The following is a 57671-nucleotide window of genomic DNA, read 5'->3' as shown; positions in this document are numbered from 1 at the left end:
CTTGAGAGGCAACAGAAACGGCCTAGTCTTCACAACAACCGGGATCACACCTGTGTCGGGCATTTCGCGAATGAAAAGGCGCTTTGACGAATTGCTAGGCGAAGGATTTGAACCTTGGCGACTTCACGATTTTCGCACGGCGATGGCAACGGCGCTCGCAGAAGCAGGCGAACCCGAAAGCGTTGTTGACCGGATCCTCAATCACGCCGCCACCGGATCTGCACCATCGGCAGTTGCGCGCGTTTACAACCAAGCGGAACAACTACCGCAGCGGGCGCGAGCGCTGGAACGCTGGGCCGATATGGTGACGGGCGCGCAAGGCACCGTTGTACGGATCGCGCAATGACGGAAGAACCAAGCGCAATCGCGCAGCTATTTGCTGAAGCGTTATCTAGTGCCCCACCAAAGCCCAACCGTGGTCGTCGCCGAATAGCGCCAAAAGATAGTGTAGATGTGCAACGAGCGGAGTGGGTTGAACGCCTTATGGGGGATCGACCGGACCTGTTCAAAACACGCATCCAAACAATTGAACAACTCAAGACCGCCTACTACGACAGGGACTGGATAGAACGCACCAGACACGAGCACACCAAACTTGGCACCTACGACGAGGGAAAGTTCGATGAGAAGATTTCTCTAATGAAGGCACTTTTTGGGCCAGCACTGACCACTATTGAACAGTCGGTATCGAGAGGATTTCGCAAGCTTCGGGATCTTCGGGAACAATCATAGAGCATTACATTTCTTGCGATAAAATCCGCTCCATTTTATCGCAAGTGACCGACTTTGCGCGCGCTCATTTAATATCACCACTCGTCAACAACACGCATGGTGAACATTATGACTTCGCAAAAACCTGCCCCACCTTTAACCTCACTTTTGAACGCGAAAGGTATGGCTGACAAGTGTAATTGCAGCTTATCAACCTTCTGGCGCCGCGTTGCGGATGGCACAATCCCCAAGCCAATTAAGATTGGTGGCATGTCACGGTGGCTACCGTCTGATTACGCTGCTGTGATCGAAGCCGCCAAAGCACGGCGCGACGATGTCAACCAAGACGGTGCTGACCAACAAGATCTCCGGACACCGCTAACGCGGTCCGGGAAGCAGTTTGAGAACCACGTCCAATCTACTCGCTCAAGGCGCCCCAAGGAGGAGGCTCCATGATGATGGTCTTCGATCCCCATGATTGCGAACTGACGCGCTCAACGTGGCGAGATTTTGCCCGCGAATGCCAACCAAAACACCCCGACTTGGTCTCCCTCGTGGGGGAACCTGATGGTCCCACAGTCGGGATTTTCCGGCGCGATGGAGCATTCACCTTTGAACATGACGGTGAAACCTTTCACTTCGACAAGCTGACCTACGCGGAAGATGCCGCCGCACGGTTGCTCGCTGCGGATCACGACATGACGGGGGATTGGTGATGGGTGGAAGAGTGTTCGCACAAATAAACTGTTCAATCGTTGGGTCTCAGGAGCTTAAAAGCTGTGATTACTCAACTAAGTGGGTGTACTTTTGCGCCTATCTCTCCGAACTGGGAAACTTCATGGGGGTCTTCAAGTATCCGTGCGTCATGTGGGCGCATGACGCTGGAATGAGTGATGACGAGCTTTTAGATGAGATCTCGCGCCTCGAAAGAGTGGGTCTAATTCAATACGACCGTGATGAGGAGTTTGTCCGTATCATCGGCTTCCACAGAGAGCGCCCGGCAGAAAATGCAAAGCACATGATCTCGCTAATAAGAGATTTCAAAAAAGAAGTGTTTGGGCGGCGAAAGTGCCCGCCCATGTGGGGCAATGCCATTGCAGAGTTTGTTGTTGCTTGCGTCCAAAGAAAGCAGCTTTGGAAGCCTGACAGCAAGTCACATGATGAATTGGACGCTGAGATGAAGCCATTCATCCGCATGACTTGGGAGGAACTTGGTGATCCATTTCTCGCAGCCCTTAACGACGAGTTGTGCGATGCCAGATCGGTAGTTGTGGAGGATCTAAAAACAACACTCCCTGTCTTGCATGCCCCCATTATGCGTGATTGTGGTGGGGACTATTCCGACATCTCAGATATACCGTTTTGATACGGTATCGATACCCTATCGATACACATAGACTAAGACGTAGACTTAGACGCAGACGTAGACTTTTTGCTTAGAAAGGAATGAATGTTTCATTCAGCAGAAAATCAGGAAAGTCGACGGACGGTGCCAGACACAGCCTCTTTCAACCCTGAGCCTATTTCACAAGGTGATCAGGATAAACTTCACCCAAATTCGTACAGCAACTTTGAAACCACAAAAAGAAAAGGAATGAAGCTAGCGAAATACCAAAGAAGTCTAAAGTGAACTTGCCTAGTCACCATTATTATTTCGTTCTGACTAATCCAGACGTCTGGTGGCTGGTCTCCATTGGGCAATTTGAAATCTGCTTTAACCGCAAGACCATTCGGCTTAGGCGCAATCAGCAGAACGAATACGAACAACAGGTAGAGCGGCCAAAGCAAAAATATGGCGAAGTCTTTTGGGAAATTATTCAAGCACCTGCTCGCGAAAACATGGACCCTTTCAGAAAGCTTTAACTCACTCATGTTGAAGCCATCAGGAACCGCCCATTTCATTGGAGGCTTCGCACGGATAACTATGCCGCCAATCACGCAATAGTCGATTGCCCAACTCGGGATCGGAATTGGAAACCACCAAAATAAAACTGTTGCTATCCACACTTTTGTGGACCGCCAGTGCTCCATCACTCCCTGCTCAAACCAATTTTGCCACTCAATAATTGCGTCGATGAACCCCGCGAGGCCCAGCCAAGCAAGCAATGTAGTGATGACGAAACCCAGTTTTGAGGAGCTATCCATATTGGGCATAGAAAATACAATCGCGAATAAAGTTTCTGCTTAACCTGTCGTTTATTTAGGCTCTCTTTCGGGAGCCGCGTCAAGTCAACCTGACGTGCCGCATCAAGTCAGCGGTCAGCGCCACCAGATGTCAGCTTGAAGAACTCCCCGCCGCCGCTTGTGATACGTCATAAGGCTGATGCTATTGTCTTCACGCATCTCCTCAAGCCATGCGAGCGAGTACCGGGTGAGCTTGTCGTCCGCCACATCATCCGGGACGCTGTCGAGCAGATCGCGTTGCCCCCTCCAAGTCAGCTTGTCCCATGCGGCCTTCGCGTCCTGAAAATCATCATGACGCTGCAGTGCTCGGTGCATGTCCCCTGACAAGAACCGCTTAATGTTGTGGGGGTGATCCGGCACTTCGACCCGCCCTCCATGCTTGACGCATCGTGACGCCCCTCTGAGAGCCGCCGCGCGGCATGACTGGCCGTCCCGGCGCTTTGCCTGACAGCGAGGCGCCGCGCGCATCGCAGCAAGCCCCTGAGCGCGTCCAGAAGCCGTCAGGTTCTCTGGGGTGGGCTTTCCTCTAGGACGGGCGGTGCGCGCCTCACGAGCCGCCTGAGCGACCTGTACTGTGAATTTGATCTGGCGGTTGGTAGGCATTGGTTATCGATCCAAGCTTGGCGCTTGATATGCATCATACCTGAATGCATCGAACATGTGGATGATAGTTGAATAGGAGTGGCGGATGAAAATACTTCGAAAGATACTGATTGTTCTATATTTCTTTGGTGCGTGCGCACTATTTCTGATGCCAGTCATTCTTTATCTGGCTGATGAGGTGCCCGCAGTTGATGCTGACTTCTATACCGGGGTGGCGGCCATGTGGGGCACGGGATTGTTCCTTTTCCTCAACGCCACCTTACTCAGAGGAAATGCGAACGACGATAGCAGTTTGATCGGCCTTGCAATCGAGGCGCGTAAAGCGGAGTTTCGGCGGCGTATCAGAGAGCGAAATACCAGCAACGTACAGCCTCCTGCGGATGACACCAGTGGGATCTAACCCAGAAGCAATCGAACGTGATATATCGAGGCAACTGCAATGTGGGACATAGAACTCTTTTCAAACCTGTCGCTTGGGCAAGCCGGCTGGTTGACCTTGTGTTTTCTCTTGGCAATCAGCGGTGTGATAACTGCGATACGGGGATATGAGGTTCCGCAGGGTGAGTACATACAGAACCCTTATGGTTGGCGAAAAGCCGCCTCGTTAGTTTTTTTGGCCGCCGTCATGGCGTCCCCCGTGCTGGTGAACATATTCAGAGATCCGGAAGTCCCGCTTATGACTGCTGTTGTTTCTTCTCCGGTAGCCCGAGCTTTCCTGTCCGTGGTCGCGCTGGTTGTTTGTGGGTTTTTTCTGTTGCTCGTGTTGAGCATCCCAGTGTCGTTATATCGCTCCCTTAGAGAAAAACCGAACTATGACGCTTTGTTCCCAGAGAAGGGTGAAAGCCTCTCAGAAGAAACGGAAGTCGAGGATGATCGGGTATCGCGAGAGGAAAGTTTAGAAGAACGTCGGGCCCGGATAGAGACTGAGTTGAAAGATCCGAATATGCCAGCATCAAAGAGGGCGAAAGGCGAGCGGGTGCTGACGGCAATAGACAGCGTTCAAAGGAACCGCGCCAAGCGCAATGCTCAGATACCGAAGGACAACTAAGCGCGTTTTAGCACCTAGCCGCGATTGTTTCACTCTAAAGATATTGCGTCCTAGAAAAGCTAGCCTCTTAAAACCAACGAAGCTGTTTTCCGATCATAAATGTAGCTCGCGATTGTGCCGTCTTTGATCCGTTCGACCGCTTCTTCAATCACAAACAAGGGCACTAGGAACCACTCTTTAGGCTTCATAGGTCGGCCCAATCGATCAGGGATTTCGATATCTAATTGTGCGGGCGCAAATATGCGGTGCAGGAGGTTTTCCAGTTTAGTACGATTGATGTTGTACAGATCGTAAGTGGCCACGATATCGACCTTGGCCATAAGAAAAGTGGTCTGAAGTTGAGCGCCAGCCACGCGTTTTTCAACGTCATTACTCGTCACACCAATTTTGTGAATAAGCTCTCTGTTCTCGGCCACCATCGGATGATCAGATTGACTACGAAGGACATAAATAGTTCCGCTTACCTCATCACCATCGGCGGATTGATCCGAAAACAGTGGACCAGCAGTCGGCTCTGTTATCCTTCGACCAGCTTCTCCATCCGCATTCAGCGAGCGCTGCAGGGATCGCATGAGCATGTTGCTTTCTGTGCCATTGTCAAAAATGACGCGCAGGCGGGCATCCGTCCGCCCTTGATCGTTTATTGTGACCTCTCCCTTCTCGGCTACATAAGCCTTTTGTCCACCGACGATGAAAAACCGCCCAGCCTCGATTTCTGCCTTGAGTTCAAACTTGCGCGTTTCTCGAAGACCCGCGTCTAGCTCTTTCTGAACCTGCTCGAAGAAAGGTCGGAACTTGTCGAAATCTTCGCATTTGTTGCGTCCAGCAATCTCTTCTGCTGCCTTTTTATCGGCAGAAGAACGCACATGTTTGAGTTTGGTAATATCCGATGCTGCGACTTCAATGCCCAATTCCGCAAGAAGGGCGTCATCATCAAGATTATCGATTTCTGAGAGCTTGGGTGATGCCATGTCTGTCAACAATCCGTGCAAATCCAAGGGAGCAATCAGATCCTCGCCTTCATTCAGTTCGCGCAATTGGTCAAGACGGGCGGCGTAGAGCCGCTCGAAGATGTCTCGATCTTCCCCATGTTGCGGGGCACGGCCATTTTTTTCCACAAAACGCAGGATTTCCTCAAAACCCGCGATAATACGTTCTTCGCGCGGTGTACGCGCTGCAGTTTTCTTGGCTTCTACCTCAACGCCCAATTCCGCCAAAAGCGCATCATCTTCCTCGGTAAATCCTTTAGGCATCTGCGGCCTCCTGTTTCATCCGCACGAGAAATGCAACACCCTCCGCCATCTTTTTCTCCCACGCATCCGGTGAGGTGATTGATGGAAGCCGCCCACGCTCTTCTTTGAACTTCGCGGCGCGCCTTGCGAGATCCCGCGCCTCATCGGGTGATAGCTTCACCTTTTTAGCAGAAATGACAGCTTGGACCTGCTTGAGACTATCTTCGCTCATGGTTTTGGCTAGGATAGAATACGCCTCGCCAAATGGGTTGATCCGGTCAATCAGGTCGATATCGAGTTCCCGCACATCCATTGCAAATTTGCGCACACCATCAATCAGTGCTGTGTTGGCACTTGGCTCGTCATCACCATCATCTGATGTGGCAATTTCCTTGGCTTTCTGTGTCAGGTTCAGTGCCGCAATGGCGTGCTGGCGCACAGCTTCCTGGTCTTCGGCATCAAGCTCAGGAAATTTTGTTCCAACAATTTTCCCCATGCGAACCTGCGTTAGTTCCTCGGGGACCATTTCGTCATCGAACAATCCGCGCTCGATCGTGGTCTTGTCCTGAACAAAGGCCGTAATTACTTCGTTCAGATCTTCGCTACATATCCGTTGGGCGTATTCGCTCTTAGGTTCGGCAAGCCCCTTAATTTCCATCTGGATTTGACCGGTAGCGGCGTCAAACCCCACGTTTTCCCTGTCAGGGTTGTAGCCCCCTTCGCCATAGTCGAACCCATCAAGCGGGCCGCTTGTCGTGGTCTTGGGGGTGAAATTGAACCTTGGGGCCAAGACCTGTTCCATGAGAAGGCTGGCAGCAATGGCCTTTAGGGTGTCGTTCACAGCCTCGGTGACCGCTTCTTCACCAGCATCGGGTTCGGCGATCAGATTGGTAAAGCGCGCCTTTGTTTTCCCTTTGGCATCACGGGTGGCCCTACCAATGATCTGCACGATCTCGGTTAGGCTAGCACGGTAACCCACTGTTAGTGCATGCTCACACCAGATCCAGTCGAACCCCTCTTTTGCCATGCCAAGGGCAATGATGATATCGACGTGTTCGCGGTTGTTTTTCTGTGCAGGATCTTTCAGCGCGGCGGAAACCCTGTCTCTTTTCACCGCTTCGTCATCAACAAGATCAGCAATCTTCAAGATCCGACCTTCAGGCGTTTCCACAAGTTGAAAGCCGGTTTCAGGATCCAGCCCCTTCCACTCTCCAAGCGCATCAATAATGTGCTCAACCTCACGATGCTTGTCCTTGGTGCTTTCACGAGAGTTTACGTTGGGGATATGCAAAATCGTTTTCTCATGCGGATCAAGCACCTCCAAAATGCTGTCCGCATATGATCCGGAGTAAAAGAAATACCCGATATCGAGCGTTTTCAGATGCTCATAACCATTGAGTTGCTCATAATAGGTGTATGTGACGGTTTCGAACTTAGCCTCGTCCTCGGGCGACAGAACGGCCTCGGCATCGCCCCGGAAATAAGATCCGGTCATGGCGACAAGATGCACTTTGTCGCGGGCAATGAACGCGCCCAGATGTGCGCCGAGTTTGTTGTCAGGGTTGGCGGAGACGTGGTGGAATTCGTCCACTGCAATCACCCGATCGTCAAAGACCTCGATGCCGAATTTATCGACAGCGAAGCGAAAGGTTGCGTGAGTGCAAACTAAGACTTGATCATCGCTGTCTAGAAACCTGCCGACCGCGCCAACCTTTCCGTCATCCCCACCGGGCGCGTTGCACAGGTTCCATTGCGGTTCTACCTGCCAGTCCGCCCAAAAACCAAACTTGCTCAGCGGCTCGTTGTTAAAGCTCGATCCGATCGACTTTTCGGGCACTACCACAATGGCCTGTTTCAGACCTTGATTGTGCAGCTTGTCGAGCGCGATAAACATCAATGCGCGCGATTTGCCTGATGCAGGTGGCGATTTGATCAGCAAGTATTGCTCGCCCCGCATCTCATAGGCGCGCTCCTGCATCTTACGCATGCCCAATTCATTCGACGTGGTCGATGAACGGTTTTGCTCATAGGTGACGGAGACGGAGGGAACTGATTTGGTCATGAAATTACCTTACAATTTGTATTTCTCGAGCAATGGCAAAAGCTTCTGAGGGACACGTCGCCAACTGCGGCTACCCTTCTCCACCCACACAATGGAATTCGAGGCTTCCGTATACCCATTCACCAACATTTCCTCACGCAAAGCATCATGAGGATAGACGTAGACATCCTCATCTTGACGGAATGCAATATACAGCCCTTTCCCATAGTATTTTTCGTGGAATGTCATTCGCCCCTTAAGCTGAATTCGCAACATGCTTTCGCCATCAATATGCAAGGCAATGAAATCCGCTCCATTGTAATCGTCGGAAAGCCTGATGGAATTATAGCCATAATCCGCCAAACGCGCCGCTACCTTTTGGAAGTTGTAGTTTTCCTTTTGACGATCATTGAGATCTTTGTAATCGACGCGAACCTTCTTCATTCCGCCACCTTCGTCGTCATCTTGGTATAAAGCTCGAACAGTTTTTCCAGCCGTTCTGTGTCGTTGCGGAAGCGGCGGCCTATGTAGATGCGTTCCAGCACTTCGTCGTTGCGATCGTGGGCGGCTCGGAGGTTTTCGGGCATGGCGTCTGGTTTGTAGAGGTCGGCGATCGTAGCGGGGAAATGCGCCTCGCGGGCCAAGAGGATGTCTTCGGCGCAGCGGGTTAGATCGGCCTTGTTTTTCTCGGTCAATTTGGGGACTGGAAAGGTGTTCCAGCCCAGGGTATTGGAATAGCTGAAGCGCATTTCCAACCGCACGCAGACCGTACCGATCCAGACCCAATGTAAGCGCGAGGCTATCAGCGCCATGTTCCAGAGCGGGGCATCGTAGAGGGCGAAGTTTCGGTCGCCGATGATAGAACCAGTGGTCAAGTATTCCACGGGCAAAAATGGGCGGTGTTCTGAACTAACACGTGGGGTTACAATCACTGTCCGATCGGCACTTCGGGGCGTTTTGAATTGATGGGGCCTGCTTGCCAGACTACGAGCGTAAGCGTCTTTACTACTTAATCGCGCCGCTTTCACTTTTTCGATCTGCGCATCCAAAGCTGCAATACTTCTCGCTTGATCTAGATCATCATCATCAATCCATACGCAATACCTTGGTTCGCCGTTGATGAGTTCCTTCGATCCAAGAAACCGCTTGATAAACTTATTCTTCGCGCCTGATGGTAGCTTCAAAGCCTCCAGCTCGGCTGAGGAAAGTGTCAGGTGGCCTCCATCGTCGGCCTTATTGCCAAAGTCCATCGTACTGACCTCCGTAAGAGGTTTCATCGCTTTTCCCACGATTACGTTAGGGGCAGAAATCAAGTAGGCGTTAATGTTCTCCACCTCTTTCATCACTGCTTCACCTTCGGCATTCAGGCTGTAAATCCTGCGCGTTTGGTTCGTCATGTTTGACACGGCAATGATGGCCACAGTTACACCTGCATTGTGGCTGGCGAGGTTGGCCCATTTGAACGAGGTATGGGCAAAGCTGATATGATGGCCCGTGGCAAAGATTGCGGGCCAGAGGATCGGCACCTGCTGCCCCTGACAGATGGAATTGGTGGACACGAAGGCGGCGGTGCAATCGGTGTGCTGGCCGAAATCGGCGGCTTTCATAAACCAACCTGCCACATAGTCCAGCGACTTCCAGCTTTTCACCCGCCCGTCAAAGATCGCTTTCAGGTCTTCTTTCTGTTCTTTGCTTTGCCAAGTGGATCCAAGATAAGGCGGGTTGCCGCAGATATAGGTCTCGCCCCCTTCGTTCTTGAAATCCATCTGCGCCTGTTCCAGCGGGGACATGAATAGGTCATCCGCTTGAAACTTCACGGCTCTCGAAGTCGGGGGGCAAATGCTCAGCCAATCGAGCCGCAAGGCGTTGCCCTGAGTAATCCAGTTCTCTGCATCAAGCGGTAGGAAGGCCGCCAGCGCGTCCTTGTGCCCGCGATAAGTCACGTCGCATTGGTATTCTGCGATGATCAGGGCAAGGCGGGCGATCTCAGCCGGAAAATCGCGCAGCTCGATCCCACGAAAATTGGTCAGGGGGATCTCAGAACGACGATCCGGTTGGCCACAAAAAGCATTCACCTTCGCCTCAATTGCGCGCATTTCCTTATAGGCGATGACAAGGAAGTTGCCCGAACCGCAAGCCGGATCAAACACGCGGATTTTCGACATGCGTTTGCGCAGATTGTCGAGCTTCCGCTTGTTATCGCCCGCCGCCTCAAGCTGCGCGTTCAGGTCATCGAGGAAGAGCGGGTTCAGCACCTTCAGGATGTTGGGTACAGAGGTGTAGTGCATCCCCAAAGCGCCGCGTTCCTCATCATCCGCCACAGCTTGGATCATGGAGCCGAAGATGTCGGGATTGATTTTGGTCCAATCAAGCGAGCCGATATGCACAAGGTACGACCGCGCGATCTTAGAGAACGTGGGTGCCTCGGTGCTGCCCGAGAATAGCCCCCCGTTCACATAGGGGAAGACCTCTGCCCAGCGGGGCAGGTTTGCAGTAGCCCGGTCCTCAATGGCCGTGTTCATGGCGCGGAACAGTTCCGAGATAACTTCGTGCGTGTTCGAGCTGTCCTTGTCGGACATCTGTGTGACAGTGGAGGTGAACAGGTCTTCGCCGTTCAGAATTGAGGTGTCCTCGGCAAAGAACAGAAAGATCAGCCGCGCCATGAAGTGGTTCATGTCATGGCGGCGTTCTGCCGTGCCCCAATCGGGGTTGGTTTTCAAAAGTTCGACATAGAGGCGGTTGAGGCGACCTGTTGCCTTGATGTCAAACGAGCTTTCGCGGATCTGTTTGACCGTCGAGATGCCCGCGAGCGGCAGGAAGAAACCGAAGTGGTCGGGGAAGTCCTTGAAGTCACAGGCAATCGTTTCACCTGAATTCAGATCCTCTGCCTCAAGCGTTTGGCCATCGGTGGCAAGGATGAACTTGGCTTTGGCTTTGGTAGTTGCTGGACTTGCTTTGAGTTCCGCCAATGTCTCTGACACGGAGCCTGCGGGGCAGGTCTTTACGTGGATGTTATTGGTCTGCAGTACGCCATTCAAATCGGACTTGTTTGATGCACCAGTCCGCAAGCGCTTGAGAGTGGTCTGTTTGTTTCCAAAGGCGAGCAAGAAGTCGTAAGGAAATTCAATCGCGTCAAACGGTTGCTCGGCCAATTCGGTGATGGCTTCTTCAATCTCAACGGCGTTCACGACAGGTTGTCTCCACTCGAAATTCACTTTTGTAAATTGCTAGCACCTCTTTGACCGGTGCGCACCCTCAAAACAGTCTATGCGTGTAGGAGTTGCCCGCAATTCGTTTGGCTCAAGACGCGGAGCATAATGCTGTCCGTTGCTTTACCCTGAAAATTTTCTCGCGGGGTCCAATAACAAATACCAAGCAGATGGCCGGAGTGCCCCTAGGGGTGGGGTGGTGTCCCCGTCTCAGTCAGCGCATACCTCAGTCACTCTTGCCAATATCATGTCAGAACAACAGATGTACCAAATCGCATGTACGCATTGACTTGGTCGACTTCTAATGGCGTGAATTGCAGTAGAAGATAAGTTGCATTAATTGCTATGCGCGGTATGCAATCTGACTTTCATTTTTCCCCACCGTTCACAGAACTTGACCACACGAGAAACCGTTTCGTGATCCGGGTTTAACACGAAGAAGGTGCGCGGACTATAAGCTGTGGCTCGCACTGCCATGCTCGGTACGCCAAAATTGCCAAGCCAATGGTCGACCTCTGCGTCATGACCTCCAGCCCTTCGAGTGTTGTGGTGGTAGATCACAGCGCAGCGCCCGTCCGCCAACGTCTGCACTTCGTTCAACGGTATTTGCTTGCCGTACTTTGCTGACCTCTTTCTTGTGTCCGCGTCATCTACGATACCATTGTCAGGATCCGCAAAGACGATGTCACAACCTGAGACTTCGCGGAGAGCACGATCAAACCAAGTTCGCCTCCAATCGCGCCTCAGGCGCGCGGGAACAACACCACTATCAACGCTGTTTCCAACGGATACAGCACCGGGCAGCGTGGGCAGCAGCGAGCTAACAGTGCGGGCGCTGACCACCACTTTTCGCAAGTGATCATACAGATCAGGATCGAGATACCTGTATCTCTCTGGCTGAGAGAGATATTTAACGTGGCGACCATCATTATTGTGGTCTTCGTCGGGGAACCGATACCAGACCACACCAGTTTGCCGACCTTTTCCCAATGCCCTGAGCAGTCCGAGCTTCACATAATCTCCGACATCACCCGCGTATCGGTCCTGCATGTTGCCCTCACCATGTTAGGTTGCTTGCACAAGACATGGCAAAATCTGGTCATCAAAGATAGGTCATTGATGGCAATCGGTGGTATCCTCTGCCTCAGTCAGCGTCATAGTCATACGCCAGTCAGCGCGTCAGCGGCGTATCACTTAAACACTTGCCTTGCCACCTGACTGAACTCCTCATGCCACTCTTCCGCAGCGGCGGCGGCGGTCACAATCATCTTCATAATCGCGGCCCTGTCAGTCGCGTCGCCTCCTTCCTCCTCCGAGAAATTGATGTGAGCAAAGGTGAGCGCGTAACCCAACATGCGAGCGACGTGTTCGCGCTTAGGGTTCTCTATTCCCTCGTCACGCAGAAGTTCGCCGCAGAGCAGGTAGACTTTCTCCGGTGACGGGGTGTCATCAAGCATCATCTTTCCCTCCATTATGATCGTTCCGCATGATCCGTGCACATGCTCTGAAGGGTGTCGAGAGTGCTTTGGCTGGCCGTAACATTTCATTTCGCGGTGAAACGTCCACAAAATCACCGATGATGGAAAAGGTATTAAGTTTGCCATATGTCGGGCCATGCGATTTACGCGCGGCGGTCAGCACCAAAAGTTCCAAAACTGGCATCGGAGCCACTCGCGGGAATGTGATCCTGAAGGCAATCTTGGCCAAGTTCATAGGCCGACGTGGTGAGGAAAGTGGTAACGAATATACAGAAGACAATGATTGCACGCCAAATCAGCGCTTATTCGGGGTGATTTGTCCCCCATTTGTCCCCCAAAAGCCAAAATCCACGACCATCTCATGGCCAATAATACGCGCATTTCTCGTATAAGCATTTGATTATATATGAGGTTATCTGGTGCCCCCACACGGACTTGAACCGCGGACCTACTGATTACAAATCAGTTGCTCTACCAGCTGAGCTATAGGGGCACGGGCACTCCTTTACGAGAACTCGGCCGAGGGTTCAAGCCTATTTCCCCGCACGCGCCAACATTGCGACCGCGATTAGTCCGACAGTGATCACCATAATCGCCGGAGGTGCGGCCTGCTCGAGCTGTTCAAGAGAGGCTTGTTCGTAAACACGGGTCGCCAAAGTACCGTAATTAAAGGGGCGCAGAAGCAATGTGGCTGGCAATTCCTTCACACTGTCGACGAAAACCAGAAGCAAAGCAGTGCCAACTGATCCGCGGATCAGAGGGACATAAACTTCCGTCAGCGCGCCGCGCGCGTTGCGCCCCAGAGAGCGTGCCGCCATTGGAAGGCTTGGAGAGACCCGTCCGAACGCAGCATCCGCAGCCCCCTGGGCGATTGCAAAGAATCGCACACAATAGGCGTAGATCACCGCAAATGCCGTACCCGTCATGACAAGTCCCGGATCCCAGCCTGAGACAGCCAGAACGGTATCTGCTGCGAAATTGTCCGCCGCTGCCATCGGGATAAGTATTCCAACCCCTAAAACAGCACCTGGCGCCGCATAGCCAATGGTTGTCAGGGGCATGAGCTTACGCGGCAACTGACGACCGGTCATACGCACACCGTAGACCAGAAACAAAGCTCCGATCACCGTGATCAGGGCTGCGGCCCCTCCGACCGTCAGCGTATGGAGAAGAGCCGACATGAGTCCGTTTGAGAACCAGAATTCAGGTTTGTTTATCGCGTGATACAAGAGCACACCGACAGGCATTACAAAACCAACGACAAATGGTACAGCGCATAGCGCAAGGCACATGAATGCAGAAAACCCGGTCAGGCGACGCGGTGCAACCGGGCGGCTCTGTCGAGAGGTCCGATAGAAGCGCGAGCGTGAACGGCCGACTTTTTCAAGTGCTGCGAGAAGAAACACGAACCCAAGAATGACCAGCGCAATCTGTGCTGCCCCACCCGCGTTATGGCTTTCAAGCCAGATCGAGAAAATCCCGGTGGTCAGGGTCTGAACCGCAAAGAAATCCACCACGCCAAAGTCGGACAAGGTTTCCATCATCACAATCGCAACACCTGCTGCAATTGCCGGGCGGGCAAGAGGAAGACCAACGCGCCAGAACCGAGCAAAGGGCCCTGCCCCCAACGCGCGGGCAACTTCATAGGCATCCCCGGATTGCTCTCGCAAAGCAGTGCGCGCCAGCAAGAACACATAAGGGTTCAGTGCGGCGGTCAGAACCACTATGGCCGCCCAACGTGATCGAATCTCGGGAAACCAGTAGTCACGCGAGCTCTCCCAGCCGAACAGGTTGCGCAATCCGGTCTGCACTGGTCCGGCATATTCGAGGAAATCCACCATCGCATAGGCGCCCACATAGGCCGGTATCGCGAGCGGTGTCAGCAAGAGCCACTGCATCCAGCGCGACCCCCAGAAACGGTACATGGTCAGCATCCAGGCTGATCCCATCCCGATCGCTGCGGACAGCACGCCTACCGATATGCAAATGACCAAAGTATTGATGGTATAGCGAGGCAATGTGGTGGCCATCAGGTGCGGCCAGGCGTTTTCCTCGGGAGTTAGAGCCATCCAGATAATCGACAGAATAGGCATCATGACCAGCGCAGCAATAAAGGCAGCACCTATCGACCATGGAGAAATTCGCCATCTGTGCAGCGAAGATTTCACAATGCCTGATCTGGAAGGCTGAGTATTTTGCTCGGTCATAAACAGCCCATAAACCAATTCGGGTTTAACTGTCCAGAAAAGCGCCATATGTTTGTGAAAACCAGTCAAAAGGACGCAGCAGGGAATGAAGATCTCTTTCCAAATCGGATCACATTGCACCGATGACGACCAACTGCTGCGCTCTCTCTTGAAGAACGCAGGTGTTCTTGCTCAGGAAGGAGTCTGCGTTCCCGGTCCCAACCGCTATCGAAGAATGCTGGCTGATGTCTTGAACAAGTTGGACGGCGAAAAGGCAGATCTCGACACTCAAGAGATGCTGATCGAGCATTTTGTAGATCTGGATGACGCGGAACGTATTGTATTTGGTCACGACAATTTTCTTGGGGCCCCGTTCCGGGCGTTGGAAGGCGGGGCGCTTTACCCATTGGCACAGCGTAATACACGTCGCATTCGCAATCTTTTTAACAAGCATCAGGTCGAGTTTTTCATGGGGATGCGGGATATTGCGACCCTGATACCGGCACTTGCCTCAAAAGTTCCGGAAGATCAGCTTTCCAAGCTTCTTGAAGATGTGAATCCCCGCACCCTTTTTTGGTCCGATACCATCTACTCTATTCGCGAGGCAAATCCGGATACTCCCATCACAGTTTGGTGCAACGAGGACACCCCCCTGATTTGGCCCGAAGTCATGCATGAGATTGCCGGGCTTGACCCCCAGATCCGCCTCAAAGGCGGATTGGACATTCTCATGAAAATCATGGCCAGAGAAGGGATGAAGCGGCTTCGGGCCTACATGCACACCCACCCGATCCATAGTGAGATCCAACGCCGTCGTGTCCTGTCGGCCTTTCTGGACAAATTCGCACTGGAAGAGGAAATCGAAGAGGAAATCACCCTCCCCGGCTGGACTGAAGAGCTTATGGATGAATTATCACGCGCTTATGATGATGACATGCATGAAATCAAGTCGATCCCGGGAGTGACACTTCTGACTGGGTAAGGGGCTGGCGCGTTCTCAGAAATCCAGACCCAAATCCACGGTGCGCGCTGAATGGGTCAAGGCGCCAGATGAAATGTAGTCTACGCCGGTCGCTGCAATTGAGGCAATCCGGTCCAAGGTCACGTTGCCACTGGCCTCGGTCTTGATCCGCCCATCAACCATTTTAACGGCCTCACGCAACATATCATTGTCCATATTGTCGAGGAGCACGACAGATGCCCCGCCCACGTCAAGCGCTTCAGCCAACTGGTCCAGCCTGTCTACTTCGATCTCCACCGCCATCATATGGCTCGCATGAGCTTTCGTGGCCTCTAGCACCTGACGCACACCGCCAGCTGCAGCGATGTGATTGTCCTTGATCAGGATCGCGTCAGACAGCGAATAGCGATGATTGAAGCCTCCGCCATGCAACACGGCCAGTTTCTCGACCAGCCGAAGACCGGGTGTGGTTTTGCGCGTGCAGGTAACGCGAGCGGCGGTGCCCTTGGTCTCGGCCACAAATCCTGAGGTTTTGGTGGCAATTCCGGTCAGTCGTCCGGCGAAATTAAGAGCAACGCGCTCACCCGACAGGATCGAAGCGGCCGATCCCTTGATTTCCATCAGCGTGTCGCCCTTTTTGCACGGCTGGCCATCGGCGATATGGGTCACGATCTCAAGCGATGGGTCTACCAATCGAAATGCCAGAGCGGCGATTTGCATACCCGACACGACTGCATCTTCGCGGGCATTCAGTCGCGCGTCATAATTGGTGTCTGCCGGGATCACAGCGCGGGTCGTCACGTCACCATAGCTGCCCAGATCCTCCATCAAGGCACCACGCACCATCGGTTCGAGGACGAGATCGGGAACGGAAGCAAAAGTCATTGGGTTTCCTCACAGGCCTGCGCGCGTATTTCGAGCGCCTGGGTCAATGTCATGAATGAACGTTTGCCCGGTCCGGGCACCGGGTCAGGATAGTCTGAACGCTCATGTGCACCGCGGCTCTCACGCCGCTCACGCGCGCCCGCTGCAATCAGTGTGGCGGTGGCACACATATTGCGAAACGCCAAGGAATGTGACTGGTCAGCTTCCAGCGTTGCGATATTTCGCAGGGCGCGTGTCAAACCCGTTTCATCCCGTACCACGCCAACCAGATCGGTCATGGTACGGCGCAGCGCCATGACGGCCGCCTCTTCGGGCGCAGTGCCCCCGGGTTCAAAACGAATATCCACAGGGGCTGCATCGGATTTGATATCAATCGATTGCATAATGTTGTCAGCACAGAGGCGCGCATAGACAAGAGCTTCCAGCAACCCGTTTGAGGCCAATCGGTTAGCCCCGTGCAATCCGGTTGAAGATGCCTCACCACAGACCCACAACCTTTCCAGCGACGCCCGTCCATTTTCATCGGTGGCAATCCCACCCATATGGTAGTGCGCGGCGGGAGCAACTGGAATAGGGTCAACCGCCGGGTCAATGTCATTTCGGGCACAATATTCCGCAACCGAAGGAAACTGGGTCTTGATTTCTTCACCCAGAGCCGCACGGGTGTCGAGCATTGGCCGATTGCCCGCCTGCACTTCGGCAAAAATCGCACGGGCCACCACGTCCCGCGGAGCAAGTTCGGCGTCCGGGTGAATGGCCGGCATGAAACGATGGCCATGCTTGTTGATCAGAATGGCCCCTTCTCCGCGCAACGCTTCCGTGGCCAGGGGCGCTGGGTCCTCACCCACATCCATTGCGGTCGGGTGGAATTGGACAAATTCTGCATCAGCAATTTCAGCGCCCGCGCGGGCCGCCATACCGATCACCTGACCGCGTATACGCGGCGGATTGGTGGTGAGCGCATAAAGCCCGCCGGAGCCCCCGCCCGCCAGAAGATAGGCCACGCCACGCAACATGACAGGGGCCGAACGATTGTCATCACTTTGCGTGACCGCCACTCCGGTTATGCATCCGTCTGACACGTCGAGATCCACGGCCATCGTGCCCTGCAACACCTGAACCGAGGGAGTTTCACGCACTTGTTCGATAAGCGCCGCCATGATCTCTGCCCCGGCCTGATCACCTTTCACTCGCACCACCCGGGCAAAACTGTGCGCAGCCTCGCGCGACAGCACATATTCTCCATCTTCAGTGCGATCAAAAGGCGTGCCGAGCGTGGTCAGGTCAATGATATGCTGACGAGCCTCACGCGTGACCATGCGCGCCACGTCCGCATCAACGGTGCCAGCCCCAGCGCGCTCGGTATCGCCCGCATGGCTCTCCGGGCTGTCTTCGACATCCATCGCCGCGGCCACACCACCTTGCGCCCATGCAGAGCTTGCTCCTTCCCCCAAAGGTTCAGGCGAGATCACCACAACCGGGCATGGCGCCAGTTTCAGCGCCGCATAAAGCGCCCCCATCCCAGCGCCGATAATGACGATACGATTGGTGGAGATCTCTTGCATTGGTTTGTCAGATGCCCAATTTGCGCGACAGATCGATCATGCGCTCAACAGAACGACGCGCTTTTTTGGCCATTTCAGGATCGACTTCTACCTGATTGTCCATGGTATGGAGCACATAAAGCACTTTTTCGAGCGTGATTTTCTTCATGTATGGGCACATGTTACAGGGACCGACGAACTCCACCTCAGGCAGTTCATCCGCAATATTCGAGGCCATCGAACATTCGGTGATCAACATCGCCATTTCCGGTTTGTTGTCGGTCACGTATTTGATGATCCCGCTGGTGGACCCGGAATAATCGGCCTCAGCCACAACATCCGGCGTGCATTCCGGGTGGGCAATCAGATGTGTTCCCGGGTTCCATTCGCGGAAATCACGCAGATCCTGCGCGGTGTATTGTTCATGCACGATGCAGGAACCGGGCCAGTACACTACATTCTTGTGGCTTTCATTGGCCACGTTCTGGGCAAGGTACTGATCCGGCGTCATGATCACGGTGTCGCTTTCCATCGCATTCACGATCTGAACGGCATTGGATGACGTGCAACAGATATCAGAGGCTGCTTTCACTTCAGCTGTCGTGTTCACATAGGACACAACCGGCGCCCCGGGATATTTCGCCCGCATTTCCTCGACACCCTCGGCGGTGATGCTTTCTGCCAGGGAACACCCTGCCTGCATGTCCGGCATCAATACTGTTTTCTCGGGGCTCAGAATCTTGGAAGTTTCAGCCATGAAATGTACGCCACACTGGACGATCACATCCGCCTCGACTTCAGTTGCCTTGATTGCCAACTGCAAGCTGTCACCAACAAAATCCGATACACCATGGAAAATTTCTGGCGTCATATAGTTGTGGCCCAGGATTACGGCATCGCGCTCTTTCTTGAGCTCGTTGATCGCCTTCACATAGGGCGCGTAGATCGCCCAATCTGCTGGCGTGATCACCCGGTTCATCCGTTCATAGATGTCGGGCATTGAGGCGGCGAGCTCTGGCGAGGGCGCAAGGTCATAGTGGCTGGTGAGCGTGGAACGAACGAGCGAAAGATCGAGCAACGGGATATTCTCCGTGATTGAGCGTTGCCGCTGCATATACAATTTCCCACGCGGCCACAGCAAAAATATGGACTTTTTCCCGGAGAATTCAAGATTTCGCTCTGCGAGCGCAAACAGGAAGTCGTGCTTGGGAAACAAGTAGTGTAAATTTTCTCCTCCTGATTGTGTTCAACCTGAATTTGGAAGTGAAATCTGCGCAAACATGAAAAGCGACGCTACAGAATCCCGTAGCGTCGCAAAAAATACTTCAAATTTGTCCAACAATGACCGCTCAGGTCATGCCGAGGGCCTCTTTGTACATTTCTAATACCGCTTCTTCTTCGGCGATATCGTCTTTGTCGCGTTTACGCAACGCGATCACCTTGCGCATGACTTTGGTGTCATAGCCGCGTGATTTCGCTTCGGCCATAACCTCTTTCTGCTGTTCGGCGATGTCTTTTTTCTCAAGCTCAAGCCGTTCGAAACGCTCGACAAACTGGCGAAGCTCGTCTGCGGTCACACGGTAGCTCGTGTCGGGATTATAGTCGTCCATCCTGTCCTCTCGGGCGTCTGAATTGTATCTCTTGTCTATGTCAGTGGTCATGAGTACCGACAAGCGCGCGCCCCTTCAAGGGGTTGCGCGCGACGCCCATGCGGGTTAGGCGCATTGCCACCGAGAAAGACGAGGATAGAAGATGGATTGGCTGATTATAATCGGGGCGGTGGTGTCCCTTGTCGGTCTGGTTGGGCTGGTAACAAGCGCGTTGAAGGTCATGAAAGCCAAACGCGCCGGTCTTGACGATGCCGAACTTCGCGCCCGCATCCAGAAAGCGATGGTTCTGAACATGGGGGGCCTTGCCCTTTCTGTGCTGGGCTTGATGTGCGTGATCCTGGGAATTTCGCTGTCGTAAATCGCGCGGGTGGCGCGCTCCCATCGGACTTATGCGCCGTTTAGATCCGAGAAGTGGCGCCCGTTTTTGATCAGCTCCGCAAAGATCGGACTTGGCTTCCAAAACTCAGGTTCTTCGGGCTGGTAGGATTTCAAGGCATTTTCCACCGCCAAAAGCCCGTTTTGGTCGGCCCACATCATTGGACCCCCACGATGGCGGGGGAAGCCATAACCATACAGTTTTGCCACATCGACATCTGAAGGGCGCAAAGCCACCCCTTCCTCAACCAGTCGCGCACCTTCGTTGGCCATGGCCGACAAGCAACGCATCTGAATTTCCTCAACAGAAAACGCGCGTGGGGTGATGTCCTTTGCGGCACGTTCCTGTGCGATGATGGTCAACACATCCGGGTTTTCCACCGGGCCACTCTCACCACCATAAATGTAGTATCCCCGGCCGGTTTTCTGACCAAACCACCCTTGCTCACAGATCCTGTCGCCAATCGCGACATAGCGTTCTTTTGGGTCACGCGTTTCGGCCAGACGTTTGCGTCGCGCCCAGGAAATATCAAGCCCAGCCATGTCCAAGACCTGATAAGGCCCGACAGGGAAGCCAAAATCACGCATGGCAGCGTCGATCTCAGCAGGTGATGCGCCCTCTTCCAGCATGAAGTCTGCGGCCAACCTGTAGGACGCCAAGACACGATTGCCGATGAAACCATCAGCCACCCCGGCCCGTACCGGCACCTTGCGCAGCTTCTTGGCCAATGCAAAGCCAGTTGCCACCACATCCTTATGGGTTTTTGCCCCGACAACGATCTCAAGCAGCTTCATGATGTGGGCAGGCGAAAAGAAGTGATAACCAACCACATCCTCGGGGCGTGAAATCGTGTCAGCCAACGCATTGATGTCGAGATATGAGGTATTGGTCGCCAGAATGGCACCCGGTCGCATCACCTGATCAAGCTGGGCAAACACCCCGCGCTTGACCTCTTCGTCCTCGAACACAGCTTCTATCACCAGATCAACCTGACCCAGATCCTGCATTTCAGTTGTACCGTTCAGCTGCTCCATGCGGTTCTGGCGGGTGGTTTCATCAATCCGTCCTTTTTTAACAGAACGCTCGTAGTTCTTTTCAATCTTGGAAATGCCCGCCTGAAGGCCTTCGACATTTCGTTCAACGAGGGTCACGGGGAAACCGGCATCCAGACAGGCAATGGCGATCCCGGATCCCATGGTCCCAGCCCCGACCACACCGATGCGGTGAATTTCGCGCAGCTCTGCACCTTTCAACTCCGGCACTTTCGCGGCACGTCGTTCGGCAAAAAACGCATGGCGCAAAGCCTCGGCCTGCGGCCCGGTCTCACATTCATCAAACGCCTGACGTTCCATCGCAATCCCGGCCTCGAAAGGCAGCAATACGGCCGCTTCTACGCAATTGATAATCCTTGGAATATTTGCAAGTGGGCTTTTTGCATGTCGCGTGCGCATTGCAGCGACTTCCGAATTATATTTCGCCACATTCGAGAGCCCATCAACTCTGTCACGGGTCGGACGCGGTCCCGCGCCGTGATCGATCAGGTTTAGCGCCGATGCCAATGCCGCCTGATGCAAGTTTTTCTTAACCGCACGATCAATCAGTCCCAGGGCCTCGGCCGCAGGGGCTGAAACGGGTTTACCACCGATGATCATGTCAAGCGCCTGTGCAGCCCCGACCAGGCGGGGCAATCGCTGTGTTCCCCCCCCTCCGGGCAAAACGCCCAGCCCGACTTCGGGCAACCCCATGCGAGCAGTTTGGTCGGCTATGCGATAGTGGCAAGCCAAAGCCAGTTCAAACCCGCCACCAAGTGCGGTCCCGTGGATCTCTGCGATGACCGGAGTTGGCAAAGCCTCTATTCTGTCACAGATTTTCGACAAGATTGGCGGGGTTCGTGGGCGGCCGAACTCACGCACATCTGCGCCGGCAGGGAAAGTTCGACCCTCAGCACGCAGAATGACTGCTTTTATGTCCGAATTCCGCTCGATCTGTTCGAGGTAATCCCAAAGCCCTTGCCGCACTGAATGGCTCAGAGCGTTTACGGGTGGGTTGTTAATGGTCACAACCGCAACACTATTTTCGAATTCAAGGCTCACCGCTAGGCTCATCATCCCCTCCCGTCGCGCATTGTTCCGATTACCAAACATGGGCTGCACGCTGCAAAGCGTCGAAACATCACTAAGATCACTCCAAATGAGAGGGAGGTGGTACAACTGTCAATGCGCTGACGCCGCAAACGAACCTTTTTCCGACCGATCGGTCGAATTTACAACATATTAACTGGAGACGACCTAAGCTGCCACTGAGCATCCGCCCGGCTCGACCCGAAGTATCAGGCGCATTTCCGACAAAATGGCGTGTGCGGCACAACATCCAACCGCTCTTCCGAGATCTCACTGCCACATTTCACACAGAAGCCGAATTCTCCATCTTCCATCCGTTTCAACGCAGCTTGAATTTTGGAAATCTCCACCTTACCGGACGTTCCCAGACCCTCAAGAACCTCGTCTTCTTCACGCTCGACAGCAAGTTCTTCCCAATCTTTTGATTGGTGGCTGTCCAACTCATCCTCAATCTCATGTAAACGCACATCAAGTTCTTTGAGGCGGTCCTCGAGTATCTTGCGGAATTTGGCCGTATCGGTCATGGGCGTCTCCTTTCATTAGGATGCTGACATTCCGACAGAAAATTGACCTTGATGCAAGTCAAGAGATTGCGATACCGCTCATTGCTAAGTGATCAAAATTCTCCTTTCGCACTCTCGAATTCAGTCCCACCCTGCATTTCTGGCAGCCCATTGATCATTGTCGTCGGGTCCGTTTCGCGTTCCAAATGCGCGTTCTGAAGCTGATCGGATGCAAACGTTCCCGTTGAAAAATCTACCCGAGAACTGTGTGGCAAAGTGCTTTGCCCGCTTGGGACCGGCAAATCCGGCAATTCATCCACATGCGCGGCACGTTCATTGCCTGCCCCTGTTAGTCCCCCCGCCACGGTATGAACCGAAGAGTGCTCTTGGGCAGAAAGCGACAGTTTCAGCCGAACGGCACGATGCCCTGATTTGGCTCCAAGCGAGCCAAAACTGACTCTATCTCCCAGAATATCTTCGACGCTCACCAGATCTATTGCCTCGCGAGGAATTGGAAGCAGCGCCCCGACCTTCAGCGCAGTGATTTCAGCCAATGTCAGTTCACAACGATGCAATACGGCTTCCAATTGCGTTCCTGCCTCCTGAATCACATCTTCAAGCATTCCCGCACCATCCCCGCCATCCTCTTTGGAGGTCCGGCAGGCATCCGGTGGATCGAAAGGAAACAACAACATCAAGCGTCCCTGCTTGGCGTTATTTTCCAGCTCCAACACTGCGTCAAACAGACGATAAGGGATGTCGTCCAACACCATCTGCGCGGCACGCGCATCCTCCAGCGGGTAGGCATAATCATATCCGGACCATGCCGAGACAAGCGCAAGATCCGCGTCCTCTGTTTCATTTTGAAACGCTGACAATACAGCTGAGATAAGGTCAGCACAGATAACCGCGTCAGTCCGCGTTGGGGTGCGTTCCACAGCAGGGGCCGATAGCACACGTCCAATTGCTTGTTTTTCGACAATCCCTGCCGTCAGCTGACAATCAAGCACCGCAAGCCCCAAACGGTCGCCGGGTCCTGAGATCAGAGCCAAAAGTGCATTTTCGGGCCATCGATCATTTACGTCGGACAGCACCATGCGCTGCATGCTCACGGATTTGGCGACAACTTCGAGCTTCATCAGATCATCGCATGCCCTTGCAAATGCAAGTTTCAACGCAAGTTCAGGCGTCATACGCCCAATTTCAGGCGGGGGTCGCCCCTGCCCCGCAAGCCGCTTTTTTACATTATTCCGAACCTGATTGTACATACTTTCGCCTGACACTCCTGCATTCAGAACTGCCAAAACAAGGTTTACAAATTATTGATTTTCAGAAGAAAAATGAGCGTTTACGAAGCCTGTGGCAGCGTAATGCGAAATGCCGCCCCACCCTGACCGGGCAGGTATGAAAGCGACCCGCCCAATTTGTCCATCACCTCGCGACAAATCGCCAGTCCGAGCCCTGCCCCACCAGCCGCTTTCTGATCGGACAGGCGGAAGAATTTTTCAAAGATCATTCCCTGGCTTTCCACAGGGATGCCAGAACCATTGTCAATAAAATCGACACGCAATTCACCGGGGCGCTCGCTCACACGGATCTCAAGCTTCGGACGTGCGGCGTCACAATATTTTGCAGCGTTGGCGATGAGATTGATAAACACCTGTGCCAGTCGATCAGTGTCAGTGTAAAGTTGGGTCTGCTCCGCTTCTCGCACACGTCGTATGGTGATCTCACCTTCGGTTACTGAACTGGTTGCCGCCACCGCACGATCCAGAAGAAGCGAAAGCTTTTCATGCTGGGGATTGAGCTGAACCTGACCATTTTCCAGAACGCTCAGGTCAAGGAGGTCATCAAGTAACCGCGTCAGGCGCACTGCTTCGCCATGGATGATCCTAGCATATTTCCCCTGAGCCTCTTCATCCAGTCCTCCTTCTCGAAGGATTTCGGAAAACGCCCGGATTGAGGTCATTGGCGTGCGCAGTTCATGGCTGATCTGGCTAAGAAACGCATCTTTCTGGATCGACAGTTGGGTCAGTTTTTCGTTCACTTCCGACAGGCGGTGGGCTGTGGTCGTAAGCTCGCTTTGCTGTGCTTCCAGCTGGGACGAATATTCCAGCATTTGCTGCGTTTCATCCGCAACGGCCATCAAGTCTTCCACCGAGACCGATGCGCCACCTACAATCTGACCGACCATGGCATGGGCTGTTGCCGCCCCGACCGAACCGGATAGCTCCCGCTCAAGACGAGAAATGAAATCTGGTGTGATATCAGGAAGGTAGCCATCTTTCCCTTGCTCAACAGCTTGCCGTTGGAACAGAGATTGTGCTTCATCCGCCCCCATGGTCCGCTGTGCCATGATCAGAAGGTCTTCGGCCTCGGCACCGCTATGGGCCCAACTGCGAGCCCGCGCAGAATGTTCGAAAACATTTACAAATTGTGCCCCCTGAAGGCGTTCAAGCGGTGAGGGGAAGGACATCAGGGATACGGTGACAAAGGCGGTCGTGTTGATCAGCATTGACCAAAGAACAGCATGAACAACCGGATCCAGCCCCCCCAACCCAAAAAGCGCTCGCGGGCGCAACCACTCGATCCCCCAAGGCCCCTCAGCCAGCATTTTGGCACTCATGATTCCGGTGTCGCCGAAACTGGGTAGAAAAAGCGTATAGGCCCAGACAACAAATCCCGCGATCAGACCTACCGCCGCCCCGCGGCGTGATGCGCCGCGCCACAAGATCCCGCCCAACAAGGCCGGAAGAGCCTGTGCCACGCCCGTAAACGAAATCAGCCCGATAGCCGCCAACGCCGCTCCACCCCCAGAAAACTGATAGTAAAGATAGCCTAAAAGCAGCACAGCTCCGATTGAGAGACGGCGGGCAGACAGCACCAGGTGGCGAACATCCCCGGACACTGTTGCTTCTTTCCGGGGGCGAACCGACAACCAGATCGGCATCACGATGTGGTTTGACACCATGGTGGAAAGCGCAATCGATGCAACAATCACCATAGAGGTGGCCGAACTGAAGCCACCAAGGAATGACAACATCGCCAGACCTTGCTGATTATAGTAAAGCGGCAGGGTAAGGACATAAAGATCCGGGTTGGCATCTTTTGGAAGGACGGCCAATCCCGCAACGGCAATTGGGATGACAAAGAGGCTGATCAGCAAAAGATACGCCGGGAAGGCCCAGGACGCCGTAGAAAGCTGTTCTTCATCTACATTTTCGACCACCAGCACCTGAAACATCCGGGGCAAGGTCAGGAAGGCGGCGGCAGAGACAAAGGTCAAACCGGCCCAACGGCCTGGATGGATGGTCCAGCTTTCGATCGGGCTTTCTGCAATCATCTGCGAGATTCCAGACAACCCGCCAGCCACCCCCCAAACCACAAAGCTTCCCACAGCCAGAAGAGCCACAAGCTTTACGATCGCTTCCACCGCGATAGCGGTCACCACACCATTGTGCCGCTCATTTGCATCAAGGTTGCGCGTGCCGAAAAGGATTGTGAAAAGTGCCAGACCAATCGCAACCCACAAGGCGGTTGCTGACAGGTCCACCGGGGTCTGGCCACCGGCCCATTCCCCTCCTGCCCAATCGCTCACACCCTGCTCTGCAAATACAGCAAATGATAGGGTAACTGACTGAAGTTGAAGGGCAATATAAGGTGTAGTTCCAACCACTGCCAGAAGTGTAACCAATACGCCCAACCCGTTTGACTTACCATAACGCGAAGAGATCAAATCCGCGATGGAGGTCACCCGCTGGGCGCGCCCAATCCGCACCAGTTTACGCAACAGCCCCCACCAACCGATCATGACCAGTGTCGGCCCCAGATAGATGGTCACATATTCAAGCCCGGATCGCGCCGCGTATCCGACAGCTCCGTAGAAAGTCCAAGCTGTACAATACACAGACAGAGACAGCGTATAGACCAGAGGATTGCCGAGCCAGGTTGCTCCACCATGGCGCGCGCGCTTGTCTGCACCAAAGGCCACCGCAAAAAGAAAAATCACGTAAAGCAGACAAACCAGAACCAGGATATTAAACGGCAATGGCATCAGGGATTACCCTCGCGCCCGGTTTCCTGCTGCTTTTCATTACCACCCTGATCAATGCGATTTCTTCCCATCCCGCGGGACAAGATTGCCGCAATAACGATCAGCACCATCCATGTGACAAAAATAAATATGAGCCATCCGACGGTGTCGTTCCGCCCCTGCCCTGCGGCCAGCAATGGCAACATGAAAAGGACCATGCCAATCCATGGCAATCCCCGAGCCGCATCAGCGATGCGCCGCAGCCGATAGTTCTGTCGTGCCAGAAACAGAGGCTCGCGCGGAAGGCTCATTGCGGCTTACGATCCAACAATCTGACGCAGGTTTTCCAGCACTTCGGCATTAGAAAACGGTTTGGTCATAAACAAGTTGACTCCGAGCCGCTCGGCCAGTTCGCGGTCATTTTTTTGGCCGCGGGCCGTCAGCATCAAAACCGGTATATCTCTTGTTGCAACATCTGCTCGCAAATCCTGCAGGATGTCATATCCAGAGCGACCTGGCAGCATGACATCAAGGATCAAAGCATCCGGCGCCACACGGCGCACCGCTTCAACGGCGGTTTCACCGTTGGAATGCGTGCTGACTGTCCAGCCGTCTCGGCTAAGAATAAAGCTAATGGCTTCAATGATATTGGGCTCATCCTCAATCACCAGAACCTGCCGCGCAGTCCTGCGCGTCTCTTCACTGTCAGAGCCTTTCTCTGCCAGCTGATCTGAATTCCGATCAGTCATTTGTATCATTCATCCTCCCCAACAGACGATCCGGGTCATCTGCCGCACCTGACTATGTGAAAATCCGGCCCACATGTCAAAAGAATGCGTGGCTTGTGAAAAAATCACGTCCCTTCACCGGTACGGCCTGTCAAGATTGAAGGCTCACGGCGTGCCGGGCAATGCTCTCGGGCGCACACTCTGCACGATGATCCCGCCCTGATGGCTTCTCCCTCGAACGGGTTTGTTTCATCTTCCGGCAGGATCAACATTGTTACTTCCAGAATTGGCGGGGCATCAAACGACATTTCGCCAACAGGTCCTGCATAGGCCATACAGCGGAATTTTTTCGGCGTACGAGCCCCCATCTCGACCAAGGCGGAAACCGGCAAACCAGGGCGTGCCAGGGCTGTGTAAAGCGGCCATAGCGGGCAGCCTGCTCCGAAGCGGGGCAGCGGAAATCCTGCAACGGGCTTGCGAAACGTGATCGCCCCGGCCCCGTCGCACTGCAGCAGACCCACGTTCCTGCTCTGGCCATCACTCTCAGGCAATGTTGTGACACGTCGAAGAACCTGAGGAATGGAACTGCCGAATTGACGCACAAGACGCGCAATATCCCCGGGATGCTGATCCCAAGCCGCAACGAATTCATCGATCGGCAGGTCCATCGCGTCCGCAACATATCGTTCAAGCCAAGCATGAGCAATCTGACGCGCTTCATTACTTTGCAGCTTGTCGGTCCCTGCAATCAATGCGCTGACTCGTTCGCCTAGCTCCAACTCTCCACCTTCGAGAGTTGAAAAGTGAAAGTCATGTTCATCAAGAAAAGCGACCAATTCTTCCTGCGGCACGAGAGGAGTGGCCTCCAATTCGTCACCTGCATCAAGATAATCCACCAACCCTTGCGCCGAGGAAGATAGCCGGCGACTTTCCTCACGCATATTGCGCAAGAACCGTTTCTGCCATTCCGGATCAATATCGGCCCCATCGGACAGGATCGATGCGGTGGACCTGATGGCAGTCACCGTAGATATCACCTCGTGCAAACTGGCGGCAAGATGAGGGTCATGGGCCAAACGATCGCTCAAGGTTTCGACCGAGAGTTCCAACTCTTGAATGCGTCGGTGCTGGGCCGCAATCAAACCGGTCCACCCCGGAAAGCGACCTGCGAGATCTTCAACCTTGTCCAGCTCCGCGGACGCGTCGGGAAGGCGGACAGCAGCATCGCGAAGGCTACCCACAAGCGCGTCTTCAGCCCCTTCGGTAAGCTGCACAGGATCCACCGATAGCGCGCGCGCAAGGTCATTCAACAGCTTACCGCCGATTCTACGCCGGTTATGCTCGATTAAGTTGAGATAGGCAGCCGAGATTCCCACCCCTCGCGCCAAGGCCGCCTGCTTTTGCCCCAAATAAAGGCGTCTTTCGCGGATACGGCTTCCTGTCAGGCGGGACTGCGGCATGTGATTTCCTAGAGTTTTGAAGCACTTTCTGCGAGTGCGAGAAAATATGTTTACACAGCGTTGATTTTATTTGTTCATTGATTAACAAAAAAATCCTTATTTTAAAAGCATTTGTTGCGACGTTTTCTCTTCCGGTCTTAAACTGAACATGTTCTGTAAACAAAGAACGCGGGCATGTGCGGAGGAGGCACCGGCCCAAAATGACCAAACGGGAGGATTAAATGTCCAATTCGAATTTGACTCGTCGTGGCTTGCTTAAAACCGGCGCTGTTGCCGGTGCTGGCGTAGCGCTTCCGACGATCTTCACCGCCTCTTCGGCGGCGGCCTATACCAACGAACCGACAGGCGGTTCGGTCACCCTGGGCTTCAACGTACCGCAAACCGGCCCCTATGCCGATGAGGGTGCAGACGAACTGCGCGCCTATCAGTTGGCGGTGGAACACCTGAACGGAGAAGGCGACGGCGGCATGCTGAACACTTTCAGCTCAAAGGCGCTGAAAGGGAACGGCATTCTTGGCAAAAAAGTCGAGTTCGTAACAGGCGACACCCAGACCAAGTCAGATGCAGCACGTGCATCAGCCAAGTCGATGATCGAAAAAGACGGCGCCGTGATGATCACCGGCGGCTCGTCCTCTGGTGTGGCGATTGCTGTTCAAGGTCTGTGTCAGGAAGCTGGCGTGATCTTCATGGCGGGTCTGACCCACTCGAACGACACAACAGGTAAGGACAAGAAGGCAAACGGTTTCCGCCACTTCTTTAACGCCTACATGTCTGGTGCGGCTCTGGCGCCGGTTCTGGCAGCACGTTATGGTACCGACCGGAACGCCTATCACCTGACTGCCGACTATACTTGGGGCTGGACCCAGGAAGCGTCGATCAAAGCGGCCACGGAAAGCTTGGGTTGGAACACCGTAAACACGGTGAAGACCCCGCTGGCAGCCACCGACTTCTCGTCCTACATCACGCCGGTTCTGCAAACTGATGCAGACGTCCTGGTGCTGAACCACTATGGCGGCAACATGGTGAACTCGCTCACCAACGCTGTGCAGTTTGGGTTGCGTGAAAAGCAGGTGAACGGTCGCGACTTCGAAATTGTTGTTCCGCTCTTCTCGCGCCTGATGGCTCGTGGTGCAGGTGAGAACATCAAAGGTATTCTTGGTTCCACTAACTGGCACTGGTCGCTGACGGATGAAGGCACACAGGCTTTCGTGAAGTCGTTCGGCACCAAATACGGCTTCCCGCCGTCGCAGGCAGCGCACACCGTTTACTGTCAGACCCTGCTCTATGCAGATGCTTGTGAACGCGCTGGCACATTTAACCCGTGCGGCGTTGGCGAAGCTCTGGAAGGCTTTGAGTTCGACGGTCTGGGCAACGGTAAAACCGTTTATCGCGCCGACGACCACCAGTGCTTCAAGGACGTGTTGGTTGTGAAAGGGAAAGACAACCCGACTTCGGAATTCGACCTTCTGGAAGTTGTGGAAGTCACCCCAGCGGCTCAGGTCACCTATGACCCCGAGCACCCGATGTTTGCAGGTGGCAACTTGGGCACCTGTAACGCAGGTTAACCTGCTGACACCACTCACGAACCGGTCCGCGCGTTTCTTCGCGCGGACCATCGGAACCCGCCCGATCAGGGCTGAGTTCTCAAACCATACCAATCGGTGGTGAAAATGGACGGCATCCTACTTCAGATCCTGAACGGGCTCGACAAGGGCTCAGCCTACGCGATGATCGCGCTTGGGCTTACACTCATCTTCGGCACATTGGGGGTCGTGAACTTTGCGCATGGTGCGCTGTTCATGATCGGTGCTTTTTGTGCGGTTTCGCTGCAACGGCTTCTGGGCCTGAGCTTTGAGACGCTGGACCCGACAAAAAAGGACTTCCTTGGCAATCCGCTCAAGGTCAAGACACCTTATATCGAGAGCTGGTTCGGCCCTGAAATGGGGGCATCTATAATTGATTGGTCGGTCCCGTTGGCGATCCTGTTTTCGATCCCGATCATGCTGTTTGTCGGTTGGGCGATGGAGCGCGGCCTGATCAAACATTTCTACAAGCGTCCGCATGCTGACCAGATTCTGGTGACTTTCGGTCTGGCGATTGTGATGCAGGAAATCATCAAGCATTACTATGGTGCAAACCCGATCCCCACCTCGGCCCCGTCCGCCTTCAAGGGATCACTGGATTTCGGCGTGATGCTGGGATTTGATCCGAATGTGATCATCTACCCCTATTGGCGCCTGGTTTATTTCGCTTTCTCGGCCGCCGTCATCACCGCTGTCTTTTCGTTCCTCAACTTCACCACATTCGGAATGGTGGTGCGGGCCGGGATGGCCGACCGCGAGACCGTTGGTCTGCTGGGCATCAATATTGACCGTCGCTTTACCATCATGTTCGGCATCGCAGCCGCCGTCGCCGGCCTCGCTGGCGTGATGTATGCACCGATCAACTCGCCCAACTACCACATGGGCATGGACTTCCTCGTGCTGTCCTTCGTTGTTGTGGTTGTGGGCGGTATGGGTTCGCTTCGCGGAGCAGTCGCAGCCGGCTTCTTGCTGGGCGTACTTGAAAGCTTTGCTTCGATGAACTGGATCAAGGATGTGATCCCTGGCATCGACCAGATCATCATCTACCTGGTTGCAATTCTAATTCTGCTCACCCGTCCGCGGGGTCTTATGGGCCGCAAAGGCGTGATGGAGGACTGATCCATGCTTGGACTTGATAAACGCGATACCAAATTCCTGCTGATCGTCATCTTCCTGACGCTGGCAACCCCGATCCTGCTGCAACCTTTCCCCGAAAGCTCAACCTTGGCGCAGTTCAACGCGGGCTACCCGGACCTGATGCAGCGCTTTGCCATCTTTGGCATCTTTGCCATCGGCTTCAACATTCTCTTCGGCCTGACCGGCTATCTCTCCTTCGGTCACGCGGCCTTTCTGGGGATCGGATCATATTCGGTTGTCTGGATGTACAAACTTCTGGACTACAACGTGATCTGGGGACTGCCGCTGGCGGTGATCCTGTCGGGCCTGTTTGCCCTCGTGATCGGTTATGTGTCCTTGCGTCGTTCGGGAATTTACTTCTCGATCCTGACGCTGGCCTTTGCACAGATGTCGTTCAACCTGGCTTATTCGGTGCTGACGCCGATCACCAATGGCGAGACCGGTCTGCAGGTCTACACGGATGACCCGCAGATCCTGATGGGCGCAACTGAACCGACCAGCCCGCACTTGTTTGGCATCGTGATGAACCAATCGGCCAAAATCAATCTGGGCGACTGGGTGTTCACCTTCAACAACGGTTACTACTTCTGTGCCATTATTGCGATCATCGCCTTCTACATCTCGCTGCGGATCTTCCGCTCGCCCTTCGGTCTGATGCTGCGTGCGATCAAATCGAACCAACAGCGTCTGAACTACACCGGTCTGAATGCGCGTCCTTACACGCTTGCGGCCTTTGTGATCTCAGGCATGTATGCCGGTCTGGCCGGTGGCCTGATGGCCTCGATGGACCCGCTGGCTGGCGCCGAGCGGATGCAGTGGACGGCTTCGGGTGAAGTGGTCTTGATGACCATCCTCGGCGGTGTCGGCACCATGATGGGTCCGGTTCTGGGCGCTGGCGTGATCAAATACATGGAGAACATCTTTTCCAAAATCAACGAACAGGTTCTGCACAGCTGGTTCGGCTGGTTGCCGGATAGTCTTGAAGGCTTTGTCATCTTCATCGCCGAGCACTTCGTGGGTTCGGGCTGGCATATGACTTCAGGTGTTCTGTTCATGCTGGTTGTGATCTTCCTGCCAGGTGGCCTGGTCGAAGGTGGCCAACGCATCAAGGCCATGTTCAATAATCGCGGCGGCGATGACGCCGACGATCCAGAGCATCATCCGAAACATGCGCCCCATGTGGCTGAATAAGAGGAGACGGAAAGATGGGAATTCTTGAAGTCAAAGGCGTGGGCAAACGGTTCGGTGGCCTTCAGGCTCTGGGCGATGTGAACCTGAGCGTGCAAGAGCAAACTGTCCACGCAATCATTGGCCCCAACGGGGCAGGCAAGTCGACACTCTTGAACTGTTTCGTCGGCAAGCTGATCCCGGATGAAGGGTCGGTCCTGTTCAATGGGCAATCCCTTTTGGGTCGCACACCGCATGAAATCACCCAGATGGGAGTCAGCCGCGTGTTCCAGACACCGGAAATCTTCGGTGACCTAAGCGTCATGGAGAACATGATGATCCCCTGTTTTGCCAAACGTGACGGCGCGTTTCGAATGCACGCATTTGAAAGCGTCGACAACGAAAGTGAATTGATCGAGAAAGCAGAGCAAATGCTCATCGACGTGAACATGGTCGACAAGCGCAACATGAACGCCGCCTCGATGTCACGCGGTGATAAGCGGCGCCTCGAAATGGCGATGTGTCTGGTGCAGGACCCGAAACTCCTGCTTCTGGATGAACCCACCGCTGGCATGGCACGCGCTGACACCAACAACACGATCGACCTGCTGAAGGAGATCAAAGAGAAGCGTGACATCACAATGGCAATCATCGAACATGACATGCATGTGGTGTTCTCGCTCGCTGATCGCATCACCGTTTTGGCACAGGGAACCCCCCTGGTCGAAGACACCCCACAAAACATCAAAGACAACCCGAAGGTCCGCGAAGCCTATCTGGGCGAAACGCAGCAATAAGGAGCATGACATGGCAGACAGTTCTATGAATGAGACGTTGCTGAGCGAACAGCCCAAACCCAAACGCAAGGATTTCTCGAAAAACCGCAACCACGCGGCCACGGCACCCGCATATTTCTCGGTCTGGGATCTGCACGCCTATTATGGCGAAAGCTATATTGTGCAGGGGGTGAGCTTCAATGTGCATGAAGGTGAGATCCTCGCCCTTCTGGGCCGCAACGGGGCGGGTAAAACCTCGACCCTGCGGGCAATTGCCCGGATGGATGACCCGATGCTGACCCATGGCGAGATCTGGCTGGATCACCATCATCTGCATGATCGCAAAAGCTATGAGGCCGCCCAGTTGGGCATTGGGCTGGTGCCGGAGGATCGTCGCATCATCCAAGGCCTCACGGTCGAGGAAAACCTGCAACTGGCGCAGATCGTCGAACCCAAGGGCTGGTCCCTGAACCGAGTGTACGAGCTCTTTCCCCGTCTCAAGGAACGTCGTAAACAAGAGGGCACCACGCTTTCTGGTGGTGAACAGCAGATGCTTGCCATTGCCCGGGCCTTGGTGCGTGACATCAAGGTGCTGCTACTGGACGAACCCTACGAGGGGCTTGCCCCGGTGATCGTGGATGAGATCGAAAAGACGCTCAACATCATCAAGGAACAGGGCATCACCACGGTGATCGTGGAACAGAACGCCGTGCGTGCGTTGCAACTGGCGGATCGTGCGGTGATCCTGGACACAGGCCGTGTCGTCTATGACGGGACCGCTGACGAAGTGCTTGAGAACGAAGCTTTGCGCAACGAATATCTCGCGATCTGATGTCGTAAATGTAGGTCGCGAAAGAGATTTCGCACTGGACAGAGGATACCAACTGGTGTCCCCTGACCTGACCAAACGTTTTGACGACAGGAAGAGGCTTGCCATGAGTGACAACACCACCTATCCGCCCTCAGCCGAATTTGCCGCAAATGCGCATATCGATGCGGCAAAATACCGGGAAATGTACGACGCCAGTGTGAACGACAGCGATGCGTTCTGGCACGAGCATGTGACCCGGCTGGACTGGACCAAAGCCCCAACCGTCATGAAAAACGTGACATTCGCCCATCCGGACGTGTCAATCAAATGGTTCGAAGATGGCGAACTCAATGTCTCGGCCAATTGCATCGACCGGCACCTGGATACTCGCGCTGATCAGACTGCGATCATCTGGGAAAGCGATGATCCCGGCATTTCCAAACATATCACCTATCTCGAACTGTCCGAACAGGTGAACAAGCTGGCCAATGTCTATAAGGAACTGGGCATCAAAAAAGGCGACCGGGTTGTGCTCTACATGCCAATGATCCCGGAAGCAGCCTATGCGATGCTGGCCTGCGCACGGATCGGGGCGGTTCACTCGATCGTCTTTGCCGGGTTCTCACCGGACGCGCTGGCAGCCCGCGTCGCTGGATGCAAAGCCTCGCTGATCGTCACCGCTGACGAAGCCCCGCGCGGGGGCCGGAACACTCCGCTCAAAGTCAACGTGGACAAGGCGCTGGCCATCAGCGGGGACACCAAGGTTCTTGTTGTTGAACGCACCGGCGCGGATGTGAACATGGTCGAAGGGCGTGACTTTGCCTATCACACGCTGATGGCCCATGCCTCTATCGACTGCCCCGCTGAACCGATGAACGCCGAGGATCCTCTGTTCATCCTCTACACATCCGGGTCCACCGGAGCGCCCAAAGGTGTGCTGCATACGTCTGGTGGCTATCTGCTCTGGGCATCAATGACCCATGAATATGTGTTCGACTACCATGACGGCGATGTCTACTGGTGTACGGCCGATGTGGGCTGGGTCACCGGCCACAGCTATATCGTCTACGGACCGCTCGCCAATGGCGCCACTACGCTGATGTTCGAAGGTGTGCCGACCTATCCGGATTTCTCGCGCTTTTGGCAGGTCTGCGAAAAGCACAAGGTCAACCAGTTCTACACCGCCCCCACGGCCATCCGCGCTCTGATGGCCCATGGCAATGAATGGGTCGAGAAATGTGATTTGTCGAACCTGAAAGTGCTGGGCACCGTCGGCGAACCCATCAATCCCGAGGCCTGGAACTGGTATAACGAGGTGGTCGGCAAAGGCACCTGCCCGATTGTCGACACCTGGTGGCAGACAGAAACCGGTGGGCATATCCTAACCCCACTGCCCGGTGCAATAGCGACCAAGCCCGGATCGGCCACGGTTCCCTTTTTCGGCGCGCAACCCGTCATTCTTGATGCGCAAACCGGAGAAGAGATCACCACCACCAAGGCTGAGGGAGTTTTGTGCTTCAAGGACAGCTGGCCGGGGCAGATGCGCTCGGTCTATGGCGACCATGATCGCTTCGTGTCGACCTATTTCGCGGACTACAAGGGCTACTACTTTTCAGGTGATGGCTGCCGCCGCGATGCGGATGGCTATTACTGGATCACAGGCCGCGTCGATGACGTGATCAACGTATCAGGTCACCGCATGGGCACCGCCGAGGTGGAAAGCGCATTGGTTGCCCACCCCAAAGTGTCCGAGGCTGCGGTGGTTGGTTTCCCACATGATATCAAAGGACAAGGCATCTATTGTTATGTGACCTTGATGGATGGGGAAGAGTATACCGACGACTTGCGCCTCGAACTCAGAAACTGGGTACGTCAGGAAATCGGTCCCATCGCCAGCCCCGACCATATCCAATGGGCACCCGGCTTGCCGAAAACACGTTCCGGCAAAATCATGCGCCGCATCCTGCGCAAAATCGCCGAAAACGACTATGGCGCGTTGGGCGATACCTCAACCCTTGCTGATCCTTCGGTGGTAGATGATCTGATCGACAACCGGATGAAAGCGTAAAGTACTCCCCTAGAGGGTCTCGCTTGAAAATAGACCCTCACCTCTCAGCGCCGGTGCATCTTGCATCGGCGCTTTTTTTCATGCGCATTATTCTGCCAGTTTTCCCCCTGAAAAAATGAGGAATTGCGTCTTGAGACAAGCCGGGAAATGCTGGGGTATCAATCATTTGTGAGGAAAAAAATGTATAAACCGATCATAATCCTGACCTTGGCCGCTGGTCTGGGCCTGACCGGGTGCCAGCGTCTTCCCGATGACCAACAACGCGTCATAGCCACCGCATCGGGGGCTGTCGCGGGCTTGGCGCTTGCCGATTTGTTGGGGGCGAACAAGAACTGGAAAGTGGTCGGCACCCTGGCCGGGGCGGCTGCGGGCAACTTGATTGCCAGAAACGCCGAGAAAAACCAATGCGCCTATTCAGATGGTAAGGGCGGCTATTATACCGGCGCCTGCTGAATATTGTCGGGGGCCTTGCACTCAGGGCTCCCAATTCATCTGCCCCGAACCGGTCAGCACGTCAGGCCATCACTCATCGTCTTGCTCCAGGCGCTGACGCAATTCGATCTTCAAAACCTTCCCATAGTTGTTTTTCGGCAATTCGTCGGTCGCGTAATAGGTCTTGGGACGCTTGAACCGTGCGATATGTGCAAGGCAATGAGCATCCAGTTCAGCCTCGTCCAACGTATAACCCACCGCCGGAACCACAAACGCCACGACATCCTCGCCCCACTCTTCGTTGGGCCGTCCGACCACCGACACCTCATGCACACTTGGATGGGTCAATAGCGCCTCTTCCACCTCACGCGGATAGATATTGGTGCCGCCCGAGATGATCACATCTTTCGACCGGTCTCGCATGGTCAGGTATCCGTCTTCGTCGAGAAACCCCATATCCCCGGTCATTAACCAGCCATTTTCAAGCGTCTTTTCGGTCGCTTCAGAGTTATTCCAATAGCCAGGCATGACCGGTGTTCCGCGCACCATGATCTCCCCCACTTCACCCGTAGGCAACGGGGTTCCGTCCTCATCTCCAATCGTGACTTCCACGACACTTTGCGCACGACCAACCGAAGCCAATCGCTCTTGCCAACGAGGATGAGTGCGATCTGCCACTTCTTCTTTGCGAAGTGCCGTGATCGCCATCGGGCATTCGCCCTGACCATAGATCTGTGCAAAGACGGGACCAAACCAATCCACCGCATCGACAATGTCGGCCAGATACATCGGACCCCCGCCATAGACGATGGTTTTGATCCCCTTGCCTTTCTTACCTGCAGACTTGGCAATATCGGTTAGACGCCGCACCATGGTGGGGGCCATGAACATCGACAGGGGCCCCTGCTTTTCCGCCGCGTCCAGAAGCTCAATTTCATCGAAACCACCAGAGGCTGGCGTGATATGTCGCGCCCCTTTGGCCACGTGGATCGGCGCATAGATCCCGGCTCCATGGCTCATCGGAGCCATGTAAAACGCAGCGTCCGCTGGCTGAACGTCATCGCAATCCAAAAGGTACGACAAAGAAGTCGCACGGATCATGCCATGAGTGATAACCACCCCTTTGGGGCGCCCTGTGGTGCCCGAAGTGTAAAACAGCCAAGCCAGATCACTATCTGCGCGCGGAGTAACTTCTGAGGGGTCTTCGGCGCACATCCCGGCAAACGCCTCCCCAGTTACATCAATCAACGGCAGATCGGTTTCACCCGCCAGATCCGCCCCCAAATCTGGCGTGACCAGAACGAGCTTTGCCCCGGAATTCTCTAGGATATATGCCACTTCTTTGGGGTGCAGCTTGGCATTGATTGGCACAACTCCTGCACCGGTCATCCATGTGCTGTAGAAGCCCAAAAGATATTCCGGGCAGTTTTTCATGAAGAGGGCAACGCGATCTCCGGGCGCAATATTGCGGTCCCGAAACGCGGTCGCCAGCCCTGCGGAAAACCGATAAAATTCCGCATAATCAAAGATCTGATCTTCGCCCTTGAATATCGCGGGGTTCTCTCCATGAACCTTGGAAACACGCTCCAACCAATGCGCAAGGTTCATTTCACACTCTCCAATATGCTGGCATATGAGGCCACGGCGGACCCGCCCATGTTGAACACCAAACCACGTTCCGCGCCGGGCACCTGCATTCCCTCAGCCGTGCCCGTGACCTGTCGCGCAACAAGCACATGCATTGAGACTCCGGTCGCACCTACCGGGTGTCCCTTGGCCTTGAGACCGCCGGACATATTGACCGGAAGCACCCCTCCGGGACGCACAATTCCTTCTTCCAGAGCCCGCGCTCCCTGTCCCGGTTCTGTCAGCCCCATAGCCTCATAGATCATCAGCTCGGCAATCGTGAAACAGTCATGCACCTCTGCCACATGCAAATCCGCCAGCCCCATACCTGCCTCGGTCATGGCACCGAGAATGGCCCGCCGAGGCCCTTCAAATGCAGTCAGATCCCGGCGCGACATGGGCAGGTAATCGTTGACCTGATGACCGGCGGCAAAACGTACCGCACGAGGCATGGATTTCGCGATTTCATCAGAAACCATTACGAGCGCGGCGGCCCCATCTGAAACAAGCGAACAATCGGTTACTTTTAAGGGAGTGGCCACCATCGGGTTCTTTTCGCTTTCCATGGCACAGAACTCCACCGGCAATTCTTTATGCAATTGTGCCAGGGGATTGTTCATTGCATTGGTATGATTTTTAGCAGCAATTTCAGCAAGCGTTTGCGTCTGGTCTCCCCATTTTTTGAAGTAGGATTGCGCAAAAACAGCAAAGACCTGGGGAAAACTCATCCCCGCTTCTTCGGCTTGATAAGAGGCATGCCCCAGCGCCCTGGCCACATCAGGGGTTGTAAGATGCGTCATCTTTTCAGCGCCAACGACCAGAGCTATCTTCGCCCTACCGCTCTCGATTGCATCCCGAGCCGCAAAAATTGCCGCAGCCCCCGAGGCACAAGCATTTTCCAAACGGGTGGCCGGTGTGAAACGCAGATCATCATGGATCGACAGCGCCATTGATGATGGGAATCCATCCCCAACCATGCCGCCGTTGAAATGACCAAGCCAGATTCCGTCCACATCGGCCGCCGCCACACCCGCATGTTCAAGGGCTTCGTGCCCCGCAGACACGACCAGCGCTTCCAGATCCATGTCCGAAAGCTTGCCAAATCTGGTATGGCCCCAACCGACGATATGCACCATAGTCATCTCCTCTTGTGTTCGCGAACTATCCCGCGAGCGCGGATCCCAAGCAATCGGGTAGAAATACCGGTGAACCTCTGGCAGGATGCCTAAATGACGCAAATGGACATCGCCTTTATGCATGCGCCCACAGGTTTGGCGCTGACCGAAAACCGCATCGTGCGCCGCTGCAACCTGCGTTTTGCAGAGATGTTCGGTGCCGGGGTCGATGCCTTTGCTGACATGCCGCTTGAGCAACTATACCCGTCTTTAAGCGACTATGAAAAAGTCGCGCGTATAGGCGGGGATATTCTAAGAGAAACAGGACGTTACGAAGATGAACGCGTCATGCGCAGATTAAACGGCGAACACTTCTGGTGCCGGGTGCGTGGCACTTCCCTGACCCCGGATGATCCGTTCAAACAGGGGGTCTGGAGTTTCGCAGACTTGTCTTCCGAACGGCCAGTGGTCGAACTCACTGCCCGCGAGCGGGACGTGGCAATCCTTACATGTCAGGGACAAACATCAAAGGAAATTGGCCTGACACTTGGACTGAGTTATCGCACTGTTGAGGCACATCGAGCGCGGCTTTTGCAAAAGTTCGGCGCACGCAAACTGCCGGAATTGGTTGCAAAATTCTCCGGCATGCCGTTATAGGAACAAAGTATTTGCGTGCCCGCCGGGATATGGCAATCTGTCCCGAACAGGAGAAGTTTATGGCGACCCAACGCCCCCAGACCCGAATTCAAAAGCGCAATCGAGCGGCCATTCTGGACGCGGCCTTGGATGTCTTTTCCTTGCATGGTTTCCGTGGGGCGACACTTGATCAGATTGCAAGTGCGGCGGGTTTGTCGAAACCCAACCTTCTTTACTATTTCCCTTCCAAAGAAGCGGTACATGGTGCCCTTCTTTCTCAACTGATGGAAAGTTGGCTAGAACCGCTGGAAGCATTGCAGGCAAGCGGCGACCCGATAGAGGAAATCGTAGACTATGTTCTGCGCAAACTGGAAATGGCGCGGATGCTGCCCCGCGAAAGCCGCCTTTTCGCTAATGAAATCGTGCAGGGGGCGCCGCGTATCATTGACCAGATCAACGGTCCCCTGCGCATACTTGTTAACGAAAAAGCGGAAGTTATCAGAAACTGGTCCAATGAAGGGCGTTTGGCTCCGCTCGACCCACATCATCTGATCTTTTCAATCTGGGCAACCACGCAGCACTATGCCGATTTTGACGTTCAGGTACGTGGAATTCTGATGCCGGAAGATGACAGCCATTTCCATGACGCCGCAAAGTTTCTTGAACATCTGTATCGGTCCGCATTGACCCCTAAGTCCAATTTGCGCTGATTTTATAGACCGATAATTTCTTGCTTCGATTAACCAAGATGAACATCTTCTTGGGAAATTAATCTTTCACCAACCTTTTCAAGACTAACCTGCACCTCAGTGGGGGCTTCGTGAACACGGAGCAATGAAATGGATATCTCGGCACCGTCTCCGATCAGTGCCCAAGCCACGCTTGCGGCTCATGCGACCACACGCGATGCATCTGAAGTGGCCAAAATAGATCCCCCTCCAAAATTGGACCAAACCCGCTCTGATACCCATACCGCGAGTGGCGAGCGACACTCCGCCTCAAGCGATACCCGACAAATGCAAGAGCGGCGAGAGATGCTGCGTGATCCGCAAACCCCAGCCGGTCCACCCCCCACATTTCAGGTCACGTTGCTGGAGGTGGAACAGGATCTCCAAAATATTCTGGCACGCCTAGAAGCCAATCACGCTCAAATTCGAAACGCCGAAGCTGTACGTGCCCCCAAAGCTCTTGACGCCTTAACCGACGAAGATGACAGATCATCACAGGCTCTCTCTGATGAAACAGAATTATCTATGGTGAAGCAGGTGGGGATCACCCCCACGGATGTCTCGGCATTCAGTGGGGCCATTCCAAACTCAGGTGGCAATCGGCAAAACATAACGCCGCCGCCCCCCATCAATGTTGAAAAACCGGATGACGATCCACAATGACCTTCTGAATTTCGCTCAAATGGGACAAATTTTGTCGGATTTGGCCTTCTACCCTGTCAAATTTCGATTTTGGTAGGGTTCGCGCTTTTCTCCCCTTACGTCACGTTCTATATGTTACCAGATAGTGATGATCCGCTGTGAATGCGGGCACGGAAATTAAGGCGAGGACCCATGTCCAAGAAAACCCACGACAATGATGTGGCCTTTATCGAAGCTCTGGCCAAGCTGCTCGAGGAAAACGACCTGACCGAGCTTGAGGTCATGCGTGATTACGGCGAAAATGACAGCCTGAATGTTCGGGTCAGTCGGACCAAGGAAGTGGTGGCACAAATGGCCGCCCCCATTGCAGCTCCCGCTCCTGTTGCCGCTGTGGCGGCCCCGACTGCCGCACCGGCGACCGAAGCTGCGGCCTCTAATGAAGATCCAGCCAGCCATCCGGGGGCCGTTCCTTCGCCGATGGTCGGCACAGCTTACCTGCAACCCGAACCGAGCGCGCCGTCTTTCGTCAGCGTTGGTGACACCGTTTCCGAAGGGCAGACTTTGTTGATCATCGAAGCGATGAAGACCATGAACCAGATCCCTGCCCCGCGTGCAGGTAAGGTTAAGCGGATCCTGGTCGAAGATGGTGCTCCGGTCGAGTTCGGCGCCCCCCTCATGATCATCGAATAAGGGGCGGATCATGGCCCAGTTCGACAAAATCCTCATCGCCAACCGTGGCGAGATTGCGCTTCGCGTGATCCGTGCTGCCCGCGAAATGGGCATCAAGACGGTTGCGGTGCATTCCACAGCGGATGTCGATGCCATGCATGTGCGCATGGCTGATGAAAGCGTCTGTATCGGCCCGCCATCGGGCACCGACAGCTATCTTTCCATCCCGGCAATCATTGCGGCCTGCGAAATCACCGGCGCACAAGCTGTGCATCCGGGCTATGGCTTCCTTTCGGAAAACGCGAATTTCGTGCAATGCCTGGAAGACCACGAGATCACTTTCATCGGTCCTTCAGCTGCACATATCCGAATGATGGGTGACAAGATCACCGCCAAAGAAACCGCGATCAAACTGGGCATCCCAGTTGTTCCGGGCTCTGAAGGCGGCGTTCCCGATCTTGAAACCGCTCGCAAGGCGGCGGCCGAGATGGGCTATCCGGTGATCATCAAGGCCACCGCAGGTGGTGGTGGCCGCGGCATGAAAGTGGCGGCATCTGAAGCCGATATCGATATGGCCTTCTCAACCGCGCGTTCAGAAGCCAAGGCAGCCTTTGGTAACGACGAAGTTTACATGGAGAAATACCTCCAGAAACCGCGTCACATCGAGGTTCAGGTCTTTGGTGATGGCCAAGGCGGTGGTGTCCATCTGGCCGAACGCGACTGTTCGCTACAACGTCGTCACCAGAAAGTGTTTGAAGAGGCCCCCGGCCCCTCCATCACCCCGGAAGAGCGTGAGAAAATCGGAACCATCTGCGCCAATGCTGTGGCTGAAATGGGGTATTCCGGCGCGGGAACAGTTGAATTCCTCTATGAGGACGGTGAGTTCTATTTCATTGAAATGAACACCCGACTTCAGGTGGAGCACCCCGTAACAGAGGGTATTTTCGATGTTGATCTGGTGCGCGAGCAGATCCTTGTGGCTGAAGGCAACAAACTGTCATTTGCCCAAAGCGATCTGGTGGTGAACGGTCACGCAATCGAAGTGCGTCTAAACGCCGAGCGCTTGCCGAACTTCACTCCCAGCCCAGGCAAGATCACTCAGTATCACGCGCCCGGTGGACTGGGCGTTCGCATGGACAGTGCGCTCTATGACGGCTATTCAATCCCGCCCTATTATGACAGCCTGATTGGCAAGCTGATTGTACACGGGCGTGACCGGCCTGAGGCACTTGCACGTCTGAGCCGTGCTTTAGGTGAGCTGATCATCGACGGGATCGACACCACCGTTCCACTGTTTCACGCGCTGTTGGAAGAGGCGGACATCCATTCCGGTGACTACAACATCCACTGGCTCGAGCGCTGGCTCGAGGAAAACATGGGATAAGGGCTTTGGCCCTTATTCCCCCTCCCCTCACCGCCGAGTTGCTTCTGCGTGCCTATGCGATGGGCATGTTTCCAATGGCGGAAGGCCGGAATGATCCGGAAATATTCTGGGTCGATCCGAAAGAACGCGGTGTCTTTCCGCTGGACGGCTTTCATATTTCGCGGTCCCTCGCCCGCACCATTCGCAAATCACCATACTCCGTCACGCTAAACCATGATTTCTCAGGCGTCGTAAAAGGCTGTGCAGACCGCGACGAGACCTGGATCAATGACGAGATCTACGCCCTGTATTGCGAATTGCACCAGATGGGACATGGCCATTCAATCGAGCTGTGGGACAGGGAAGAGCTGATTGGTGGCGTCTATGGGGTCACACTTGGTGCAGCGTTTTTTGGAGAAAGCATGTTCTCTCTGCGCCGGGATGCGTCAAAAATTGCATTGGCCTACTTGACCAAACACCTCGACAATTGCGGTTTCAAACTTTTCGATACCCAGTTCATAACACCCCATCTTACCAGCCTTGGAGCTGAGGAAATATCGCGTAGTGAGTATCACCAGCGCCTGAGCCATGCCATTCAGTTACCCGCCAAAATCACGTCTCGACCGCTGCCAGACGTCTATTCGGTGATGCAGCGAAGAACCCAGACGTCATAGCGCTGATGATCAAACCCATTCAGCGCCGGGCTTGAGGCAACCATCCACCCTTCAAAGCTGGTGACTTCAGAGTTTCCGTCCCGGATCACCAGCCAAGCAAATGCATCCCCAGATGGGTTGTCTGTCGGATAGCGGCATTCACCCAAGGTGATCTGCAACTTACCCAACAAAGCAGTTTCGCCAGCCCGCAAATTCAAATCTTCATGCGCGCCTGAAACCTTGTCCAACCCGCGCAGCAACGCCCCTGGGGCTTTGGCCGTTTGCGACAGCCCGAAACTTGGCACAAGCAATGCAAACGCCAGTGTGGCCGCGCGCAGGATCACTTGTCGTCTCCACCATCAGAAACGAATTTCATAAGAAGCTGTACGAGGCTCACCGATCCCTGAGTATCTTCGATCTCAGCACCGGGTTCCAGATTGAACGGCGACCCGCCGGGCAGAAGCTCTACATAAGATCCACCCAAAAGCCCTTCGGAGGAAATGATAATCGCGGTATCATCCGGCAAGGCCACATCAGATTTCACCGAAAAGGCTGCATCCGCGCGGAAGGTTTCAGGGTTCAGTGTGATGCCAGTCACCTGCCCAACTTTGACCCCAGCCAGGCGCACTTCGGTTCCGACGGAAATTCCATCAGCGGTGCGAAAGGATGCCGAATAACTGTCCAGGCCAGCGGACCCGGAGATCCCTACAATTTGTCCCGCATAGATCAAAAATGCAGCGGCGGCTGCCAGAACGACGCCGCCCGTAATCACTTCAGTGGTGTGAGATTGGCTCATGACGCCTCCGTTTTCGGCTGTGCCACTTTGACAGGATCGTGACCTGCGGATTACTCCGGCTGCCAGGCCTCATAATCACGACGCTCGGCAGGTTGAGCCTGACGTAGCGAACCGGTTGGCGCATAGGCCAACGCAGTGCCGGTCAGGTTGTCCTGGTGTGGCTTTTCCCAAGATTTATGCTCAAGCGGGGTTTCGGTCGGACAATTATCAAATGTGCGATGCAACCAGCCATGCCACTCTGGGCTTACACGGCTAGCTTCGGGCTCACCGTTAAAAATCACCCAACGGCGGCTGTCGTCCTTGTTGCGGTAAAAAATGTTACCCTGCTCGTCTTCTCCCACTTTGACGCCTTTGCGCCGGGTGAAAAGCCAAGTGCCAATGGTTTCGCCATGATACCAGGTCAGAAGGGACAGTAGCCGCATAACATTCTCCGCTTTGTCTCAATCTCATATGGCGCAACTGAACAAGAAGGTCCAGTGCTTTAGGCCGATTTGACGGACTGCGAGCAAATTTCCCCACGATATGTTGCCATGAAAAAAGCCACCGCATGGGTGGCTTTGATCGAATCAAGGTGTGAGCTGGTCAGATCAGCCAGCAGACGCCCCTTCTTTTTCACCTTCAGCGTAGATGATCAGCGGCTTGGCGTCCGAGTTTACGGCCTCTTCGTTGACCACAACTTCGTCCACGTTATCCAACGCAGGCAGGTCGAACATCGTATCAAGCAGAATGTCTTCCATGATCGACCGCAATCCGCGCGCACCGGTCTTCCGTTGAATGGCGCGTTTCGCGATAGCTTTCAGCGCGTCTTCGGTAAAGGTCAGTTGAGCGTTTTCCAGCTCGAGCAGGCGTTGGTATTGCTTCACTAGAGCGTTCTTAGGAGCGGTCAAGATCGTGACCAATGCGTCGGCATCCAGATCTTCCAAGGTCGCGATCACCGGCAGACGTCCCACAAATTCGGGAATCAGGCCGAATTTCAGCAGATCTTCGGGTTCGAGCTCTTTAAAGAGTTCACCCACACCGCGATCGTCGTCATCTCTCACCTCGGCACCGAATCCGATAGCTGACCCCTTGCCGCGTTGGGCAATGACCCGGTCCAACCCAGCAAATGCGCCGCCGCAAATGAAGAGGATATTGGTGGTATCCACTTGCAGGAATTCCTGCTGCGGATGCTTGCGGCCACCTTGTGGAGGCACGGATGCGACGGTGCCCTCCATGATCTTCAAAAGCGCCTGCTGCACCCCTTCACCCGATACGTCGCGGGTGATTGAAGGGTTGTCAGACTTGCGGGTAATCTTATCGACCTCATCGATATAGACGATGCCGCGCTGCGCGCGTTCGACATTGTATTCTGAGGCTTGAAGCAGTTTCAGGATGATGTTCTCGACATCTTCACCAACGTAACCAGCTTCGGTCAAAGTGGTCGCATCGGCCATGGTAAACGGCACATCCAGAATACGGGCAAGTGTCTGTGCCAAAAGCGTTTTACCGCAACCGGTTGGGCCAATCAGCAAGATGTTCGATTTGGCGAGTTCAATGTCTTCACCAGATTTTGCCGCGTGATTCAGACGCTTGTAGTGGTTATGAACCGCAACTGAAAGCACCCGTTTGGCATGGCCCTGACCAATTACGTAATCATCCAGCACACCACAGATTTCCTGCGGGGTCGGCACACCATCTGCGGCCTTGAGGCCCGCCGATTTGGTTTCCTCGCGGATAATGTCCATGCACAGCTCAACACATTCATCGCAGATGAACACTGTGGGGCCTGCGATCAGCTTGCGAACCTCATGCTGGCTCTTTCCGCAGAACGAGCAGTAGAGGGTGTTTTTGCTGTCACCGGAGGAGTTGTTCGCCATATTGTTTTCCCTAGGGCGTCTGCCCGAAACCTAAAATGCCCTTGAGGGCCGGAAATGGCCCCTGCATTCCTAACTTAGGACAGGGGCCGGTTGGGCACAATGCGATTTTCAGCTGGCCCGCCTTCTTACTCTGGGGAACTGAAAAGCCCCACTGAACTTACTTACTCTTCATCCGTCTTGGCGCGGTTTTCGACGATCTCGTCGATATGGCCCCAGTCCTTGGCCTCTTGCGGAGACATGAAATTGTCACGCTCCAACGCCTTTTCAACCGATTTGAGCGTATTGCCAGTGTGCTTCACATAGATCTGGTGCAGCGTATCTTTGACCTTTTGGGTCTCAGCCGCATGGATCATGATATCGGTTGCCTGACCCTGATAGCCACCAGAGGGCTGGTGCACCATGATGCGCGAGTGTGGCAGCGAGAACCGCATACCCTTTTCACCGGCCACTGACAGAACCGACCCCATCGACGCCGCTTGTCCGATCACGAGGGTCGACACTTTCGGCTTGATGTATTGCATCGTGTCATAGATCGACAGGCCGGATGTCACCACGCCACCCGGCGAGTTGATGTACATCGAGATTTCTTTTTTCGGGTTTTCCGCTTCGAGGTGCAGAAGCTGCGCCACGATCAGCGTCGACATCCCGTCATGAACCGGGCCATTCACGAACACGATGCGTTCTTTCAGAAGGCGCGAGAAAATATCATAGGCCCGCTCGCCGCGCGAAGTTTGCTCAACTACCATGGGGACGAGGGTATTATTATAGAGATCGATAGGGTCGTGCATTCTGCCTGCTTTCATGTTCACGCGTAATGATCCGTTCTGGACCAGCCTTACAGAAGACTAGTGTCGGTCACCGGGGGCTGCAAGGGGGGTCTGGTAAGAGTTGGGCCATAGGATGAGGCTTGACCTAAAAGAGTTAACAATTCACTTCCGCAACGCTACGCTCTCTTGGATTTCATCATCCCTACAACAAAAAAAACGGCGCCCCGGTTGGGACTGACGCATTCCGTCCGATAGGAGGCTTCCCATCATGTCCTGCCGAAATATTTCCGGCAGGACATTGATTTCTATTCGAATTTCGAATTCAAAGTCGACGACAGATCGGCCTGATGCCCGGGACCTCGCAGTCCCGGGCTTCGTTTTTGCGAGTTTTGGCCAATATAACAATCAGCGGGAAACGCCATGGCAAAACTGAAGGTGGGGGGGGCTTTGTTCGAGAGCATTGAAAACCTATCGCTCGACCAGATTTACCCAGAGGTTGTCGGCCGAGTAAATTTGAACACATGCGGAAATCCGGATTGTGGAAATTTTGGCTTCGCATTCAATCCTGACATTCCTGATCCTCGTGGGGGGTCTTCGAAATTCAAACTGGCGGCTGCTTCGAGCGCAGCGATTTCCGCAGGTGTCGGGCAATACAAGCTGTCTTCCTCGGGCAAGAAAGAAGATGCGCGGGTTTCTTCCATCCTCGAATACGGGAACGAGCCAAGAGCATGGATGGATACAAGAACCATTGTATGCCAGCACAAGGCTGGGAATCGAAAATGTGGCTTGGGTCAGAAGGTTCTTTCCAATGCTCACTTCGTGGCGGAAACAAATCGCCTAAGGTCGATGAACGGCGTTCTGGATGGACCAAGATGCGGTAGCTGCGTAAAGCGGTATCTTGAAGATCCGACTGCGTTTGCCCTCGATGGTGCCAACGGCAAGACCACGCCCAGAAAAGGTAGCCGGAAGGGTGGAAAGCCCCTCGGAATGCGTGTCGTTTGCAAAGCATGCAAAGGCCAAAGAGGCTCCCGGTTTACGGTGTCAGCACCGCATCGCCGGCAGAAGGAAAGAACTGAAAACATCCAAATCCTGAACCACCTGGTCAATGAGTCAGGAATGAGTGATATGCGCCGAATTTTCAGAAGCCCTGATGGCAGACGACAGGTTGGCATGTCGCGGTTCTACGATCGCATATTTTGGCTTGAGGAAGTCCTCCTTGCTTATGAAAAGGCCCAGTTGGACAAGTGGCGTAAGGACTACGAACGCCTCGGGAAATTTCGCCATCACAAAATTGCCCATGACGATATTGTTCTTTCGGTGCACTGGGAGACGCGCACTGACCGCCGCCTGACACAGTTGAATTGTTCGATCAGTGCAGACATCGATTCTGGCTACATTTACCGAATAGATGTCGATTTCGATCCTACCAGTGATCCCGCCAATTATCTGCTCGACCACTACGGTGGTCGCAAAGGGCCAGTGAAGATCAGAAAGACTTATACCAAGGCAGATGGAACAACGTTCACCGCGCCCCTTTTGGAATTCCAACGACCCTCTGGGCGATATGAAGAAGGAGCACTCTTCGCAGCTGCCGAGTCAGAATTCCGCCTCTTCGGTGAGAAGGTTCATGAAAAGCTCAAGCGAGCGAAGAGGACACCCGACGCGAGCCTTCAATTCGAGCTCGACAGAGCTGAGGAAAGGCGGCTCTCGCTCAGCTTCCTTCGCAGGTTCTATTTCAATTTCCCCGCGTCAGAGCGTGATACGCGCAACTCATTTTCGGGCATTATGACGCGCGATACCTACACAAAAGCGGCGCATCTCGAATGCCTGAGAGAAATGTTGCCCTCCGGAAAGATAACGCTCGTCAGTGAACAAGAAGCGGCAATGGCGCGGGTAGTTCCGCACATCTTCCGGGAAGACATTAAGGAGGATTTGTTTGAATGGCTTGTCGTGAGCTTCAACAAGAAGGCAACCAAGGGTCAGATCACCTCGAAGTTCAACCGATACGACGCATCGCTCAGAAGGTTTCGGAATGCCAATCCGAACCTTGCGCCATATGAAGCGCTGCATGCATGGACTGAAGCCAGGCTGAAGCCTGCCTACAAACCTGGACGATCCGGGGATGCTCGGCCGTTTCCTATATCAAATTTTGCGACACGTGCCTTCCCTGATCTCTGGATTCGAAGTCCTGTCCAGTTTGGCGGCGAGACAGACAAGGTTGTCGGATTCCCAGTCCTGTCGCGCCGATACAGGGAACAATTCAAAGCTTTGGGCATAGACTCTCAGATCAAGGATCCTGATCTTTGCAAGGCCATTACAAGGCGCGTTGTCCGGGCGACATTGCAGCTGGCTTCGAGCTTTATGGAGGCTGTTCGCGAACGCATCAGTATGACTGATCGCGCAAGCAGCGGCGGGGCTCGAAAAGGTCCCTCGTTTGAGAACGGTGCCAGCTACAATCCCAGGGTTCTGATCGCGATCCTGAACATCTTCAGGGTTCACTATAATTTTTTCGAGTTTCGCCAATATGTAACATCTCGGAACAAGCATGACGAAACCGAAGAAGTAGAAATGACCATGAGCTCTATCGCAGTTCCCGGTGAAAATATACGGATTCCCGTAGAGAAACACCGAAAACGGGCACCTATTGAGAACACGCCAGCCATTCGCTTGGGAGTTCAAAAAGTGTCGTCGGAAGATGAGCAGCCTTCGCTTCCGAACCTTTCTCGGGTTCTTTACAAGCCATGGCTTCTATACGGCACGCCTCTTTGGACGCGGCTGTCGTAAAGGCCCATCGCAAAACAGTTATTCCGGGCTTGCAATTATTCGTTGGCATGGTTTCTAAAAAGCTATCGGTCCATATCGGACATTCGTCGCAACAGACGCGAATGACCGTAGGGTGCCCACATTGACTCAATGCTGCAGTTCGCTCGAATGAAAGTGACAAGTCCAGAATGGACACCCTTGGGTGTGATGACACCTCGTTCTGTCTCTTAAAAAAAGATCCGAAAACTCACCTGCATATGCCACTCAAGGATTTGCATCTAAGACGTATTCGTCGGAGCGAAGGTCACTGTGCACGAGCTTAGCTGTGACATTTTACCTGTAAGCAATTGTACATGATTCAAAATTCTTTTCAGTTTTTTACTCTTGGGCCTATCGGTACAAATCATCTCTACAAATAAGGCGAATTTTGGTTTGGAGCGTTTCTCTGCCCCTGTTTCGCCGATGACAAGGAGGAAAGAAATGTTCAAGATTTCAACGGGACTCGGGTGTGTATTTGCTGCGGCAATCACCGCCTCGGCGGCTCAGGCAAACGAATGCGGTGAAGTATCTATCATGCAAGGCGACTGGGGGTCTGCACAGATCGTCACAGCGGTTGCGAAGTTCCTGATGGAGCAAGGTTACGGGTGCGACGTCACCGCAATGCCGCTCTCGAGCAACCCTGCGCTGGCATCCGTATCCGAGACCGGAGAGCCTGATATTCTGACTGAAATCTGGACAAACGGCGCGCCGGCTTACCAAGGTCTGGTTGACTCAGGTGCGATCATTCCTGTGACCGAAGTTCTATCAGATGGCGGTGTCGAAGGCTTTTTTGTTCCGAACTACCTTGTGGAAGAGCATCCGGAACTGGCAACAATTGAAGGCATCGCAGCCAACCCCGAACTCGTCGGAAATCGCTTTCACAACTGCCCCGAGGGATGGACTTGTCTGAATGTCAGCACCAACCTGCTGAAGGCAGGTGGGTTGATTGATGCAGGCATTGATAACTTTGTGCATGGATCCGGCGAAACCCTTGCAGCTTCAATCGCCGCCGCTTACGGCAACAAGGAGCCATGGCTCGGTTTTTATTGGGCGCCGACATCAGTACTGGGCAAATACCCGATGACTCTGGTCGAGATGGGCCCCCATGACCCTGAAAAGCATGCCTGCAACATCACGGCGGAATGCGAGACACCAGCAATGAGCGCCTTCCCCCGTAGCGAGGTGGTGACAGTCCTTTCCAAGGAATTCATGGCTGAAAACGCAGCAGTGTCTGACCTGATGACAAATCTGTCCTTCACCAACGCACAGATGGGCGAAACGCTGGCATGGGTTGAAGACAACAATGCCTCTTACGATGAAGGCGCGGTGCATTTCCTGACGACCAACAAGGATGTCTGGGGGGCATGGCTTAACGATGCGGCGCGCGACAATCTTTCTGCACTGCTGCAGTAAATTGCACGGACAGGGGCATCCTCAGCGATGCCCCTAACGCACTGAAGTAGACGGAAAGTGGGATAAATGGCCTTCTATGACAAGCTATTCAGCACCTTAGGTTTGAGCGACTGGTGCGGCGATTCCGGCGATGAAGCGCCTCTTTCGCTGGCGGACCTTGCGGCGCGAGCAGGGGGAGAGGAGGCCTCTGGGCCGTTAGTTCCGATTCCCTCGTTTGATAATCTGCATGAAAGCTGCAACCGGGTTTGGCAGTCGCGCGATGTAACCAACGGGATCGAAGAAGGGTTTCTGGCAGCCAAACCGGCTCTGAAAACTGTTCTGGACCCGATCACACAGCCGCTGAGCTGGATGTTGGATGGCGCACTATGGCTGTTTGAAGCGATGCCGTGGTTCATCATGGTCCCGCTTCTGGTGGCGATTTCCTGGTACGCCTCGCGTTCGCGCCCTGTGACGATCTTTGTCGCCGTCTCGATTATGCTGCTGGCTGTCGTAGACCACTACGATGTGGCGATGCAAACCCTGTCGATCATCTTTGTATGTACGACGATTTCGGTGCTGTTCGGTGTGCCCATTGGAATTGCAATGTCAAAATCCGACCGATTGCAAAAAAGCGTCGTTCCATTGCTGGACCTGCTGCAGACGCTGCCGACCTTCGTGTACCTGATCCCTCTGATTTTCTTATTCTCGGTCACGGAATCCAAACTGTACGGGATTGCGATCATCCTTTACGCGATTGTGCCGGTGATCCGTTTGACCGACCTTGGCATCCGCCTTGTAGATCAGGACGTGATCGAGGCGGCCAATGCCTTTGGCATGAAGGACCGCCAGAAACTGATGCGAGTACAATTGCCGCTGGCGCTGCCGAACATCATGGCCGGGATCAACCAGACCATCATGATGAGCCTTGCCATGGTCGTGATCGCCTCTCTTGTTTCGGCCCCTGGCCTTGGCGTGAACGTGTTGCGCGGTATCCGAAACCTTGAACTGGGTGTGGGCATCGTCGCTGGCATCGGCATTGTTTTGCTGGCCGTGATCCTTGACCGCGTGTCCAAGGCAGCTCTCACACGGGTCGATAAGACCCAAGTCAAACACTAAGGAGCCCGTTCGATGACACAACCAATGGTCAGCCTGTCCGGGCTCTATAAAATCTTTGGCGCCCGCGACAAGGACGTGTTGCAGCATGTCAAAGGAGGCATGGGCAAGGAAGAGTTGTTGGCACAGCACGGGCACGTGTTGGGTCTCAACAACATCAACGTCGATATGCAGGCGGGCGAAATCACGGTTGTCATGGGCCTGTCAGGCTCGGGTAAATCCACGCTGATCCGCCACCTGAACCGGTTGATCGAACCCACTGCGGGCGAGATCATCGTGCAGGGCGAAGATGTGATGCAACTGTCCGAGGACGGGCTGCGTCATGCCCGTCAAGAAAAGATGTCGATGGTTTTCCAGAAGTTCGCGTTATTGCCGCACAAGACCGTGCTGAAGAATGCAGGCATGCCCTTGTCGGTGCGTGGCGAGCCTGAGGCGGATTGCGATAAGGAAGCCGCGAAATGGCTGGATCGCGTGGGTCTGAGCGGGTTCGAGAACCATTATCCGGCGCAGCTGTCTGGTGGGATGCAACAGCGTGTGGGCATTGCTCGGGCACTGAGTGCAAACACACCGATCATGCTGATGGACGAGGCTTTCTCGGCACTTGACCCGCTGATCCGGACCGACATGCAGGACCTGCTGCTCGAGCTGCAAAAAGAGCTGCACAAGACCATCATCTTCATCACGCATGACCTTGATGAGGCGCTGAAGCTGGCCGATCACCTTGTGATCTTGAAGGATGGTTTTGTTGTACAACAGGGCGAGCCGCAGCATATTCTGTTGAACCCTAACGATCCCTACATCGAAGACTTCGTGAGCGACATCAACCGCGCACGGGTTCTGCGGGTGCGCTCGATTATGACCCCACTTGTAGGCGGCAAAGTGCCAAAAGATGCCCATGGCGAAGTGGACGTGAACGACACGCTCGAAAGCATGATCGCGCGGTCCGGCGGGGATACGTCACACGCCTATATCGTCAAAGATGGGGAGCAGACGGTCGGCACACTGGATATGACCGAACTGGTTCGCGCTCTTGTCCCTCGCGTCGCATCCGAGGCCGGTGCGCGTCAATCCTGACGCGCGCTGACGGCAGAGCTGGAATTCAACAGATCAGGCCCGGAAGAACCGCATGGTTGGGTCGGCCTCGATCTGTTCGAACAGCCAGTCGATAAATGTATCGAGCTTGGGGTTGGGTGCACGCTCTTTTTGCGTCGCCAGATACCAGCGGCCTGGCTCGGGTACTGAAATGTCGAAGGGTCTAACCAGACGCCCCCTCTCAAGATCACGCGCGCAAAACGGTGCCCTTGCGACGCTGATACCGTGATTATTTAGAACAGCCTCACGGACAAGCGGGTAATTGTCGAAAACAGAGCCAAATTTCATCGTTTCGCGATCTAAGCCTGCCGCATCCAACCAACAGTCCCAGTCATCCGGCTCATTCCATGTGCTTGGGACACTCAACAGCAGGAAATTTCTTAGCTCTTCCAGCGGCACTCCACCGCTTGCGGTTTTCAAGGCCTCTGGAGCACATACCGGGTAGATATCGGTTTCGAACAAGGGGCTATAGTTAAACCGTTTGTCAAATGGTGGTGCATTGAACACGCCCACATCGAACCGGTGCATGTCATAATCACCGTCTTCAAAGGTAGAGACTATGCGCACGCGTGTGTCCGGATTATCCTGAAGAAATTCAGCCAATCTGGGTTGGAGCCACATTGTGTTGAAACTTGCGTAGGACTGAACGAGCAACACGTCCGGTTCCTCAGGTGTCTGGATGCGCCGTGTGGCTTTGATGATTCCCTGAATGTGTTCGCGTACTGGCGGGTAATACTGCTCGCCAGCCGGTGTCAGTTCGACCGAACGGCTTGTGCGTTCCAGCAGCTTAACGCCGATTGATGTTTCCAATGCTTTGACTTGGTGGCTGACTGCCGCGTGCGTCACACAAATCTCTTCTGCAGCCTTTCGGAAACTCTTGTGACGCGCCACTGCCTCAAAAGCGCGCAGTGAAACCAGCGTGGGCATGTGAGTGGTCATTGCTGCATCTCCTCGATGAAATCAATTCTGCTTACCCTCAAGCAGAGTTATCCGGCGACGGGCGCGAATGCAGCAGGGTTTTGATACTCTTTTTCATAGCCTGTCAGGGGGTAAAACGCAATTCGCGGTGCGATATGATCGGTTAGAATTTCTTGATGAAAGGAAATTTCTTTCAATTCTTCGACTGGGTGAGAAATGTCAGATTAGCAGATAGAGATGCTATGGGATTCCACCTTCATGCCACCACTTTCACCTTCGCCAAATGCATATGGCTATCCATTGCTGATTAAACACTTGCTGGCCGGATCCCAGCTTGCGTCAGCCAGCCAAGAGATCGTCAGCGGCACCGAAATGCGGCTGAGTTACGCGGACTTGGGCAAACGCGTGCGCCAACTTGCCAATTCTCTAAAGGCCAGCGGGATACATGAGGGCATGCGCGTCGGTGTCATGGATTGGGATACGCACCGTTATCTTGAGTGTTTTTTCGCGATCCCGATGATGGGCGCGTCCCTTTTCACGATCAACGTCCGTCTATCTCCTGCCCAGGTTCTCTATACGATCAACCATGGGCAGCCGGACCTGATTATCGTGCACCGCGATTTCATGCCGCTCATTGATGACATCAAATCGGATTTTGATCGGGACATCATCATTGTGCCGATTGGCGACGGTGAAGGATATGAAGAGTGGATAGGCGATGCCTCAGGCAGCTTTGACTTCCCGGACTTCGATGAAAACCAAACCGCAACCCTGTTTTATACGACTGGGACAACCGGCAATCCCAAAGGGGTGAGCTATTCACATCGGCAGTTGGTCCTTCACACGTTGGGCCTGATCGCCGGCTTCGGAGCGTGGCCCGGAAACGCCGGATTTCATCGCGGCGACGTTTACATGCCGCTGACGCCCTTGTTTCACGTCCACGGCTGGGGATTTCCATATGCCGCAACGATGCTGGGGCTGCGTCAGGTCTATCCCGGTCGATATGACCCTGAAACAATCTTGCGATTGATTGAAGACGAAAACGTCACCTTTTCCCATTGCGTGCCCACGGTTCTGTCAATGGTGCTCGACCATCCCAACTGCCCGCAAACTGACCTAAGCCAATGGAAGGTCATCATTGGCGGGGCCGCTTTGCCGCGCATTCTACAGGACCGGGCGGCGGCGGCAGGCATATCCTTGCATGCGGCATATGGGATGTCCGAAACCTGTCCGTTTTTGACAGTGGCCGATTTGTCCAGCGACGATCCAGAGGTGCAGGCGCAAACCGGCTTTCCCGGCCCGCTTGTCGACCTTCGCGTTGTGACACCGGATATGCAGGAGGTCCCACATGATGGCGAAACAACCGGCGAAGTTGTTGCTCGGGCTCCCTGGTTGACACAAGGCTATCTGGACAACGCGCAAGCCTCAGATGAACTTTGGGATGGTGGGTATCTGCATACCGGGGATGTTGGGTATATCCGCGAGAATGGGTCGTTGCAGATCACTGACCGCCTCAAGGACGTGATCAAGACCGGCGGCGAGTGGATTTCCTCACTGGCACTGGAAAACATAGCATCGTCTTGTGGTGGCATCGAGGACGTCGCCGCGATCGGGCTGCCGCACGCGAAGTGGGGCGAGCGGCCAGTGTTGGTCGCTCAAGCCGCAAAGGATGCCGATCCGGATATTGTGCGCTTGAGAGTCATTGAAGAAATCCAGTCGCGCGTCGACGCAGGCGAGATCTCAAAATGGGCAGTTCCCGACGGTATATTCTTTGTCACCAGCCTTCCTAAAACCAGCGTCGGCAAGCTCGACAAGAAGCTCGTGCGGCAAGACATTTCAACTCGCGCGGGCCTAAAATCATGACAGACAAGCAACGTCGTATTCAGGCGCTTATTCATTCCATTGTCACCTATCTGCAGGCACATAGAGCTGCCACGCGCGGCGTTGATCTGACGTTGGACAAGCTGGCAGCCATGGACCTGTCCGACGAGCGGCTCATTGATTTACCTCCCCAAGGAACCCGGCACGATGAGGTTCTGAAGAACGCCATCGCCGGGATTGTCGCCCCCGAATTGCAAGAAATCGCACGTTGTCTGAAAGCGGCCAAGGATGATCTGATCTGGCGCGAAGACAACGCCCAATTCTATCCCCCTGGTGCCGAATTGGGCGAGGGATACACAAAGTGTAACCTACATACTCTGCTGATTGGGCCAGACGCATGTGGACATCACCATCCCGATTTCAACCTTGGCATTTTCATGCTGGGCCCAAGGACGCTGTATCGCGACCACAACCACGACGCGCCAGAGCTGTACCTGAACCTGTCCGAGAAATCTGGTTGGCGGTTTGGCACCCGTGACTGGCAGGATTATCCGGCTGGATCACTTATCTGGAACGCGGCGGGCGATCCCCACGCCACCCGGGTCTATGACCAGCCATTCATCTCCGTCTTTGTCTGGCTCGAGAACGTGAATTCACCCTGCAATGTAATCCACTTCGACGATTGGGCAGAGATCGAACAAGATCTTGCCAAGCAGTCCAATTGAGGTTTCCAAACATGATTTCCATTAAACACACCGAGGGTGTCGCTTTCATTGAGCTGAATGCCCCGCCAGTG

General features: G+C 54.3%; 56 protein-coding genes and 1 tRNA gene (2 of these 57 cut by a window edge). 28 read left to right on the top strand and 29 right to left on the bottom strand.

Annotated features, from left to right (window positions below; all coding sequences use genetic code 11):
- The 4 genes from O2N63_RS09020 to O2N63_RS09005 all read left to right on the top strand — a co-directional run.
- A protein-coding gene (locus tag O2N63_RS09020; protein ID WP_271053937.1) for a tyrosine-type recombinase/integrase crosses the window boundary here: on the top strand, positions 1 to 346 show its 3' portion. 860 nt of this gene lie to the left of the window's left edge; the window shows 346 of its 1206 coding nt (coding positions 861–1206); the start codon falls outside the window, past its left edge; its stop codon occupies positions 344 to 346.
- Positions 343 to 732 carry a hypothetical protein gene (locus O2N63_RS09015; RefSeq protein WP_271053936.1) on the top strand — a complete coding sequence of 130 codons (390 nt, stop codon included), beginning with the start codon at positions 343 to 345 and terminating at the stop codon, positions 730 to 732. The genes O2N63_RS09020 and O2N63_RS09015 overlap by 4 nt, the downstream gene beginning before the upstream one ends.
- 431 nt (positions 733 to 1163) lie before the next feature.
- Complete coding sequence (locus tag O2N63_RS09010) at positions 1164 to 1427, top strand: hypothetical protein (RefSeq protein WP_271053935.1); 264 nt, start codon at positions 1164 to 1166, stop codon at positions 1425 to 1427.
- A 170-nt stretch (positions 1428 to 1597) separates the two neighbouring features.
- Positions 1598 to 2077 carry a hypothetical protein gene (locus O2N63_RS09005; protein WP_271053934.1) on the top strand — a complete coding sequence of 160 codons (480 nt, stop codon included), beginning with the start codon at positions 1598 to 1600 and terminating at the stop codon, positions 2075 to 2077.
- 182 nt (positions 2078 to 2259) lie between these two features.
- On the opposite strand, the gene O2N63_RS09000 is transcribed toward O2N63_RS09005, so the two are convergent.
- Both O2N63_RS09000 and O2N63_RS08995 read right to left on the bottom strand, forming a co-directional pair.
- Positions 2260 to 2865, bottom strand: coding sequence for a hypothetical protein (locus O2N63_RS09000; protein WP_271053933.1), 606 nt, complete (start codon positions 2863 to 2865; stop codon positions 2260 to 2262).
- A 105-nt stretch (positions 2866 to 2970) separates the two neighbouring features.
- Positions 2971 to 3498: a hypothetical protein gene (locus O2N63_RS08995; RefSeq protein ID WP_271053932.1), complete on the bottom strand. Its 528-nt coding sequence runs from the start codon at positions 3496 to 3498 to the stop codon at positions 2971 to 2973.
- A gap of 85 nt (positions 3499 to 3583) precedes the next feature.
- Here O2N63_RS08995 and O2N63_RS08990 point away from each other — a divergent pair, with 85 nt between their 5' ends.
- Positions 3584 to 3898, top strand: a complete 315-nt coding sequence (locus O2N63_RS08990; protein ID WP_271053931.1) for a hypothetical protein — start codon at positions 3584 to 3586, stop codon at positions 3896 to 3898.
- A 39-nt stretch (positions 3899 to 3937) separates the two neighbouring features.
- Positions 3938 to 4546 (top strand): hypothetical protein, encoded by a 609-nt coding sequence (locus tag O2N63_RS08985; RefSeq protein WP_271053930.1) that lies wholly within the window; start codon positions 3938 to 3940, stop codon positions 4544 to 4546.
- Positions 4547 to 4605: 59 nt separating this feature from the next.
- Here the strand turns inward: O2N63_RS08985 and O2N63_RS08980 are convergent, their stop codons facing one another.
- The 8 genes from O2N63_RS08980 to O2N63_RS08945 all read right to left on the bottom strand — a co-directional run bounded on the left by O2N63_RS08980 (position 4606) and on the right by O2N63_RS08945 (position 14713).
- Positions 4606 to 5799: a GIY-YIG nuclease family protein gene (locus O2N63_RS08980; RefSeq protein WP_271053929.1), complete on the bottom strand. Its 1194-nt coding sequence runs from the start codon at positions 5797 to 5799 to the stop codon at positions 4606 to 4608.
- The gene (locus O2N63_RS08975; protein ID WP_271053928.1) at positions 5792 to 7840 is read right to left on the bottom strand and encodes a pseudomurein-binding repeat-containing protein; all 2049 of its coding nucleotides are present in this window, start codon (positions 7838 to 7840) and stop codon (positions 5792 to 5794) included. The genes O2N63_RS08980 and O2N63_RS08975 overlap by 8 nt, the downstream gene beginning before the upstream one ends.
- 9 nt (positions 7841 to 7849) lie before the next feature.
- On the bottom strand, positions 7850 to 8263 hold the full coding sequence (locus O2N63_RS08970) for a hypothetical protein (RefSeq protein ID WP_271053927.1): 414 nt from the start codon (positions 8261 to 8263) through the stop codon (positions 7850 to 7852).
- A complete protein-coding gene (locus O2N63_RS08965) occupies positions 8260 to 11007 on the bottom strand; it encodes a class I SAM-dependent DNA methyltransferase (protein WP_271053926.1) in 2748 nt (915 codons plus the stop codon). Before O2N63_RS08965 ends, O2N63_RS08970 begins: the two co-directional genes overlap by 4 nt.
- 357 nt (positions 11008 to 11364) lie before the next feature.
- Positions 11365 to 12078 (bottom strand): hypothetical protein, encoded by a 714-nt coding sequence (locus tag O2N63_RS08960; protein ID WP_271053925.1) that lies wholly within the window; start codon positions 12076 to 12078, stop codon positions 11365 to 11367.
- A 140-nt stretch (positions 12079 to 12218) separates the two neighbouring features.
- Positions 12219 to 12488 carry a hypothetical protein gene (locus tag O2N63_RS08955; RefSeq protein WP_271053924.1) on the bottom strand — a complete coding sequence of 90 codons (270 nt, stop codon included), beginning with the start codon at positions 12486 to 12488 and terminating at the stop codon, positions 12219 to 12221.
- 435 nt (positions 12489 to 12923) lie between these two features.
- Positions 12924 to 12999: transfer RNA gene (locus O2N63_RS08950), tRNA-Thr, on the bottom strand.
- Between the two features lie 40 nt (positions 13000 to 13039).
- Positions 13040 to 14713 (bottom strand): ABC transporter permease, encoded by a 1674-nt coding sequence (locus O2N63_RS08945; RefSeq protein ID WP_408629806.1) that lies wholly within the window; start codon positions 14711 to 14713, stop codon positions 13040 to 13042.
- An 85-nt stretch (positions 14714 to 14798) separates the two neighbouring features.
- On the opposite strand from O2N63_RS08945, the gene O2N63_RS08940 reads away from it, so the two are divergent.
- Positions 14799 to 15674, top strand: coding sequence for a hypothetical protein (locus O2N63_RS08940; RefSeq protein ID WP_271053923.1), 876 nt, complete (start codon positions 14799 to 14801; stop codon positions 15672 to 15674).
- A 15-nt stretch (positions 15675 to 15689) separates the two neighbouring features.
- Here the strand turns inward: O2N63_RS08940 and nadC are convergent, their stop codons facing one another.
- From nadC to O2N63_RS08920, 4 genes are all read right to left on the bottom strand, one after another.
- Positions 15690 to 16538 carry a carboxylating nicotinate-nucleotide diphosphorylase gene (nadC, locus tag O2N63_RS08935; protein WP_271053922.1) on the bottom strand — a complete coding sequence of 283 codons (849 nt, stop codon included), beginning with the start codon at positions 16536 to 16538 and terminating at the stop codon, positions 15690 to 15692.
- On the bottom strand, positions 16535 to 18103 hold the full coding sequence (locus O2N63_RS08930; protein ID WP_271053921.1) for an L-aspartate oxidase: 1569 nt from the start codon (positions 18101 to 18103) through the stop codon (positions 16535 to 16537). Before O2N63_RS08930 ends, nadC begins: the two co-directional genes overlap by 4 nt.
- 7 nt (positions 18104 to 18110) lie before the next feature.
- Positions 18111 to 19196, bottom strand: coding sequence for a quinolinate synthase NadA (gene nadA / locus O2N63_RS08925; RefSeq protein ID WP_408629798.1), 1086 nt, complete (start codon positions 19194 to 19196; stop codon positions 18111 to 18113).
- Positions 19197 to 19431: 235 nt separating this feature from the next.
- Positions 19432 to 19692, bottom strand: coding sequence for a DUF2312 domain-containing protein (locus O2N63_RS08920; protein WP_271053920.1), 261 nt, complete (start codon positions 19690 to 19692; stop codon positions 19432 to 19434).
- 142 nt (positions 19693 to 19834) lie between these two features.
- Between O2N63_RS08920 and O2N63_RS08915 the strand changes: the two genes are divergently transcribed.
- Positions 19835 to 20050, top strand: a complete 216-nt coding sequence (locus tag O2N63_RS08915) for a hypothetical protein (RefSeq protein ID WP_271053919.1) — start codon at positions 19835 to 19837, stop codon at positions 20048 to 20050.
- A 29-nt stretch (positions 20051 to 20079) separates the two neighbouring features.
- Here the strand turns inward: O2N63_RS08915 and O2N63_RS08910 are convergent, their stop codons facing one another.
- From O2N63_RS08910 to O2N63_RS08880, 7 genes are all read right to left on the bottom strand, one after another.
- A complete protein-coding gene (locus O2N63_RS08910; protein WP_271053918.1) occupies positions 20080 to 22173 on the bottom strand; it encodes a 3-hydroxyacyl-CoA dehydrogenase NAD-binding domain-containing protein in 2094 nt (697 codons plus the stop codon).
- A 224-nt stretch (positions 22174 to 22397) separates the two neighbouring features.
- Positions 22398 to 22712 (bottom strand): TraR/DksA family transcriptional regulator, encoded by a 315-nt coding sequence (locus tag O2N63_RS08905; protein ID WP_271053917.1) that lies wholly within the window; start codon positions 22710 to 22712, stop codon positions 22398 to 22400.
- A 92-nt stretch (positions 22713 to 22804) separates the two neighbouring features.
- Positions 22805 to 23884, bottom strand: coding sequence for a FliM/FliN family flagellar motor C-terminal domain-containing protein (locus O2N63_RS08900; RefSeq protein WP_271053916.1), 1080 nt, complete (start codon positions 23882 to 23884; stop codon positions 22805 to 22807).
- 155 nt (positions 23885 to 24039) lie between these two features.
- A complete protein-coding gene (locus O2N63_RS08895) occupies positions 24040 to 26739 on the bottom strand; it encodes an ATP-binding protein (RefSeq protein ID WP_271054207.1) in 2700 nt (899 codons plus the stop codon).
- A gap of 5 nt (positions 26740 to 26744) precedes the next feature.
- The gene (locus O2N63_RS08890) at positions 26745 to 27035 is read right to left on the bottom strand and encodes a hypothetical protein (protein WP_271053915.1); all 291 of its coding nucleotides are present in this window, start codon (positions 27033 to 27035) and stop codon (positions 26745 to 26747) included.
- Between the two features lie 6 nt (positions 27036 to 27041).
- Positions 27042 to 27482, bottom strand: a complete 441-nt coding sequence (locus O2N63_RS08885) for a response regulator transcription factor (protein ID WP_271053914.1) — start codon at positions 27480 to 27482, stop codon at positions 27042 to 27044.
- Positions 27483 to 27577: 95 nt separating this feature from the next.
- Complete coding sequence (locus O2N63_RS08880; RefSeq protein ID WP_271053913.1) at positions 27578 to 28912, bottom strand: short-chain fatty acyl-CoA regulator family protein; 1335 nt, start codon at positions 28910 to 28912, stop codon at positions 27578 to 27580.
- 221 nt (positions 28913 to 29133) lie between these two features.
- Between O2N63_RS08880 and O2N63_RS08875 the strand changes: the two genes are divergently transcribed.
- From O2N63_RS08875 to O2N63_RS08845, 7 genes are all read left to right on the top strand, one after another.
- Positions 29134 to 30477 (top strand): substrate-binding protein, encoded by a 1344-nt coding sequence (locus tag O2N63_RS08875; protein WP_271053912.1) that lies wholly within the window; start codon positions 29134 to 29136, stop codon positions 30475 to 30477.
- Positions 30478 to 30582: 105 nt separating this feature from the next.
- On the top strand, positions 30583 to 31614 hold the full coding sequence (locus tag O2N63_RS08870) for a branched-chain amino acid ABC transporter permease (protein WP_271053911.1): 1032 nt from the start codon (positions 30583 to 30585) through the stop codon (positions 31612 to 31614).
- Positions 31615 to 31617: 3 nt separating this feature from the next.
- Positions 31618 to 32823 (top strand): branched-chain amino acid ABC transporter permease, encoded by a 1206-nt coding sequence (locus O2N63_RS08865; RefSeq protein WP_271053910.1) that lies wholly within the window; start codon positions 31618 to 31620, stop codon positions 32821 to 32823.
- A 14-nt stretch (positions 32824 to 32837) separates the two neighbouring features.
- On the top strand, positions 32838 to 33596 hold the full coding sequence (locus O2N63_RS08860; protein ID WP_271053909.1) for an ABC transporter ATP-binding protein: 759 nt from the start codon (positions 32838 to 32840) through the stop codon (positions 33594 to 33596).
- A gap of 25 nt (positions 33597 to 33621) precedes the next feature.
- Positions 33622 to 34407, top strand: coding sequence for an ABC transporter ATP-binding protein (locus O2N63_RS08855; protein ID WP_408629805.1), 786 nt, complete (start codon positions 33622 to 33624; stop codon positions 34405 to 34407).
- Between the two features lie 103 nt (positions 34408 to 34510).
- Positions 34511 to 36454: an acetate--CoA ligase gene (gene acs / locus O2N63_RS08850; protein ID WP_271053907.1), complete on the top strand. Its 1944-nt coding sequence runs from the start codon at positions 34511 to 34513 to the stop codon at positions 36452 to 36454.
- 180 nt (positions 36455 to 36634) lie between these two features.
- On the top strand, positions 36635 to 36907 hold the full coding sequence (locus O2N63_RS08845; protein WP_271053906.1) for a glycine zipper 2TM domain-containing protein: 273 nt from the start codon (positions 36635 to 36637) through the stop codon (positions 36905 to 36907).
- Between the two features lie 69 nt (positions 36908 to 36976).
- Here O2N63_RS08845 and O2N63_RS08840 read toward each other — a convergent pair whose 3' ends face one another.
- A complete protein-coding gene (locus O2N63_RS08840; protein WP_271053905.1) occupies positions 36977 to 38494 on the bottom strand; it encodes a class I adenylate-forming enzyme family protein in 1518 nt (505 codons plus the stop codon).
- Positions 38491 to 39654, bottom strand: coding sequence for an acetyl-CoA acetyltransferase (locus tag O2N63_RS08835; protein WP_271053904.1), 1164 nt, complete (start codon positions 39652 to 39654; stop codon positions 38491 to 38493). Before O2N63_RS08835 ends, O2N63_RS08840 begins: the two co-directional genes overlap by 4 nt.
- An 87-nt stretch (positions 39655 to 39741) precedes the next feature.
- Between O2N63_RS08835 and O2N63_RS08830 the strand changes: the two genes are divergently transcribed.
- The 6 genes from O2N63_RS08830 (at position 39742) to aat (ending at position 44339) form a co-directional block, all read left to right on the top strand.
- Complete coding sequence (locus O2N63_RS08830; protein WP_271053903.1) at positions 39742 to 40284, top strand: LuxR C-terminal-related transcriptional regulator; 543 nt, start codon at positions 39742 to 39744, stop codon at positions 40282 to 40284.
- Positions 40285 to 40343: 59 nt separating this feature from the next.
- On the top strand, positions 40344 to 40973 hold the full coding sequence (locus tag O2N63_RS08825) for a TetR family transcriptional regulator C-terminal domain-containing protein (RefSeq protein ID WP_271053902.1): 630 nt from the start codon (positions 40344 to 40346) through the stop codon (positions 40971 to 40973).
- A 129-nt stretch (positions 40974 to 41102) separates the two neighbouring features.
- Complete coding sequence (locus tag O2N63_RS08820) at positions 41103 to 41654, top strand: hypothetical protein (RefSeq protein ID WP_271053901.1); 552 nt, start codon at positions 41103 to 41105, stop codon at positions 41652 to 41654.
- 171 nt (positions 41655 to 41825) lie between these two features.
- Complete coding sequence (gene accB / locus O2N63_RS08815) at positions 41826 to 42323, top strand: acetyl-CoA carboxylase biotin carboxyl carrier protein (RefSeq protein WP_271053900.1); 498 nt, start codon at positions 41826 to 41828, stop codon at positions 42321 to 42323.
- 10 nt (positions 42324 to 42333) lie between these two features.
- On the top strand, positions 42334 to 43686 hold the full coding sequence (gene accC / locus O2N63_RS08810) for an acetyl-CoA carboxylase biotin carboxylase subunit (RefSeq protein ID WP_271053899.1): 1353 nt from the start codon (positions 42334 to 42336) through the stop codon (positions 43684 to 43686).
- Between the two features lie 59 nt (positions 43687 to 43745).
- Positions 43746 to 44339, top strand: a complete 594-nt coding sequence (gene aat, locus O2N63_RS08805) for a leucyl/phenylalanyl-tRNA--protein transferase (protein ID WP_408629804.1) — start codon at positions 43746 to 43748, stop codon at positions 44337 to 44339.
- Here the strand turns inward: aat and O2N63_RS08800 are convergent.
- From O2N63_RS08800 to O2N63_RS08780, 5 genes are all read right to left on the bottom strand, one after another.
- Positions 44303 to 44662: a DUF2155 domain-containing protein gene (locus O2N63_RS08800; protein WP_271053897.1), complete on the bottom strand. Its 360-nt coding sequence runs from the start codon at positions 44660 to 44662 to the stop codon at positions 44303 to 44305. The two genes, aat and O2N63_RS08800, sit on opposite strands and share 37 nt — an antisense overlap.
- Positions 44659 to 45114 (bottom strand): outer membrane lipid asymmetry maintenance protein MlaD, encoded by a 456-nt coding sequence (gene mlaD, locus O2N63_RS08795; protein WP_271053896.1) that lies wholly within the window; start codon positions 45112 to 45114, stop codon positions 44659 to 44661. Before mlaD ends, O2N63_RS08800 begins: the two co-directional genes overlap by 4 nt.
- Positions 45115 to 45164: 50 nt before the next feature.
- A complete protein-coding gene (locus O2N63_RS08790) occupies positions 45165 to 45536 on the bottom strand; it encodes an NADH:ubiquinone oxidoreductase subunit NDUFA12 (RefSeq protein ID WP_271053895.1) in 372 nt (123 codons plus the stop codon).
- Positions 45537 to 45701: 165 nt separating this feature from the next.
- Positions 45702 to 46970 (bottom strand): ATP-dependent Clp protease ATP-binding subunit ClpX, encoded by a 1269-nt coding sequence (clpX, locus tag O2N63_RS08785; protein ID WP_271053894.1) that lies wholly within the window; start codon positions 46968 to 46970, stop codon positions 45702 to 45704.
- A 161-nt stretch (positions 46971 to 47131) separates the two neighbouring features.
- On the bottom strand, positions 47132 to 47758 hold the full coding sequence (locus O2N63_RS08780) for an ATP-dependent Clp protease proteolytic subunit (protein WP_271053893.1): 627 nt from the start codon (positions 47756 to 47758) through the stop codon (positions 47132 to 47134).
- A 399-nt stretch (positions 47759 to 48157) separates the two neighbouring features.
- Here O2N63_RS08780 and O2N63_RS08775 point away from each other — a divergent pair, with 399 nt between their 5' ends.
- From O2N63_RS08775 to O2N63_RS08760, 4 genes are all read left to right on the top strand, one after another.
- A complete protein-coding gene (locus O2N63_RS08775) occupies positions 48158 to 50521 on the top strand; it encodes a hypothetical protein (RefSeq protein ID WP_271053892.1) in 2364 nt (787 codons plus the stop codon).
- 459 nt (positions 50522 to 50980) lie between these two features.
- Positions 50981 to 51952, top strand: a complete 972-nt coding sequence (locus O2N63_RS08770) for an ABC transporter substrate-binding protein (protein ID WP_271053891.1) — start codon at positions 50981 to 50983, stop codon at positions 51950 to 51952.
- Positions 51953 to 52018: 66 nt separating this feature from the next.
- Entirely contained in the window at positions 52019 to 53047 is a 1029-nt protein-coding gene (locus tag O2N63_RS08765) for an ABC transporter permease (protein WP_271053890.1), read from the top strand.
- A gap of 12 nt (positions 53048 to 53059) precedes the next feature.
- Positions 53060 to 54118, top strand: a complete 1059-nt coding sequence (locus O2N63_RS08760; RefSeq protein WP_271053889.1) for a quaternary amine ABC transporter ATP-binding protein — start codon at positions 53060 to 53062, stop codon at positions 54116 to 54118.
- A 33-nt stretch (positions 54119 to 54151) separates the two neighbouring features.
- On the opposite strand, the gene O2N63_RS08755 is transcribed toward O2N63_RS08760, so the two are convergent.
- Positions 54152 to 55075: a LysR substrate-binding domain-containing protein gene (locus tag O2N63_RS08755; RefSeq protein WP_271053888.1), complete on the bottom strand. Its 924-nt coding sequence runs from the start codon at positions 55073 to 55075 to the stop codon at positions 54152 to 54154.
- Positions 55076 to 55312: 237 nt separating this feature from the next.
- On the opposite strand from O2N63_RS08755, the gene O2N63_RS08750 reads away from it, so the two are divergent.
- The 3 genes in view from O2N63_RS08750 to O2N63_RS08740 are tightly spaced (at most 11 nt apart) and all read left to right on the top strand, a layout consistent with a single transcriptional unit that may run on beyond the window.
- Entirely contained in the window at positions 55313 to 56917 is a 1605-nt protein-coding gene (locus tag O2N63_RS08750) for a fatty acid--CoA ligase (RefSeq protein ID WP_108856354.1), read from the top strand.
- Positions 56914 to 57600, top strand: a complete 687-nt coding sequence (locus O2N63_RS08745; protein ID WP_271053887.1) for a dimethylsulfonioproprionate lyase family protein — start codon at positions 56914 to 56916, stop codon at positions 57598 to 57600. The genes O2N63_RS08750 and O2N63_RS08745 overlap by 4 nt, the downstream gene beginning before the upstream one ends.
- An 11-nt stretch (positions 57601 to 57611) precedes the next feature.
- On the top strand, positions 57612 to 57671 hold the start of the coding sequence (locus O2N63_RS08740) for a 3-hydroxyacyl-CoA dehydrogenase NAD-binding domain-containing protein (protein ID WP_271053886.1). The gene runs 2061 nt beyond the window's last position; the window shows 60 of its 2121 coding nt (coding positions 1–60); it begins with the start codon at positions 57612 to 57614; its stop codon lies off the right edge, out of view.

It is taken from the genome of Aliiroseovarius salicola (genome assembly GCF_027891095.1).
Taxonomy (GTDB): Bacteria; Pseudomonadota; Alphaproteobacteria; order Rhodobacterales; family Rhodobacteraceae; genus Aliiroseovarius; species Aliiroseovarius salicola.
Note: the sequence above shows the minus strand (reverse complement) of the source record. Positions and strands in the feature narration are given on the sequence as shown.

Coding starts and splice junctions, on each gene's coding strand:
- O2N63_RS09015 (WP_271053936.1), top strand. CDS start 343: ATGACGGAAGAACCAAGCGCAATCGCGCAGCTATTTGCTGAAGCGTTA.
- O2N63_RS09010 (WP_271053935.1), top strand. CDS start 1,164: ATGATGATGGTCTTCGATCCCCATGATTGCGAACTGACGCGCTCAACG.
- O2N63_RS09005 (WP_271053934.1), top strand. CDS start 1,598: ATGAGTGATGACGAGCTTTTAGATGAGATCTCGCGCCTCGAAAGAGTG.
- O2N63_RS09000 (WP_271053933.1), bottom strand. CDS start 2,865: ATGCCCAATATGGATAGCTCCTCAAAACTGGGTTTCGTCATCACTACA.
- O2N63_RS08995 (WP_271053932.1), bottom strand. CDS start 3,498: ATGCCTACCAACCGCCAGATCAAATTCACAGTACAGGTCGCTCAGGCG.
- O2N63_RS08990 (WP_271053931.1), top strand. CDS start 3,584: ATGAAAATACTTCGAAAGATACTGATTGTTCTATATTTCTTTGGTGCG.
- O2N63_RS08985 (WP_271053930.1), top strand. CDS start 3,938: ATGTGGGACATAGAACTCTTTTCAAACCTGTCGCTTGGGCAAGCCGGC.
- O2N63_RS08980 (WP_271053929.1), bottom strand. CDS start 5,799: ATGCCTAAAGGATTTACCGAGGAAGATGATGCGCTTTTGGCGGAATTG.
- O2N63_RS08975 (WP_271053928.1), bottom strand. CDS start 7,840: ATGACCAAATCAGTTCCCTCCGTCTCCGTCACCTATGAGCAAAACCGT.
- O2N63_RS08970 (WP_271053927.1), bottom strand. CDS start 8,263: ATGAAGAAGGTTCGCGTCGATTACAAAGATCTCAATGATCGTCAAAAG.
- O2N63_RS08960 (WP_271053925.1), bottom strand. CDS start 12,078: ATGCAGGACCGATACGCGGGTGATGTCGGAGATTATGTGAAGCTCGGA.
- O2N63_RS08955 (WP_271053924.1), bottom strand. CDS start 12,488: ATGATGCTTGATGACACCCCGTCACCGGAGAAAGTCTACCTGCTCTGC.
- O2N63_RS08945 (WP_408629806.1), bottom strand. CDS start 14,713: ATGACCGAGCAAAATACTCAGCCTTCCAGATCAGGCATTGTGAAATCT.
- O2N63_RS08940 (WP_271053923.1), top strand. CDS start 14,799: ATGAAGATCTCTTTCCAAATCGGATCACATTGCACCGATGACGACCAA.
- nadC (WP_271053922.1), bottom strand. CDS start 16,538: ATGACTTTTGCTTCCGTTCCCGATCTCGTCCTCGAACCGATGGTGCGT.
- O2N63_RS08930 (WP_271053921.1), bottom strand. CDS start 18,103: ATGCAAGAGATCTCCACCAATCGTATCGTCATTATCGGCGCTGGGATG.
- nadA (WP_408629798.1), bottom strand. CDS start 19,196: ATGCAGCGGCAACGCTCAATCACGGAGAATATCCCGTTGCTCGATCTT.
- O2N63_RS08920 (WP_271053920.1), bottom strand. CDS start 19,692: ATGGACGACTATAATCCCGACACGAGCTACCGTGTGACCGCAGACGAG.
- O2N63_RS08915 (WP_271053919.1), top strand. CDS start 19,835: ATGGATTGGCTGATTATAATCGGGGCGGTGGTGTCCCTTGTCGGTCTG.
- O2N63_RS08910 (WP_271053918.1), bottom strand. CDS start 22,173: ATGAGCCTAGCGGTGAGCCTTGAATTCGAAAATAGTGTTGCGGTTGTG.
- O2N63_RS08905 (WP_271053917.1), bottom strand. CDS start 22,712: ATGACCGATACGGCCAAATTCCGCAAGATACTCGAGGACCGCCTCAAA.
- O2N63_RS08900 (WP_271053916.1), bottom strand. CDS start 23,884: ATGACGCCTGAACTTGCGTTGAAACTTGCATTTGCAAGGGCATGCGAT.
- O2N63_RS08890 (WP_271053915.1), bottom strand. CDS start 27,035: ATGAGCCTTCCGCGCGAGCCTCTGTTTCTGGCACGACAGAACTATCGG.
- O2N63_RS08885 (WP_271053914.1), bottom strand. CDS start 27,482: ATGATACAAATGACTGATCGGAATTCAGATCAGCTGGCAGAGAAAGGC.
- O2N63_RS08880 (WP_271053913.1), bottom strand. CDS start 28,912: ATGCCGCAGTCCCGCCTGACAGGAAGCCGTATCCGCGAAAGACGCCTT.
- O2N63_RS08875 (WP_271053912.1), top strand. CDS start 29,134: ATGTCCAATTCGAATTTGACTCGTCGTGGCTTGCTTAAAACCGGCGCT.
- O2N63_RS08870 (WP_271053911.1), top strand. CDS start 30,583: ATGGACGGCATCCTACTTCAGATCCTGAACGGGCTCGACAAGGGCTCA.
- O2N63_RS08865 (WP_271053910.1), top strand. CDS start 31,618: ATGCTTGGACTTGATAAACGCGATACCAAATTCCTGCTGATCGTCATC.
- O2N63_RS08860 (WP_271053909.1), top strand. CDS start 32,838: ATGGGAATTCTTGAAGTCAAAGGCGTGGGCAAACGGTTCGGTGGCCTT.
- O2N63_RS08855 (WP_408629805.1), top strand. CDS start 33,622: ATGAATGAGACGTTGCTGAGCGAACAGCCCAAACCCAAACGCAAGGAT.
- acs (WP_271053907.1), top strand. CDS start 34,511: ATGAGTGACAACACCACCTATCCGCCCTCAGCCGAATTTGCCGCAAAT.
- O2N63_RS08845 (WP_271053906.1), top strand. CDS start 36,635: ATGTATAAACCGATCATAATCCTGACCTTGGCCGCTGGTCTGGGCCTG.
- O2N63_RS08840 (WP_271053905.1), bottom strand. CDS start 38,494: ATGAACCTTGCGCATTGGTTGGAGCGTGTTTCCAAGGTTCATGGAGAG.
- O2N63_RS08835 (WP_271053904.1), bottom strand. CDS start 39,654: ATGACTATGGTGCATATCGTCGGTTGGGGCCATACCAGATTTGGCAAG.
- O2N63_RS08830 (WP_271053903.1), top strand. CDS start 39,742: ATGACGCAAATGGACATCGCCTTTATGCATGCGCCCACAGGTTTGGCG.
- O2N63_RS08825 (WP_271053902.1), top strand. CDS start 40,344: ATGGCGACCCAACGCCCCCAGACCCGAATTCAAAAGCGCAATCGAGCG.
- O2N63_RS08820 (WP_271053901.1), top strand. CDS start 41,103: ATGGATATCTCGGCACCGTCTCCGATCAGTGCCCAAGCCACGCTTGCG.
- accB (WP_271053900.1), top strand. CDS start 41,826: ATGTCCAAGAAAACCCACGACAATGATGTGGCCTTTATCGAAGCTCTG.
- accC (WP_271053899.1), top strand. CDS start 42,334: ATGGCCCAGTTCGACAAAATCCTCATCGCCAACCGTGGCGAGATTGCG.
- aat (WP_408629804.1), top strand. CDS start 43,746: ATGGGCATGTTTCCAATGGCGGAAGGCCGGAATGATCCGGAAATATTC.
- mlaD (WP_271053896.1), bottom strand. CDS start 45,114: ATGAGCCAATCTCACACCACTGAAGTGATTACGGGCGGCGTCGTTCTG.
- O2N63_RS08790 (WP_271053895.1), bottom strand. CDS start 45,536: ATGCGGCTACTGTCCCTTCTGACCTGGTATCATGGCGAAACCATTGGC.
- clpX (WP_271053894.1), bottom strand. CDS start 46,970: ATGGCGAACAACTCCTCCGGTGACAGCAAAAACACCCTCTACTGCTCG.
- O2N63_RS08780 (WP_271053893.1), bottom strand. CDS start 47,758: ATGCACGACCCTATCGATCTCTATAATAATACCCTCGTCCCCATGGTA.
- O2N63_RS08775 (WP_271053892.1), top strand. CDS start 48,158: ATGGCAAAACTGAAGGTGGGGGGGGCTTTGTTCGAGAGCATTGAAAAC.
- O2N63_RS08770 (WP_271053891.1), top strand. CDS start 50,981: ATGTTCAAGATTTCAACGGGACTCGGGTGTGTATTTGCTGCGGCAATC.
- O2N63_RS08765 (WP_271053890.1), top strand. CDS start 52,019: ATGGCCTTCTATGACAAGCTATTCAGCACCTTAGGTTTGAGCGACTGG.
- O2N63_RS08760 (WP_271053889.1), top strand. CDS start 53,060: ATGACACAACCAATGGTCAGCCTGTCCGGGCTCTATAAAATCTTTGGC.
- O2N63_RS08755 (WP_271053888.1), bottom strand. CDS start 55,075: ATGACCACTCACATGCCCACGCTGGTTTCACTGCGCGCTTTTGAGGCA.
- O2N63_RS08750 (WP_108856354.1), top strand. CDS start 55,313: ATGCCACCACTTTCACCTTCGCCAAATGCATATGGCTATCCATTGCTG.
- O2N63_RS08745 (WP_271053887.1), top strand. CDS start 56,914: ATGACAGACAAGCAACGTCGTATTCAGGCGCTTATTCATTCCATTGTC.